The 57671-nt window shown below is 62.7% G+C and carries 46 protein-coding genes (1 of these 46 running past the window's edge); 17 read left to right on the forward strand and 29 right to left on the reverse strand.

Annotation, left to right across the window (positions count from 1 at the left end):
• Nucleotides 1-181: 181 nt before the first annotated feature.
• On the reverse strand, nucleotides 182-772 hold the full coding sequence (locus SM764_RS20425; protein WP_369002618.1) for a TetR/AcrR family transcriptional regulator: 591 nt from the start codon (nucleotides 770-772) through the stop codon (nucleotides 182-184).
• Nucleotides 773-869: 97 nt separating this feature from the next.
• Here SM764_RS20425 and SM764_RS20430 point away from each other — a divergent pair, with 97 nt between their 5' ends.
• Together SM764_RS20430 and SM764_RS20435 are read left to right on the forward strand one after the other, a co-directional pair.
• Entirely contained in the window at nucleotides 870-1334 is a 465-nt protein-coding gene (locus tag SM764_RS20430; RefSeq protein ID WP_369002619.1) for a (2Fe-2S)-binding protein, read from the forward strand.
• Between the two features lie 3 nt (nucleotides 1335-1337).
• A complete protein-coding gene (locus SM764_RS20435; protein WP_369002620.1) occupies nucleotides 1338-3578 on the forward strand; it encodes a xanthine dehydrogenase family protein molybdopterin-binding subunit in 2241 nt (746 codons plus the stop codon).
• Nucleotides 3579-4147: 569 nt separating this feature from the next.
• Here the strand turns inward: SM764_RS20435 and SM764_RS20440 are convergent.
• The 5 genes from SM764_RS20440 to SM764_RS20460 all read right to left on the reverse strand — a co-directional run bounded on the left by SM764_RS20440 (nucleotide 4148) and on the right by SM764_RS20460 (nucleotide 9561).
• Nucleotides 4148-4927 carry a gamma-glutamyl-gamma-aminobutyrate hydrolase family protein gene (locus tag SM764_RS20440; protein ID WP_274836713.1) on the reverse strand — a complete coding sequence of 260 codons (780 nt, stop codon included), beginning with the start codon at nucleotides 4925-4927 and terminating at the stop codon, nucleotides 4148-4150.
• Between the two features lie 218 nt (nucleotides 4928-5145).
• Complete coding sequence (locus tag SM764_RS20445; protein ID WP_368947514.1) at nucleotides 5146-5571, reverse strand: GlcG/HbpS family heme-binding protein; 426 nt, start codon at nucleotides 5569-5571, stop codon at nucleotides 5146-5148.
• Nucleotides 5572-5647: 76 nt separating this feature from the next.
• On the reverse strand, nucleotides 5648-7771 hold the full coding sequence (locus tag SM764_RS20450) for a malate synthase G (protein WP_490363090.1): 2124 nt from the start codon (nucleotides 7769-7771) through the stop codon (nucleotides 5648-5650).
• A 117-nt stretch (nucleotides 7772-7888) separates the two neighbouring features.
• On the reverse strand, nucleotides 7889-8053 hold the full coding sequence (locus SM764_RS20455) for a DUF2256 domain-containing protein (RefSeq protein ID WP_369002622.1): 165 nt from the start codon (nucleotides 8051-8053) through the stop codon (nucleotides 7889-7891).
• The gene (locus tag SM764_RS20460; RefSeq protein WP_369002623.1) at nucleotides 8053-9561 is read right to left on the reverse strand and encodes an FAD-binding domain-containing protein; all 1509 of its coding nucleotides are present in this window, start codon (nucleotides 9559-9561) and stop codon (nucleotides 8053-8055) included. Before SM764_RS20460 ends, SM764_RS20455 begins: the two co-directional genes overlap by 1 nt.
• 184 nt (nucleotides 9562-9745) lie before the next feature.
• Here SM764_RS20460 and pepN point away from each other — a divergent pair, with 184 nt between their 5' ends.
• The 3 genes from pepN (at nucleotide 9746) to SM764_RS20475 (ending at nucleotide 14232) form a co-directional block, all read left to right on the forward strand.
• Nucleotides 9746-12310 carry an aminopeptidase N gene (gene pepN, locus SM764_RS20465; RefSeq protein ID WP_369002624.1) on the forward strand — a complete coding sequence of 855 codons (2565 nt, stop codon included), beginning with the start codon at nucleotides 9746-9748 and terminating at the stop codon, nucleotides 12308-12310.
• On the forward strand, nucleotides 12303-12773 hold the full coding sequence (locus tag SM764_RS20470) for a hypothetical protein (RefSeq protein ID WP_369002625.1): 471 nt from the start codon (nucleotides 12303-12305) through the stop codon (nucleotides 12771-12773). The genes pepN and SM764_RS20470 overlap by 8 nt, the downstream gene beginning before the upstream one ends.
• 160 nt (nucleotides 12774-12933) lie before the next feature.
• Nucleotides 12934-14232: a hypothetical protein gene (locus SM764_RS20475; protein WP_369002626.1), complete on the forward strand. Its 1299-nt coding sequence runs from the start codon at nucleotides 12934-12936 to the stop codon at nucleotides 14230-14232.
• 90 nt (nucleotides 14233-14322) lie between these two features.
• Here the strand turns inward: SM764_RS20475 and SM764_RS20480 are convergent, their stop codons facing one another.
• Together SM764_RS20480 and SM764_RS20485 are read right to left on the reverse strand one after the other, a co-directional pair.
• Nucleotides 14323-16689: a Tex family protein gene (locus tag SM764_RS20480; RefSeq protein WP_369002627.1), complete on the reverse strand. Its 2367-nt coding sequence runs from the start codon at nucleotides 16687-16689 to the stop codon at nucleotides 14323-14325.
• A gap of 127 nt (nucleotides 16690-16816) precedes the next feature.
• Nucleotides 16817-18571 carry a calcium-binding protein gene (locus SM764_RS20485; protein WP_369002628.1) on the reverse strand — a complete coding sequence of 585 codons (1755 nt, stop codon included), beginning with the start codon at nucleotides 18569-18571 and terminating at the stop codon, nucleotides 16817-16819.
• Between the two features lie 365 nt (nucleotides 18572-18936).
• Here SM764_RS20485 and gatB point away from each other — a divergent pair, with 365 nt between their 5' ends.
• The 3 genes from gatB (at nucleotide 18937) to SM764_RS20500 (ending at nucleotide 22787) form a co-directional block, all read left to right on the forward strand.
• Complete coding sequence (gene gatB, locus SM764_RS20490) at nucleotides 18937-20445, forward strand: Asp-tRNA(Asn)/Glu-tRNA(Gln) amidotransferase subunit GatB (RefSeq protein WP_369002629.1); 1509 nt, start codon at nucleotides 18937-18939, stop codon at nucleotides 20443-20445.
• A gap of 454 nt (nucleotides 20446-20899) precedes the next feature.
• Complete coding sequence (pepT, locus tag SM764_RS20495; protein WP_369002630.1) at nucleotides 20900-22138, forward strand: peptidase T; 1239 nt, start codon at nucleotides 20900-20902, stop codon at nucleotides 22136-22138.
• A gap of 136 nt (nucleotides 22139-22274) precedes the next feature.
• Nucleotides 22275-22787 (forward strand): DUF4177 domain-containing protein, encoded by a 513-nt coding sequence (locus tag SM764_RS20500; RefSeq protein ID WP_369002631.1) that lies wholly within the window; start codon nucleotides 22275-22277, stop codon nucleotides 22785-22787.
• A 36-nt stretch (nucleotides 22788-22823) separates the two neighbouring features.
• Here the strand turns inward: SM764_RS20500 and SM764_RS20505 are convergent, their stop codons facing one another.
• On the reverse strand, nucleotides 22824-23078 hold the full coding sequence (locus tag SM764_RS20505) for a BolA family protein (RefSeq protein ID WP_369002632.1): 255 nt from the start codon (nucleotides 23076-23078) through the stop codon (nucleotides 22824-22826).
• Nucleotides 23079-23184: 106 nt separating this feature from the next.
• Between SM764_RS20505 and SM764_RS20510 the strand changes: the two genes are divergently transcribed.
• The 7 genes from SM764_RS20510 (at nucleotide 23185) to SM764_RS20540 (ending at nucleotide 30591) form a co-directional block, all read left to right on the forward strand.
• A complete protein-coding gene (locus SM764_RS20510; protein ID WP_065273068.1) occupies nucleotides 23185-23808 on the forward strand; it encodes a J domain-containing protein in 624 nt (207 codons plus the stop codon).
• A gap of 274 nt (nucleotides 23809-24082) precedes the next feature.
• The gene (cobS, locus tag SM764_RS20515; protein ID WP_065273067.1) at nucleotides 24083-25063 is read left to right on the forward strand and encodes a cobaltochelatase subunit CobS; all 981 of its coding nucleotides are present in this window, start codon (nucleotides 24083-24085) and stop codon (nucleotides 25061-25063) included.
• Nucleotides 25064-25082: 19 nt separating this feature from the next.
• Entirely contained in the window at nucleotides 25083-25784 is a 702-nt protein-coding gene (locus SM764_RS20520) for an aspartate/glutamate racemase family protein (protein ID WP_369002633.1), read from the forward strand.
• Nucleotides 25781-27658 carry a cobaltochelatase subunit CobT gene (gene cobT / locus SM764_RS20525; protein ID WP_065273065.1) on the forward strand — a complete coding sequence of 626 codons (1878 nt, stop codon included), beginning with the start codon at nucleotides 25781-25783 and terminating at the stop codon, nucleotides 27656-27658. Before SM764_RS20520 ends, cobT begins: the two co-directional genes overlap by 4 nt.
• Before the next feature lie 12 nt (nucleotides 27659-27670).
• Nucleotides 27671-28321 (forward strand): 2-hydroxychromene-2-carboxylate isomerase, encoded by a 651-nt coding sequence (locus SM764_RS20530; RefSeq protein WP_369002634.1) that lies wholly within the window; start codon nucleotides 27671-27673, stop codon nucleotides 28319-28321.
• Between the two features lie 75 nt (nucleotides 28322-28396).
• Complete coding sequence (locus SM764_RS20535; protein WP_369002635.1) at nucleotides 28397-30187, forward strand: aminopeptidase P family protein; 1791 nt, start codon at nucleotides 28397-28399, stop codon at nucleotides 30185-30187.
• Between the two features lie 62 nt (nucleotides 30188-30249).
• On the forward strand, nucleotides 30250-30591 hold the full coding sequence (locus SM764_RS20540) for a DUF427 domain-containing protein (RefSeq protein WP_274828896.1): 342 nt from the start codon (nucleotides 30250-30252) through the stop codon (nucleotides 30589-30591).
• A 332-nt stretch (nucleotides 30592-30923) separates the two neighbouring features.
• Here the strand turns inward: SM764_RS20540 and SM764_RS20545 are convergent, their stop codons facing one another.
• Nucleotides 30924-31115 (reverse strand): hypothetical protein, encoded by a 192-nt coding sequence (locus SM764_RS20545; protein ID WP_065273789.1) that lies wholly within the window; start codon nucleotides 31113-31115, stop codon nucleotides 30924-30926.
• Between the two features lie 91 nt (nucleotides 31116-31206).
• Between SM764_RS20545 and SM764_RS20550 the strand changes: the two genes are divergently transcribed.
• Nucleotides 31207-32118 carry a LysR family transcriptional regulator gene (locus SM764_RS20550; RefSeq protein ID WP_274828898.1) on the forward strand — a complete coding sequence of 304 codons (912 nt, stop codon included), beginning with the start codon at nucleotides 31207-31209 and terminating at the stop codon, nucleotides 32116-32118.
• Between the two features lie 24 nt (nucleotides 32119-32142).
• On the opposite strand, the gene SM764_RS20555 is transcribed toward SM764_RS20550, so the two are convergent.
• The 14 genes from SM764_RS20555 to ftsW form a co-directional block, all read right to left on the reverse strand.
• A complete protein-coding gene (locus tag SM764_RS20555) occupies nucleotides 32143-33849 on the reverse strand; it encodes a chloride channel protein (RefSeq protein ID WP_368999145.1) in 1707 nt (568 codons plus the stop codon).
• Nucleotides 33850-33936: 87 nt separating this feature from the next.
• Nucleotides 33937-35583 carry a DNA repair protein RecN gene (gene recN / locus SM764_RS20560; protein ID WP_369002636.1) on the reverse strand — a complete coding sequence of 549 codons (1647 nt, stop codon included), beginning with the start codon at nucleotides 35581-35583 and terminating at the stop codon, nucleotides 33937-33939.
• Between the two features lie 24 nt (nucleotides 35584-35607).
• Nucleotides 35608-36456 (reverse strand): outer membrane protein assembly factor BamD, encoded by an 849-nt coding sequence (locus SM764_RS20565; protein WP_369002637.1) that lies wholly within the window; start codon nucleotides 36454-36456, stop codon nucleotides 35608-35610.
• Between the two features lie 250 nt (nucleotides 36457-36706).
• Nucleotides 36707-37672, reverse strand: coding sequence for a UDP-3-O-acyl-N-acetylglucosamine deacetylase (gene lpxC, locus SM764_RS20570; protein WP_274831779.1), 966 nt, complete (start codon nucleotides 37670-37672; stop codon nucleotides 36707-36709).
• A 183-nt stretch (nucleotides 37673-37855) separates the two neighbouring features.
• The gene (gene ftsZ, locus SM764_RS20575; RefSeq protein ID WP_369002638.1) at nucleotides 37856-39526 is read right to left on the reverse strand and encodes a cell division protein FtsZ; all 1671 of its coding nucleotides are present in this window, start codon (nucleotides 39524-39526) and stop codon (nucleotides 37856-37858) included.
• Nucleotides 39527-39954: 428 nt separating this feature from the next.
• Nucleotides 39955-41289 carry a cell division protein FtsA gene (gene ftsA, locus SM764_RS20580; RefSeq protein WP_065273055.1) on the reverse strand — a complete coding sequence of 445 codons (1335 nt, stop codon included), beginning with the start codon at nucleotides 41287-41289 and terminating at the stop codon, nucleotides 39955-39957.
• Nucleotide 41290: 1 nt separating this feature from the next.
• A complete protein-coding gene (locus SM764_RS20585; protein ID WP_369002639.1) occupies nucleotides 41291-42184 on the reverse strand; it encodes a cell division protein FtsQ/DivIB in 894 nt (297 codons plus the stop codon).
• The gene (locus SM764_RS20590; protein ID WP_368947536.1) at nucleotides 42172-43092 is read right to left on the reverse strand and encodes a D-alanine--D-alanine ligase; all 921 of its coding nucleotides are present in this window, start codon (nucleotides 43090-43092) and stop codon (nucleotides 42172-42174) included. Before SM764_RS20590 ends, SM764_RS20585 begins: the two co-directional genes overlap by 13 nt.
• Before the next feature lie 354 nt (nucleotides 43093-43446).
• Nucleotides 43447-44385, reverse strand: coding sequence for a UDP-N-acetylmuramate dehydrogenase (gene murB / locus SM764_RS20595; protein ID WP_368947537.1), 939 nt, complete (start codon nucleotides 44383-44385; stop codon nucleotides 43447-43449).
• 97 nt (nucleotides 44386-44482) lie between these two features.
• Entirely contained in the window at nucleotides 44483-44734 is a 252-nt protein-coding gene (locus SM764_RS20600; RefSeq protein WP_368947538.1) for a DUF2484 family protein, read from the reverse strand.
• Nucleotides 44731-45930: an APC family permease gene (locus tag SM764_RS20605; protein ID WP_368947539.1), complete on the reverse strand. Its 1200-nt coding sequence runs from the start codon at nucleotides 45928-45930 to the stop codon at nucleotides 44731-44733. Before SM764_RS20605 ends, SM764_RS20600 begins: the two co-directional genes overlap by 4 nt.
• Nucleotides 45931-45951: 21 nt before the next feature.
• A complete protein-coding gene (murC, locus tag SM764_RS20610) occupies nucleotides 45952-47367 on the reverse strand; it encodes a UDP-N-acetylmuramate--L-alanine ligase (protein WP_369002640.1) in 1416 nt (471 codons plus the stop codon).
• 3 nt (nucleotides 47368-47370) lie between these two features.
• Nucleotides 47371-48462: a UDP-N-acetylglucosamine--N-acetylmuramyl-(pentapeptide) pyrophosphoryl-undecaprenol N-acetylglucosamine transferase gene (locus SM764_RS20615; RefSeq protein ID WP_274831773.1), complete on the reverse strand. Its 1092-nt coding sequence runs from the start codon at nucleotides 48460-48462 to the stop codon at nucleotides 47371-47373.
• Between the two features lie 28 nt (nucleotides 48463-48490).
• Complete coding sequence (gene ftsW, locus SM764_RS20620; RefSeq protein ID WP_274831772.1) at nucleotides 48491-49660, reverse strand: putative lipid II flippase FtsW; 1170 nt, start codon at nucleotides 49658-49660, stop codon at nucleotides 48491-48493.
• A gap of 168 nt (nucleotides 49661-49828) precedes the next feature.
• Here ftsW and SM764_RS20625 point away from each other — a divergent pair, with 168 nt between their 5' ends.
• A complete protein-coding gene (locus SM764_RS20625) occupies nucleotides 49829-51022 on the forward strand; it encodes a BaiN/RdsA family NAD(P)/FAD-dependent oxidoreductase (RefSeq protein WP_369002646.1) in 1194 nt (397 codons plus the stop codon).
• 222 nt (nucleotides 51023-51244) lie between these two features.
• On the opposite strand, the gene murD is transcribed toward SM764_RS20625, so the two are convergent.
• The 5 genes from murD to SM764_RS20650 all read right to left on the reverse strand — a co-directional run.
• Nucleotides 51245-52648 (reverse strand): UDP-N-acetylmuramoyl-L-alanine--D-glutamate ligase, encoded by a 1404-nt coding sequence (gene murD, locus SM764_RS20630; protein WP_369002641.1) that lies wholly within the window; start codon nucleotides 52646-52648, stop codon nucleotides 51245-51247.
• A 230-nt stretch (nucleotides 52649-52878) separates the two neighbouring features.
• The gene (gene mraY / locus SM764_RS20635) at nucleotides 52879-53961 is read right to left on the reverse strand and encodes a phospho-N-acetylmuramoyl-pentapeptide-transferase (RefSeq protein WP_065273045.1); all 1083 of its coding nucleotides are present in this window, start codon (nucleotides 53959-53961) and stop codon (nucleotides 52879-52881) included.
• Between the two features lie 12 nt (nucleotides 53962-53973).
• Nucleotides 53974-55395 (reverse strand): UDP-N-acetylmuramoyl-tripeptide--D-alanyl-D-alanine ligase, encoded by a 1422-nt coding sequence (locus SM764_RS20640; protein ID WP_369002642.1) that lies wholly within the window; start codon nucleotides 55393-55395, stop codon nucleotides 53974-53976.
• Nucleotides 55392-56894, reverse strand: a complete 1503-nt coding sequence (locus SM764_RS20645) for a UDP-N-acetylmuramoyl-L-alanyl-D-glutamate--2,6-diaminopimelate ligase (protein ID WP_368947543.1) — start codon at nucleotides 56892-56894, stop codon at nucleotides 55392-55394. The genes SM764_RS20640 and SM764_RS20645 overlap by 4 nt, the downstream gene beginning before the upstream one ends.
• Nucleotides 56895-56912: 18 nt before the next feature.
• Nucleotides 56913-57671, reverse strand: the end of a protein-coding gene (locus SM764_RS20650) for a peptidoglycan D,D-transpeptidase FtsI family protein (RefSeq protein ID WP_368947544.1). Its footprint extends 1026 nt past the window's final position; the window shows 759 of its 1785 coding nt (coding positions 1027-1785); its start codon lies beyond the right edge, outside the window; the stop codon is at nucleotides 56913-56915.

Below are 57671 nucleotides of genomic sequence, written 5' to 3' on the forward strand. Positions count from 1 at the left end.
GGCCCCCCCCCCCCGCGGCCGGGGCCGCCCCCCCCCCCCCCCCCCCGGGGGGCGCGGCGCCCCCGCCCGGGGGGCGCCCCCGGGCCCCAAGACTGTAAGCGGGCTCTGCCAGAGGCAGGGTCTGCGTCAGCCGCGGGATCTTCCTGCTCCTTCTGCAGCACACCCTGCGATCGCTCATCTGTTATTTGGGGCCTTCGAGCGCCCGTGCCATCAGCGCGGCAAGCTGCGAAACACGCATACGATAAGTTGGGTAATCGGGCGCCGTATGCTTGATCCCTTTGAGCGCGGCGCAGAACACCTGCGCCACCTCTGCGGCCGTCCCGACGGCTTCGGGCAGATCTCTTTTCTGCAGCCATTCGGCATAGGCCCCAGCCAGCGCCGCCTCGCCCGCCTCGATGGCCTCTGGCGCGACGCTCACACCTGCCTCGAACAGTTCCAGCCCATGCGCCGAAGACATCATCGCCTCCATCGTCGCGCCGCCATGGGCCGCAAAAGCACGCGCCACGCGGTCGGCCAGGCTGCCCTCACCCTCCAGCGCCGCGCGGATGTCTTCGCGCGCCTGCCGGTAATAGGCTTCGACCAGAGCGGTGAAGATCGCTTCCTTGTTGCGGAAATGCAGATAGACCGCCGGACGGGACATCCCTGCCCCGCGCGCTATGTCATCCATTGACGTTTTGCGGAACCCATAGGCCGAAAAAGCCTGCCAGGCAGACTCGAGTATGGTCTGGGCCTTTGGGTCGGACAACATGGGATCAGCGGTAAGACGGTTCATACCCAAGGCTACTGACACTATTGCCTGATTTTGTCAATTGACACACTGACACAATTGACGCATTTTGTCACAACATCCACAAACAGAGGTCAGCCCAATGCCAACCACGCTCAGGATCAACGGAAGCGACCACGAGGTGGACCTGCCGCAGGATGTACCCCTGCTCTGGGTCCTGCGTGATGAAATCGGCCTTACGGGCACCAAGTTCGGCTGCGGCATTGCGGCCTGCGGTGCCTGCACCGTGCATATCGACGGGGTGGCGACGCGCTCCTGCCAGGTGGCGCTTGGCGATGTCTGGGGTGAGGTCACCACCATCGAAGGCGTCGGCACACCCGAAGCCATGGCTGCAATCCAGCAAGCCTGGGTCGATCATCAGGTGGCACAATGTGGCTATTGCCAGTCCGGGCAGATCATGCAGGCCGCAAGCCTGCTGGCCGAGAACCCAGCGCCTAGCGACAGCGATATTGACGGCGCCATGCAGGGGAACCTGTGCCGCTGCGGCACCTACCCCCGCATCCGCGCTGCCATCCATACCGCGGCCAAAATGATGCAGGAGGCGTGATCCATGGCCAGCTTCAAGAAAATCGCCCGCCGCAGTTTCCTGATCGGCTCTGCCGCCATCCTTGGTGGTGTGGCCTTTGGCACCTACAAGTATCATCAGCCCGCGCCCAATCCCCTGTCGCCGAAAGAAGGTCAGGCCGCCCTCAACCCGTTTGTGATGGTGGATCAGTCCGGCGTGACCCTGATCGCCCCCCGCGCCGAAATGGGCCAGGGGGTGCGCACCTCATGGGTAGCGCTGATCGCCGAGGAACTGGATGTGCGCCCCGAAGCGGTGCAGGTCATCCACGGCCCCGCCGCCAAGGCTTATTACAACAGCGCCATGATGGCCGAGGCCCTGCCCGGGCGCGGCTATGACGCCAGCAACTTCCAGCACTCGCTGGGGCAGGTCGTCGGCCATATGTCGAAATTCCTCGACCTGCAGGTCACCGGCGGCTCCTCATCCATGAAAGACGGGTTCGATCGCATGCGGATGGCCGGGGCCACCGCGCGTGAAACCCTGAAAGAGGCCGCGGCCCAGCGCCTTGGAACCTCGCGCGCGCTTTTGGATACCGAAGACGGCCATGTGATCGCCCCGGACGGCAGCCGAATCCCCTATACCGATCTGGCGGTGGAAGCCGCCGGGATCGACCCGCAAGAGGCCGCGCTGCGCCCGGCGGCGCAGTGGAAGTACGTCGGCAAGGACGTGCCGCGCCTTGATATGGTTCCCAAGGTGACCGGCACCGCGGGCTTTGGCGTCGACGTGCGCCTTGAAGGCATGAAGTTCGCCGCCATCCGGCAGAGCCCGCATTTTGGGGTGGGCAAGACCGCCTTTGATGCCAGCGCCGCAGAAACCATGCCCGGCGTGGAAAAGGTTCTGGATCTGGGCGATGCAGTTGCCGTGGTGGCAACCAACACCTGGCTGGCGCAACAGGCGGTGAATGCGATCGACGTGACATGGGAGCCCGCCCCCTACCCTGAAACCACCGATGCGATCTTTGCCGAAATCGACCGCGCATTCGAGGACAGCTCAAACTCCGTCCTGCGCGACGATGGCGATGTCGACAGCCTCCCCGAGGGGGCGCAGATCATCGAGACCGAATACCGCCTGCCCTATCTGGCCCATGCGACCATGGAGCCGATGAATGCCACCGCGCTTTATACCGGTGACGCCTTGCAAATCTGGGCTCCCAATCAGGGTCCGACAGTGGTGCAGAAATCCGCAGCCGACCTTGCTGGCCTCCCGAAGGAAGCCGTGCAGGTCCACACCACCTATCTGGGTGGTGGCTTCGGACGTCGAATCGAGGTGGATTACACCAACCGCGTGGTCCAGGTTGCGATGCAGATGCGCGGCACCCCGGTGCAACTGACCTGGAGCCGCGAAGAAGACATGACCCACGACTTCTACCGCCCCGGCGCCGTGGCGCGCTATCGCGCGGCGGTGAAGGATGGCAAGGCGGTGATGGTGCACGGCAAGATCGCCGCCCAGTCCACCACGGTGGAGGGCGCAGGCCGCATGCTTGGTCTGCCGATGGGTGGACCGGACAAGGGCCACGTCGATGCCGCCTTCAACCAACCGCTGGCGATCCCGAATTTCCGCGTCGAAGGCTATCTGGTGAAGCCGATGATCCCGGTCGGGTTCTGGCGCTCTGTCGCAGCGTCCTTCAACGGCTTCTTCTCGGACACCATTCTGGATGAGATGGCCCATGCCGCAGGCCGCGATCCGCTGGAGTTCCGTCTGGAGTTGGCCCGCGCAGAATGGGAACCAGCGGCCAAAGTCCTGGAAAAGGTGGGCGAGATGTCCGGCTGGACAGGAGAGACGCCGGAAGGCATCGGACGCGGTGTGGCGCTGGCCTATAGTTTCGGCACCCCCGTGGCAGAGGTGATCGAGGTGATCGATGAAGACGGCCAGATCCGTATCAACAAGGCCTGGATCGCCGCTGACATCGGCCGCGCCATCGACCCGCGCAACGTAGAGGCGCAGCTGTTCAGCGGCCTCGCCTACGGTCTGTCAGCCGCCTGTTTTGGCGAGATCACCTTTGCGGATGGCGCGGTGGAGCAGCAGAACTTCCCCGATTTCGACGCCGTGCGCATGCACACCATGCCAGCGGTCGAGGTCTCCGTGCTGCAAAACCAGACCCACATGGGCGGCGCAGGCGAGCCGGGCACGCCCCCGGCAGCCCCGGCACTGGCCAATGCGCTGTTCGACCTCACCGGCAAACGCGCCCGCAGCCTGCCGCTGATGCATGAGTTCGATCTGTTGGTTTGATCCGGCGTGGCAAGAATATGAATAAGAAGAGCCCTCCGCTGACCCGGCGGGCTTTTTCGCGTGCTAGCCTTGATGGTCGACAATCTGCACCTAACCGACCAGCATGGTTGCACTGACTACGTGATCTCCGTACGTTTTGCGCAAATTTTCACCAACAGGATCTGAGCGGCTTGGACCAGTTCTTCACATTAGCTTTTGGATCCATTTTGTTTTTCGTGGGGTCAATATTATGCTTGACGTCAATAAAGACTGCTTGGATTCAATGTGATAAAAAGTCTTTGAAAATCAACCCTATATATAGGTATCTGTCGAACAAATCGCCAAGGTTTCACTTTGTGTCGATGGTCGCTTATCGTGTGTTGGCAATGGTATTCGGGACAGTAGCATTGATTTGGGGCGCCGCCGTTCTCATTGCGTCATTATCTACCATGAGTTGACAAGTTCAATCGATGGCGGAGTCGAGATACCCCGGAAAGCAATTCTTCTTTGGGCTCAAAGCGGACCAACGCGATTGGGAGGGGATATTTCGTTCACCCTCTCCCCCACGTTCGACTGAGACGAGCTCCCGATCAGGCCGACTTCTGCAACGGTTTAGGACGCGCGCCATCCGCCCAGTCGCTTGCCGCTTCGCCAAAGGCCTGGAACAGAGGGCGCGACACGGGGTCGTTCGCCGCGTCCCATTCCGGGTGCCATTGCACCGCGAGGGTAAATCCGGGCGCATCCTCGACATAGATCGCCTCGGGCGTGCCATCGGGGGCGTAGCCGTCGATCACGATGCGGGTGCCCGGCTGTTTGATGCCTTGCCCGTGCAGCGTGTTGGTCATTACCTCTTCAGCGCCGAACAGGCGGTGGAACACGCCGCCGCTGGTCAGCTTTACCGAATGGCGCAGGGCGAATTTCTCTTCCAGGGTGCCATCGGGGGGCATGCGGTGGTTCATCCGGCCCGGCAGATCGCGGATCTCGGGGTATAGCGTACCACCCATGGCGACGTTCACCTCCTGAAAGCCGCGGCAGATGCCAAGGAAGGGTTGGCCCCGCTCGACGCAGGCGCGCACCAGCGGTAGGACGATGGCATCGCGGGCGCGGTCAAAGGCGCCGTGGGCTTCGGTCTCTTCCTCGCCGTATTCGTTGGGATGCACGTTCGGACGTCCACCCGTCAGCAGGAAACCGTCAAAGGTCTCAAGCAGTTCTTCCACCGACAGGAAACGCGGATCCGAGGGGATCAGCAGCGGCATGCAGCCGGACACGTCGGCCACCGCTTCGGAGTTCATAGTACCACCGGCGTGGGTGGGGTACTGATCGTTCATCAGATAGGAATTGCCGATAATGCCAACTTTGGGCCGCGCCATGATCCACTCGCGAGTTGTTGCCTTTGTGTGACCCTAGCGGCGCAGCGCCGGGCATTCAACTCGACAGGGTGGCGCAGGCGCTTGTTCAGGTGCGCACAGGGGACAAAGCGGTGATTTTTAACGCAATCCTGCGGTAACGCCGCGTCAAAACGAAACGGCCCGCACCCCGGAACGGGTACAGGCCGGTTCATTGTTCGCCATTGCACAAAGGCGGCAGATCAGGCCTCGCCGACCAGCCCCACGGCCTCGATCCCGGCCAGCGCCGCTGCAGCATCGTTGTCCGAGGTATCGCCGGTGACGCCCACGGCGCCCAGCACGGTGCCTTTCTTGTCGCGCAACAGAACCCCGCCGGGAACGGGCACGACCTGACCGCCGTAAACACCGTTCACAGCCGCCATGAAATAGGCCTGCTGTTCAGCCCGGGCCATCTGCGCCGAACCGGACATGCCCAGCATGACGGCGCCATAGGCCTTGCCGTGAGCGATTGCAAAACGGCCCGGTGCGGCACCGTCTTCGCGTTCAAAGGCTTGGACGTGCCCGCCCGCATCCAGCACCACCACCGACAGCGGTTTGAGGTTCAGCTCGCGGCCCTTTTCCAGCGCCTTGCGGATGATGGTACGTGCGCGTCTGAGTGAAATCGTCATCTGCGGTTTCCTTCTGATGAGTGAGTTTCAAAGAAAAGGACCGGGGACAGGCCCCGGTCCGATCAATCCGTGTGGGTCAGCCAGCCGCCTTCAGCTCAAGCCGACGGGCGTGCAGCACCGGCTCGGTATAGCCAGAGGGCTGGATGCGGCCCTTGAAGACCAGATCGCAGGCCGCCTGGAAGGCGATGCCGTCAAATCCAGGCGCCATCGGACGATAAGCCGGATCACCGGCGTTCTGCCCATCGACCACGGCAGCCATCTTCTGCATCGCCGCCATCACCTGCGCCTCGTCCACGATGCCGTGGTGCAGCCAGTTGGCCAGCGCCTGCGAGGAAATCCGGCAGGTCGCGCGGTCTTCCATCAGGCCAACGTTGTTGATGTCCGGCACCTTGGAGCAGCCGACGCCCTGATCGACCCAGCGCACCACATAGCCAAGGATGCCCTGAGCGTTGTTCTCGATTTCCTTGGCGATCTCATTATCCGACAGGTTCTGCCCTTCCATCACCGGGATGGTCAGCAGGTCCGCGAGGCTGCCACGGGCACCGCCCGCTTTCAGTTCGTCCTGACGCGCCAGTACATCAACCTTGTGATAATGCGTGGCGTGCAGGGTCGCTGCAGTGGGAGACGGGACCCAGGCGCAGGTGGCGCCTGATTGCGGATGGCCAATCTTGGCCTCCAGCATTTCACCCATGCGGTCGGGCATAGCCCACATGCCTTTGCCGATCTGCGCGCGGCCCTTCAGACCGCAGGCCAGACCGATATCGACGTTGCGATCCTCATAGGACGCGATCCAAGGGGTCGATTTCATCTCACCCTTGCGCAGCATGGCGCCTGCTTCCATCGAGGTGTGGATCTCGTCACCGGTCCGGTCAAGGAAGCCTGTATTGATAAAGGCGACGCGGGATTTGGCGGCGCGGATGCATTCCTTGAGGTTCACAGAGGTACGGCGTTCCTCGTCCATGATGCCGATCTTGACGGTGTTGCGCGGCAGGCCCAGCGCGTCCTCGACATGGTCGAAGATCTTCACCGCAAAGGCGACCTCTTCGGGGCCGTGCATCTTCGGCTTGACCACGTAGACCGAGCCGTGCAGCGAGTTGCCGCCTTCGGACTTCAGGTCATGCATGGCGATCAGCACGGTGATCATGGCGTCCAGGAAGCCCTCGCCCGCTTCGCGGCCTGCGCTGTCCAGAACCGCCGGGTTGGTCATCAGGTGGCCCACGTTGCGGATCAGCAGCAGCGAACGGCCTTTCAGCACAGCCGCCTCGCCCGCGGGCGTGGTGTAGGAGATGTCATCGTTGAGTACGCGGGTGAAGGATTTACCTCCCTTGCTGACCTCTTCGGCCAGATCGCGCTTCATCAGGCCCAGCCAGTTGGAATAGGCCTGAACCTTGTCCGCTGCATCGACGCAGGCGACGGAATCTTCACAGTCCATAATGGTGGAAAGCGCCGATTCCAGGGTGATGTCGTTGATACCTGCGCTGTCGCCCTTGCCGATATTGCCGGTGGCGTCGATCTCGATAATCGCGTGCAACCCGTTGTTTTTCAGGAAAATCCGCGATGGGGCCGAAGCCTCGCCGACGTGGCCCGCGAATTGCGCCGCATCCTTCAGCGCCGGAACCAGCGCACCATCCGCGACCGACAGGGCGTCGATATCGGACCAGGAGCCAGCGGCCAGCGGGAAGGTTTCATCCAGGAACGCCCTTCCCCAGGCAATCACCCGGTCGCCGCGCGCCGCGTCATAGCCGCCACCTGCGGGCAGATCGCCCATGGCATCGGTGCCGTAAAGCGCATCATAAAGCGACCCCCAGCGGGCGTTCGCCGCATTGAGCGCAAAGCGCGCATTGGTGATCGGCACCACCAACTGCGGCCCCGGGGTATGGGCGATCTCGGGGTCGACGTTCTCGGTTTCGATCTCGAAATCGTCGCCTTCGGGCACAAGATAGCCCAGCTCGCGCAGGAAGGCGGTATAGGCCGCAGCGTCATGCGGTTGGCCCCGGCGTTCAACGTGCCAGGCATCGATGCGGCCCTGGATGTCTTCGCGTTTGGCCAGCAGGGCGCGGTTTTCATCGCCCATGCCATTCACAAGGCCGGACAGCCCCGCCCAGAAAGCATCGGCGCTGACACCGGTGCCCGGCAAAGCCTTGGCTTCGATAAAGTCAGCCAGCTCGGATGCGACCTGCATCCCGTGAATGTCTTTCATGTCTGCCATCGGCTCTCTCCTCGCAGGTAAACGTTGGTCAGTTTCCCCGATACAGGAAAAGTTTCCTATCGGCAACAAGGGTGGTAAACCTTTTTTACCAATTTAGGCGCAGCTGTTTCAAATCTTCTTTGCAGATGCGCCCTTTGCCATGCCGCGACAACGGGCCGAGCAATAGATGACCTGATCCCAGTCCCGCGCCCATTTGCGCCGCCAGGCAAAGGGGCCCGCGCAAACCGGGCAGGTCTTCGTCGGCAGCTCTGTTTTCTTCCTCATACGTGCCATTAAAAATCAAAACTCAGCTGGTCAGCGCCCTTCGCAGGCTTTTTGACCTGCCTGCCCCGGGTCGGCGGGGATTTGCGACTGGCGTGTTTCTTCACGATACGGCGGGCGACGGGGCGAAATCCGTCCTGCTGCCGCACAGCCCAGACCGCATCGCGCGCCGCCCGCGCCGCCGTCTGCACATCGACGATAGGGGCCGGATATGCCTGCCCCAGCAGCCGCCCAGCACCCTGCCACTTCCACGGCTCCTGCAGGAACCGGTCCGGCACCTCGGCCAGTTCCGGCAACCATGTCCGGGTAAAGGCGCCTGTGGGGTCCTGATCCAGCCCCTGTTTCACCGGGTTGTAGATCCGCAGGGTGTTCATACCCGTAGTGCCTGACTGCATTTGCACCTGGCTCCAGTGGATGCCCGGCTCGTAATCGGTGAACATGCGCGCCAGATGTCGGCCGGTTGCCCGCCAATCGAGCCACAGATGATACGAGGCTACCGACATCACCATCGCCCGCATACGGAAATTGAGCCATCCGGTGGCGGTCAGGCTGCGCATGCAGGCATCAAAAAAGGGCAGCCCCGTTTCGCCCCTCTGCCAGGCCGCCAGTCGAGCAGCATCCGGCTCCATGGGCCTGAGCCCTTCAAACGCCGGATGCAGGCAGCGGTGTTCGATATCAGGCTGGTCCTCCAGCTTCTGCATGAAGTGATCGCGCCAGGCCAGACGCGCCTGAAAGGATTTCAACGACCCGGACCAACCGGCCTTGCGCCCCACCTCTTGCCGGGCTTTCGTGGCCTGCACCACCTCTCGCACGGAGAGCGTGCCAAAGGCGAAATGCGGCGACAGGCGGGAACAGGCCGTCGCCCCCTCCAGAGGCGATGACATGGCGCGGCGATAGTGCTGGCCGCGATGGTCCAAAAAACTGTCAAGGCAGCGCAACCCCGCCCGGCGTCCGCCCGGCTGCGCATCGACAATCCCGTCAGGCATCAGACCAAGGTCTGCGGCCGCAGGCATCGGATCGCTGTCGCAGCGTATCCCGTCGACGTGATCGGGCGCACTGACCGGCGCCTGCCCCATGAAACCGTTCCGCGCCCGCTGCCAGCCGTCCCGCGCCGTCAGACCGCGCACCACTCCGCATTGCGGCAACTCGATCCAGCGGATGCCACGCGCCCGCGCCCACCCCGCGACACACTTATCACGCGAATAGGTCCAACCGTTTCCGGTTTCCTCATGGCTGACAAGATGGTCGACAGCGTATTGCCGCGCCAGCCCTTCCAGCACCTCGACCGCATCTCCAAAACGAAGAACCAGATCCGCGCCCCGGCGGCGCAGCGCCTCACGCAGGTCGGGCAGGCTTTGCCGCAGGAAATCATACTGTCGGGCAGAAGCATCCGGCAGCCGCCACAATTCCGGTTCGACAACATATAGGCACAGGACCGGCCCGCCCAAGGCGACCGCATGTGCCAGCGCCGGATGATCCTCGATGCGCAGGTCGCGCTTGAACCACAGGATTGTCGTCATTGCCGGGCGGCGCCTCCTTGTCTGTTGCCCCGCGCCAAGGGCCGGGCGCGATTTGCGCGCTCTGCGCTTGCTGCTCCGGGCTGCATTGCATACCACTATGCTCAAGATACGCGCGCCCCTGCCTGCCGGTTCAAAACAATCCAAGCAGGAAACGCGCCGCGCCACAGATCCACAGGAGCCCGCCATGAAAGATGCCGCACCCGAAACCGCGCCCGAGACATTCTATCTGAAGGACTACACGCCCTTCGGGTTCGAGGTGCAGAGCGTCGAGCTGACCTTCCGGCTGGCGCCCGGGGCGACACGGGTTCTGAGCCGGATCCACTTTGCCCCAAAGCCCGGCGCGGCAAACCCCGAATTCTTCCTGCACGGCGAACAGCTGAGCCTGATCAGCGCAGCGGTGGATGGCGCCCCCGTGACCCCCACACTTACCGAGGGCGGTCTGACCTGCGATGTGCCAGACCAGCCCTTTGTCTGGGAGGCCGAGGTCGAGATCGACCCACAGGGGAACACCGCGCTCGAAGGGCTTTATATGTCGAACGGCATGTATTGCACCCAGTGCGAGGCAGAGGGATTTCGCAAGATCACCTATTACCCCGACCGCCCGGATGTGATGTCCACCTTCAGGGTCCGCATTGAAGGGGATGAGCCGGTAAAACTTTCCAACGGCAACCCGACCGCCAGCGGTGCGGGCTGGGCCGAATGGCACGACCCCTGGCCCAAACCTGCCTATCTCTTTGCTCTGGTGGCGGGCGATCTGGTCAACCATCCCGACAGTTTCACCACCATGTCCGGCAAGGAGGTCGAACTCAACATCTGGGTACGCCCGGGGGATGAGGGCAAATGCGCCTTTGGCATGGAGGCGCTGAAGAAGTCCATGAAATGGGACGAGGATGTCTATGGCCGCGAATATGACCTAGATATCTTCAACATCGTGGCCGTGGATGACTTCAACATGGGCGCGATGGAGAACAAGGGCCTCAATATCTTCAACTCCTCCTGCGTTCTGGCCTCGCCCGAGACCTCGACCGATGCCAATTTCGAGCGCATCGAGGCGATCATCGCGCATGAGTATTTCCACAACTGGACCGGCAACCGCATCACCTGCCGCGACTGGTTCCAGCTCTGCCTGAAAGAAGGTCTGACCGTCTTCCGCGACGCCCAGTTCACCGCCGATATGCGCTCCGCTCCGGTCAAGCGGATTTCGGACGTGATCGACCTGCGCGCCCGCCAGTTCCCCGAGGACGGCGGTCCGCTCGCCCACCCGGTGCGCCCCGAACAGTTCCAGGAAATCAACAACTTCTACACCGCCACCATCTATGAAAAAGGCGCCGAGGTGATCGGCATGCTGAAACGTCTGGTCGGCGATGAAGATTACGCCAAGGCGGTAACACTGTATTTTGACCGCCACGACGGGCAGGCCTGCACCATCGAAGACTGGCTGAAAGTTTTTGAGGACGCCACCGGACGCGATCTGTCGCAATTCAAACGCTGGTACAGCCAGGCAGGCACGCCGCATCTGAAAGTGTCGGAAGACTATGCCGATGGCACCTACACGCTGACCTTTGAGCAAAGCACGCCGCCCACCCCCGGCCAGCCGGACAAGGATCCCCGCGTGATCCCCATCGCGGTCGGCCTGCTCGGTCCGAACGGCGATGAGGTCTGCCCCACACGGGTGTTGGAAATGACCGAAGCAAAGCAAAGCTTTACCTTCGATGGGCTGGCCGCAAAGCCGGTTCCTTCGATCCTGCGCGAATTCTCGGCGCCGGTGATCCTGGAACGTGACACATCCAACGCCGAGCGCGCCTTTTTGCTGGCCCATGACACCGATCCCTTCAACCGCTGGGAGGCCGGCAATGCGCTTGCCCGCGAAGCGCGGGTTTCCATGGTGCTCGAAGGCGCCGCGCCGGATGCCGATTACCTGGATGCGCTACAAAAACTGCTGCGCGACGACAGCCAGGATCCGGCATTTCGCGCGCTGGTACTGTCGCCGCCCAGCCAGTCCGACATCGCCCAGACCCTGTTTGAGCGCGGCCATGTGCCGGATCCGCAAAAGATCTTTGATGCGGCGGAAACCTTTGCACAGACCCTGGCACAGCAGCTCGCCGACAGCCTGCCCAGGCTTTATGCGGATACCACCGTTTCGGGCGCCTATTCCCCGGATGCGATAAGCAGCGGCAAGCGTGATCTCAACGGGCGCATCCTGTCGCTTCTGACCCGGCTTGACGGCGGTCAGCAAGCGGCGCGCCAGTATGAAGACGCCGACAACATGACCCAGCAATACGCAGCCCTCGCCTGCCTGCTGAAGGCTGAAAAAGGTGATGCGCAATCGCAGGCCTTCTTTGACCAATGGAAAGGCGACCGGCTGGTGATGGACAAATGGTTTGCCCTGCAGATCGCCTCTGCCACGCCGGAAACCGCTGCGTCCGTTGCGCGCGATCTCACCCAGCATGAATTGTTCACCCTGAAGAACCCCAACCGGTTCCGCGCGGTGATGGGCGCACTGGCAGGCCATCACGCCGGGTTCCACCATGCCTCGGGCGCGGGCTATCGGTTGCTGGCCGAGAACCTGATCGCCCTTGATAAGCTGAACCCGCAGACCACCGCCCGCATGTGCGCCGTCTTCCAGACCTGGAAACGCTACGACGCAGACCGTCAGGCGCTGATCCGGACGGAGCTGGAGCGGCTCGCGGGCACCGAGGGGCTGAGCCGTGACACCACCGAAATGGTGACCCGGATCCTGGATGCCTAAGGGGAACACTCCTCCCACGCCAGAAACCGCCCCTGTGGAAGACTATCACTTCCGTCGGCAGGGGCGGTCTCCCGCACTGGTTCTGGCGCTCGCGGCCTGGCTTGCGGCGCTGGCCGGGCTGTATTTCTATGCGCAGGCATCGCCATGGCTGATTGCCCTGTTGTTCCTGCCGGTCATTCCCGGCCTGTTCGATCTGGTAAAGAACCCGGGCTCCGGCCTTGATGTGACGGCGGAGCAGATCGTCTGGTTCACCGGCGGCGAGCGGACGGACCTGCCGCTGTCACGCATCGCGCGCCTGCGGCTTGATACCCGGCTGGATCTTTCGATCCGCGCAACTCTGATCCTGACAACGGGCAACAAGCTGCGACTGCCGCAGCCCGTCGTGCCGCCTGTGGCCGAGCTGACCCACGCGCTGGATCAGCGCGGCATCGCCCATGAGCGGCATCATTTCTCACTTTTTTAGTATTATTTTACAGGTTTACCCTGTTCATTATACCTTTTCGAAAGGACCTCTCCCGTTTTTCCGGATCGGCTCCTTCAGTTCCCCAGAGCTGCCATTTTTGCGCCGCAATGCGCCATCAGTTTGCGAGGGACGAAGCAGTACCAATTCGCCGGAAACGAGAATGCCAAGATCCCTCTTTCAACTTTCGGATATCCTGTCCCGCCTCCCCGTTTCCCTGCCTGACCGGCTGAAACGACGCGACGCCACGACCGCCGTTGCGGCACCGGCCTCAGTGCGCGCTGAGCCAGCGGCCCACTATGCGCGTCCGGAGGATAGCCTGTCGATCTCGATCTGTACCGAGAGCGACGAGGATACCGCCTGCTGTGCCTTGCAGAAGGAGGGGCAGTTCCTTGCCCGGCAAGAGCGCTGGCAGGAGCTCTCGGACCGGATCGCAGAGGCCGATCAGGCACGATTCACCACTCCCGGCGGCATGCCCGAGGCCGAGCTTCTGGCCTATGGCGCACGCGCCGATGTGGTCAACGCGGTGGAGCATGCCCTGAACGATGGGCAGCCCCGCGATCAACGGCAGCTTATCGACGGGGTGATGGCACTAGAGGCCATCCGCAAGGATCACCGCAAAGACCCCTATCTGACCGCGCTGATCGCGCTGGCCCATATCGATATCGGCTGGGTTTGGCGAGGTCCGGGGCTTGAGGAAACCGTCTCCAAGGTACACCTGCGGCGCTGCGCCGCCCATTTTGAACGCGCTGCCACGCTGCTATCGGGCATCGCGCCCGGTCTGCCCGGCAGCGCCTTCCTTGCAGCGGCGGACTGCGCGCTCTTTGCCGCCCGCCGCGCCGAAACGCTGCATGTGGCCGATGCCTATGCCCGGCTGATCGATCTGGCACCGCAGAACCACCGCCCCATGCGCGCCCTTGGGCTTCAGATGCTGCCACGCTGCTCCGGTTCCTATCCGGCGCTGGAGCTGGAGGCCCGCCGCACCGCTTCGCGCACGCAGGATATCTGGGGCTCCGGTGGCTACACTTGGGTCTATTTCGACGCCCTTGCTACCGACTCGGCAGCCGGGGCCCTGGTCGATCCGCAGTTTTTCATCGACGGGCTGAAGGACATCCTGGCCGCCCATCCCTCGCAGGATATGGCGAACCTTCTCAGCGCCTATTGCGCGGTGGCACTGGGCGGCGCGCAGATGGATGGCACGACGCCGCAGACGCCCCGGCAGGAAATCGCAAGCGCCGCCAGCTGGCTGATCCGCGACCACCTGCGCGAAGTGCATCCGCTGATCTGGGCCCATGCGGCGAACGGGTTTGACAACAGCGCCCGAGTTACCTCGCTGCGCCGCTTCTCGGCCCGCGGGCAGGCACAGGCCATGAGCTTTATCGCGCAGATTTTCCGGGATGAGATCGCCCATGGCCAGAAGATCGCCATCACACCGGACGGGCTGCATGTGACCACCGGCTAGGCGTGCGCCCTCGGGCAACGCAGCACGGTCAACAGACACAGAAAAGGCCGGGACATGCCCGGCCTTTTGCGTTGCGGCTTCATCCGGCGTTCAGGTTTTCTTGAAGGCATCCATCAGTGCTGCGCCCAGCGCGCCGGTAGCGCCACCTTTATCCTGCGCCGGTTTCCCCTTGGGGCCAGCCGTCATCTTCCCCCGCGCAGGCGGTTTGCCACCGCGACGGTTGCCCGACCCCGGCCCCGGACCGGCGCCGCGTTCCTTGCGGTTTTCCCGGGCCGACGCGCCGCCGTCCTTTTTCATCGTCAGGGCGATGCGTTTACGCGGCACGTCCACCTCGGTCACCGTGACCTTCACCACCTGCCCGGCTTTCACCACCTCGTGCGGGTCCTTCACGAACCGGTCGGCCAGCTGGCTGACATGCACCAGGCCGTCCTGATGCACGCCAATGTCCACGAAGGCGCCAAAGGCCGCGACATTGGTCACCGTACCTTCCAGCACCATGCCGGGTTTCAGATCGGTGATCTCCTCAACCCCGTCGGTAAAGGACGCGGTGACAAAACTGGGGCGCGGATCGCGGCCGGGTTTTTCCAACTCGCTCAGGATGTCGCGCACCGTAGGCAGGCCAAAGCTCTCATCGACGAAGTCTTCGGCGCGGATGCCGCGCAGGGCGGTATTGTCCCCCATGATCTGACGGATATCCCGCCCGCAGGCCGTCACAATCTTGCGCGCAACGCCGTAAGCCTCGGGGTGCACAGAGGATGCATCCAGCGGCTCCTTGCCGTCCCGGATACGCAGGAAGCCCGCGCATTGTTCAAAAGCCTTGGGGCCAAGCCGCGCAACCTTCAGCAGCTCCTTTCGGGACTGGAACGCCCCGGCGGCATCCCGATGCGCCACGATCGCCTCGGCCAGCCCGGGGCCAAGCCCCGAGACATGCGCCAGAAGCGGCGCCGAAGCCATGTTGAGGTCAACGCCGACGGCGTTCACCACATCCTCGATCACCGCCTCCAGAGATTTCGACAGTTTGTGCTGATCGACATCGTGCTGGTACTGGCCAACGCCGATGCTCTTGGGCTCGATCTTCACCAATTCGGCCAACGGGTCCTGCAGACGGCGGGCAATGGAAACCGCGCCGCGCAAGGAAACATCGAGATCGGGAAATTCCCGCGCCGCCAGTTCGGAGGCGGAATAGACCGAGGCGCCCGCCTCGGAAACCACCACCTTGGTCGGCGCCTTGATCTTGGCAGGCAGGTTCTTCAGCACCTCGGCCACCATCCGCTCGGTCTCGCGAGAGGCGGTACCATTGCCGATGGCGATCAGCTCGACGCCGTGCTCCGCGATCAGCTTCAGGATCGATACCTGCGCCCCGCGCAAATCGTTCTTGGGCTGAAACGGATACAGCGTTTCTGTGGCCACCAATTTCCCGGTCGCATCAACCACTGCCGCCTTGACGCCGGTGCGAATGCCCGGGTCCAGCCCGAGGGTCGGCCGCGCACCGGCTGGCGCTGCGAAGAGGAGATCCTTGAGGTTGCGGGCAAAGACCTGGATCGCATCCTCCTGCGCCCTGGCGCGCAGATCGCCCATCAGTTCCAGCATCATCGACAGCGACAGTTTCACCCTCCAGGTCCAGCCTGCGACCTTGCGCAGCCATTTGTCGCCGGGCCCATCGCCGCCAGCCCCCAGAACTGCGGCCACCATGGCCTCGGCCTTTGCCACGCCCTCTTCCGGGTCGGGGCCGATATCCAGCGTCAGAACCCCTTCGTTCGAGCCGCGCAGCATCGCCAGCGCCCGGTGCGAGGGTACATCGGCCCAGCGTTCGCGATGATCGAAGTAATCAGAGAATTTGGCGCCTTCCTGCTCCTTGCCTTCGACCACCCGTGCGGTCAGCAGGGCGTCGCGCTGCAGGAACTCCCGCAGACGCCCCAGAAGGTCGGCGTTTTCCGTCAAGCGCTCGGTCAGGATATCGCGCGCACCGTTCAGGGCATCCTTCACCGTCGCCACCGCCTCGGTGATATAGCCTTCGGCCAACGCCTCGGGCTCAAGGTTGCGGTCGGCAAGGATCGCCTCGGCCAATGGTTCCAGCCCGTTTTCCCGCGCGATCATCGCCTTGGTACGACGCTTGGGCTTGTAGGGCAGATAGATATCTTCAAGCTGCGCCTTGGTCTCGGCCTTGGCAATCTTGGCAGCCAGATCGTCGGTCAGCTTGTCCTGACTGCGGATCGATTCGAGGATGGTTCCCCGGCGCGCTTCGAGTTCGCGCAGGTAGCACAGGCGCTCGTCCAGGGTCCGCAGCTGGGTATCGTCCAGCCCACCAGTCACCTCTTTGCGGTAGCGGGCGACAAACGGCACCGTCGCACCCTCATCCAACAACTGCACGGCGGCGCTGACCTGTTTGGCGGCAGCGCCGATTTCGGTTGCGATGGTCTGGGCGATGCGGGCGCTGATCTCGGGCGATGTATCCACGGGCGGGGTCCTCTTCCTTGGCGCGGTGATGGCGCGTGGAGACCCTTCTTAGCCTTGGCGACAGGAGCCGCCAAGGGGGTGACGAATGCACCTGCGCGCATCCGCCATTTTTCAGCCGTCAGGGCGCTCAGAAGTAGATGAAGTCATCCCAGCTGAGCTCAGAGGCACTGACATTTTCAAGCAGCACCGTATCGCCCGCGCCATAGCCAACCAGCGTGCCATCGACCACCGAGGTGATGGTGATGTCCCCCTGGGTCACAACCTGCATTTCCAGCAAGTCGACACCCACTTCGAAATCGGTGATGACGTCAGCGTTGCCGCCTTGCTCAAAGGCGAAGACATCGAACCCGACGCCGCCGCTCAGGATGTCATTTCCGGTACCGCCAGCCAAATAGTCAAAGTCGGCACCGCCGCTGATCACATCGTCGCCATCACCGCCAATCAGGTAGTCAAAACCATCGCCACCGGTGAGAACGTCATTGCCATCTTCGCCGAACAGGTTGTCGTCTCCTGCCCCGCCATCCAGTGTGTCGTGCCCGACCCCGCCATCCAGGCTGTCATGGCCCGCGCCACCAAATAGCGCATCCTCGCCTTCATTGCCCAGCAGGTCGTCATTCCCCGACTGGCCATAGACAACATCGTTGCCGCCATCGGCCCAGATGTAGTCATTGCCAAGACCGCCATCCAGCGTGTCAGCACCATAGTTGCTGGAGATGATATCGTCCTGGGCACTGCCGATGAGGCTGCTCGCCTCGATCCCTTCGATGGTGATGAAGCGGTTGCTGTAGAGGAAGGTCATCCCGCTGAAATCATAGTTTCCGCCGGCCTCCAGGCGCAGGCCTTCGTCTTGCCCGGCAACCCCCAGCTGGACCTGCTCGATACCACGAATCTCCGCTTCCGCGCCGATGCGGTTGTTGTCCCTGCCGGTGAATTTCAGCGTGTCGATCCCGGAGCCACCACTCACGACGCCATCCAGGCGCCCGTCCGCCGTCTCGTGCAGGATGAGATCATCGCCGCTGCCCCCGTGCAGGGAATCGCGGCCCTCGCCACCATCCAGAGTGTCACTGCCATTGCTGCCGGAGAGAAGGTCGTCGCCAGAGCTGCCAACCAGGTGATCATCGCCATCGCGTCCAAAGATGCGATCATCCCCAGCATCACCCCAGATGTAGTCATCGCCAAGGCCGCCATCCAACGTGTCGTCACCGTAGCTGCTGATGATACTGTCGTTCTGGGCACTGCCGGTGACCTTGGTCGCCAACGTGCCATCGACAAAGATATCGCCGGTGCTGTCGAGGAAAGTAATCGCGCTGAAATTGTAGGAGCCGCCAGCCTCAACCCGCAAATGGCCCGGTGTCTCCGCATCGCCCAGCTGGATCTGCTCGATGTCGATCAGCTTCGCATCCGCACCGATGGAGGCATTGTAGGGGCCGGTAAACCTCAGTGTGTCGATCCCGGTACCGCCGATCACGACGCTGTTCAGAGGTCCGTAAAGCGTGTTGTATTCGATCACGTCAGCGCTATCGGGATCCACCAGTGTAAAGTCCGACTGGTCGATATTGGCGGCATCGACGTTTTGCAGGAAGAAACTGTCACCTTCGCCATAGGTCACAAGGGTACCGCCCTCGACCGAGGAAATCGTGACATCGGACCAGGCCGCGCCCCGAATTTCCAGCGTATCCTGTCCATCGACAAAATCGGTGATGGTGTCCATCCCATCCCCGGAGCGGAAGGCAAAATGGTTAGCACCAGCACCGCCAGTCAGCCTGTCAGAGCCACTTCCCGCGTAGAGGGTGTCGTTGCCAAGACCGCCATCGATCACATCATCGTAAGCGGTTCCGAAAAGGATATCGTCTGCGTCTGTTCCAGTTTTAATATTCGCCATATCGCCGGTGTCCTCTGTTGAATATGGTATTTGCCATGCGTCAGCAAAAACCCGCACAGGGTGCATTTTCACCCATCAACACAACCCTATCGAGTCTTTGATGTTTCCAATTTTTCGCTTAGGGCGAGGTGGTCATCTGGGCAGAGGCTCCTTCTCGGCGTCGAATGGCCCTGATTTTGTTATCCCGGCGGGAAAGCCACGGCCCGAAGCGATGGGCACGATCCGCGTCCATCCGGGCCGGACATTTAAAAGAGACACTTTGAACTAAACTGCAGGCCACAGGGGCGCTGCCGCCATTGCCTCTTGCTCCTCGCGCCCGGCAGCCCTAGAACGCTGGGCAAACCAGATATTAGGAGCCGGCACCCATGCTCGACCTGACATATGAACTCCCCAAGCCCAAGGTGATCTCGGGCGCCAAGCATGACTGGGAACTGGTCATCGGCATGGAGGTGCATGCCCAGGTCAGCTCCAATGCGAAACTCTTCTCTGGCGCCTCGACCCAATTCGGCGCCGAGCCGAACTCCAACGTCTCCTTCGTGGATGCGGCGATGCCCGGCATGCTGCCAGTGATCAACGAATATTGCGTCGAACAGGCGGTGCGCACCGGGCTGGGCCTCAAGGCGGATATCAACCTCTGGTCAGCCTTTGACCGCAAGAACTACTTCTACCCCGACCTGCCACAGGGCTATCAGATCTCGCAGCTGTACCACCCCATCGTCGGCGAAGGCGAAGTACTGGTGGAACTGGGCGATGGCACCGCGCGCATGGTGCGCATCGAGCGTATCCACATGGAGCAGGACGCGGGCAAATCGATCCACGACATGGACCCCAACATGTCCTTTGTCGACCTCAACCGCACCGGCGTTTGCCTGATGGAGATCGTCTCCCGCCCCGACATCCGTGGCCCCGAGGAAGCCGCGGCCTATATCGCCAAGCTGCGCCAGATCATGCGTTACCTGGGCACCTGTGACGGCAACATGCAGAACGGCAACCTGCGCGCCGACGTCAACGTGTCGATCTGCCTGCCGGGCGCCTATGAGAAATACCAGGAAACCCAGGATTTCTCGCATCTCGGCACCCGCTGCGAGATCAAGAACATGAACTCCATGCGCTTCATCCAGCAAGCAATCGAGGTGGAAGCCCGCCGCCAGATCGCCATCGTCGAAGCTGGCGGAGAGGTCGAGCAAGAAACCCGTCTTTACGATCCGGACAAGGGTGAGACCCGCTCGATGCGCTCCAAGGAAGAAGCGCACGATTATCGCTATTTCCCCGATCCCGACCTGCTGCCGCTGGAGATCGAACAGGACTGGGTGGATGACATTGCCGCCAACCTGCCCGAGCTGCCGGATGAGAAAAAGGCCCGCTTCATCGCGGACTTCGGCCTCACCGATTATGACGCCTCGGTTCTGACCGCAGACGTGGAATCGGCCGCCTATTTCGACGAGGTCGCCAAGGGCCGTAACGGCAAGCTGGCCGCCAACTGGGTGATCAACGAGCTGTTCGGCCGCCTGAAGAAAGAAGACCACGACATCACCGACAGCCCGGTCTCCCCGGCGCAGCTGGGCGGGATCATCGATCTGATTTCCTCGGACGCCATCTCGGGTAAGATCGCCAAGGACCTGTTCGAGATCGTCTACACCGAAGGTGGCGACCCCGCGAAGATCGTCGAAGAGCGCGGCATGAAGCAGGTGACCGACACCGGTGCGATTGAGACCGCACTGGACGAGATCATCGCCGCCAACCCCGCGCAGGTGGAAAAGGCCAAAGTGAACCCGAAACTGGCGGGCTGGTTCGTTGGTCAGGTGATGAAGGCCACCGGCGGCAAGGCCAACCCCAAGGCGGTGAACGAGCTGGTCGCCAAGAAACTGGGCTAAGCCAAACACACCGATTACGAAAGGCGCTCCACCCGGGGCGCCTTTTTTGTTGCAGCCAACAAACCGCGCCAAACGCCCGGACGACAGGCCGGGCAGCCCCCGCCCGCCCCCGTCAAACCAAAGGTTTGCCTCCGGCAAAACGAGGGGGCTTTGCCCCCACCCCGGTTGGGCGCTGCCCTTCTTGTTTGATATCCGGACATCAACAGGCCTTTTTTCCAACGGCTTCCCCTTTGGCCAAGCAAGTGGCTTAGCTTCGCTGTTCTTCAGGTCTCGGATGCGGTCCTGCAATTTCCCTGCAATGGCAGACTGCAGGCTTTCATATTGGCGCGCCCCAGATCTCCCGCTGCTCCCAACTCGCCGCCCGCACTCCCTTTAGGTTGCAAGCCTGCCCTTGACCCTTGCTGCGCTCTGGCCCAGCCTGCCGCCCAACGAACACCTCTCTACGGAGCACCCCATGAAAACCCAATTCGATCAGGCCCTTCAGGAGCGCTTGGTGCGCTATGCCGCCATCGACAGTCAAAGCGATGAGACCTCGCCCTCCTCCCCCAGCACCGCGATCCAATTCGATATGCTGAACCTGATGGTCGAGGAGTTGAAAGAGATCGGCGCGCAGGATGTGGAGCTGACCGAATACGGCACGGTACTCGCCACCGTGCCCGGCACGGCAGAGGGGCCGACAGTGGGGTTCCTCGCCCATGTGGACACCGCGCCGCAGTTCAACGCCACAGGGGTCAAGCCACGCGTGATCAAGGGCTATAATGGCGGCGACATCACATATCCCGACAATCCCGATCTGGTGCTCTCGCCCAGGGACCACCCCTATCTGGCGGGCAAGGAAGGGCATGACCTGATCACCGCCTCGGGCACCACCCTGCTCGGCGCCGATGACAAGGCAGGCGTTGCCGTGGTAATGACGCTGGCGCAGCACCTGATCGACAATCCAGACATCCCCCATGGCCCCATCCGCATTGCCTTTACCCCGGACGAAGAGATCGGCCGCGGCGTCGATCCGCAACTGCCCAAGGATCTTGGCGTCGATTTCGCCTATACGCTGGATGGCAGCGATGTGGGTGAGATCATCTATGAAAGCTTCTCGGCCGACCGCGCCGTGGTAACGATCAAGGGAGTGTCGATCCACCCCGGCTGGGCCAAGGAGAAGATGGTCAACGCAGCGCATCTGGCGTCCAAGATCATCCAGACCCTGCCACAGGCCACGATGACGCCGGAAACGACCGATGAGCGCGAGGGTTTCCTGCATGTGACCGACATGAACGGTGGTTCCTCCGAGATGGAGATCAAGCTGATCCTGCGCGATTTCGAGCGGGACGGGCTGGCCGCCAAGGGGGAACTCTTGCGCAAGGTCTGCGACGCCGTGCAGGCAAGCGAACCGCGGGCGGAGATCACCTGCGAGATCTACCCGCAGTATCGCAACATGCGTTACTGGCTGGAGGATGACAAGACCCCGGTGGATCTGGCGCTGGAGGCCTGCAAGGCCAATGGGATCGAGCCGATCTCGATCCCGATCCGCGGCGGCACCGATGGATCGCGCCTGACCGAGCTTGGCGTGCCGACGCCGAATATCTTCTGCGGCATGCAATGCGTGCACGGACCGCTGGAATGGGTTTCGGTGCAGGACATGGCCGCGGCGACGAACGTCTGCCTGACTCTGTCGCAGCTGGCTGCGAAGAAGTAACCGGCCCCACCGCGCGGCGCCCTGTCGCCGCCACAGATGTAGAGAGAATGTCACGGCCTGCGCCGCGTTCCGGCGGCGCAGCTTGACCCCTCGCCTGCATCCGCTAAACCTTCGGGCTAGTCGTCAGGAGTCCGGCATGCAGCCTTATGAATACAAAGTGGTTCCCGCCCCGCATAAGGGCACCAAGGCCAAGGGCGTGAAAACCCCCGAGGATCGCTTTGCCAACTCGGTCGAGATCACGCTCAACCAGATGGCCGCCGAGGGCTGGGAGTACCAGCGCGCAGAATTGCTGCCCTCGGACGAACGTTCCGGGCTGACCGGATCGACAACCAACTGGCGCAACGTGCTGATTTTCCGCCGCGCACTGGCTGCCGCCCCCGCGCAGCAGCCCTCCGAAGCAGACCCGGCCGAGCCAGCCCCTGCCGCCTCGCCGCTGACGGCTACCGCTGGCGATCCCGAAGCCCCAGCGGGCGCAACGCCTGTTCCCGGTCCCGGCGCGGCGCAGATGCAGGGCGACGATGGCGTCGAAGAACTCAGCCCGGTTTCGGGCGTGACGACCGCGCTCAAAACCCGGGCCAGCCTGTCAGCGACGCGCGATCTGCCTGAAAAACCGACAGGCGATCCCGAAGACGACTCCGGAACCCGCTGAGGATACCGCGCCCGCCTGGGGCGCAATAAGCCGTGCTTAACTGCCGATATCCAGCGCCAGCGCGTGAATACGCGGCACGATATCGCCCAATGCCTTGTGGACCGCGCGGTGCTGCTGAACCCGGTTCATCCCGGCGAAGGCCGCAGCGCGGATTTTCACATTAAAGTGACTCTCACCCGCACCGTCATGACCGGCATGTCCGATATGGCTGTCGCTGTCGTCGACGACCTCCAGATGGCTGGGGTGGAACGCCTCTTGCAGGCGCATTTCCATTTCGCTCTTCACGCTCATTTTCCGCTCACTCTCATAAAAATTTCCCCTCCCCCCTTCTATCTTCTGCCCCTTAGACTAAACTGCTTGCTCCGAGTCGAGCAGATCCGTCTAGAAGGTGCGCCCCATGAGCAAATCAGATCCCTTTGGTTTCGATATGTCCGTCCGCTCCGCGAAAAAGAAAAACCCACGCGGGCGACGTGCCGTATCCGGAGCCTCAGAAACATCGGTGCGAACCTGCGCCAAGGACGGCTGCGAGGAAGCCGGTAAGTTCCGCGCCCCCAAAGCCCCCGATGTGCTGGATGAATACGTCTGGTTCTGTCAGGAACATATCCGGGAATACAATCAGAAATGGAACTTCTTCCAGGGCACGACCGAGGCTGAATTGAACGCACAGGCCTCCAAAGACAAGGTCTGGGAACGTCAGACCCGCCCGATGGGCGACCCCGAGGCCCGCGCCTGGGCGCGCCTGGGCATCGAGGACCCGCATCAGGTGCTGGGGGCCAATGCCACCCGCAACCCCGGCAAGAACGCGAAATCCGGCCGCCGCCTGCCCGCCACCGAGCGCCGCGCACTGGAAATCCTGGAAGCCCGTGACGACTGGTCCAAGGCCGAGATCCGCAAGGCCTACAAGAAACTGATCAAGGTTCTGCACCCGGATATGAACGGCGGCGACCGCAGTCAGGAAGAACAGCTGCAAGAGGTTGTCTGGGCCTGGGACCAGCTGAAAGAGAGCCGCAGTTTCAAATAACCGATCTGCGCATTTTGTGATCAGGGCCCCACCGGGGCCCTTTTTCGTTCAGGATCTGGCCGTCGTATATTCTTCGCTCTAAGCCCGTTTCAGCGCTCCCCGTATACGCTCATAGCCTCTGCCACAGCCCGCCAAACACGCATCCACCGCGGTGAGACGTCGCGCAATTGTACCGCTCACATACCTTTCGCTTGCCCTTCTCCGTCAGATCGGGCACCAATCCCCCGAATTACGCCCCCAGACCGCCGGGGCACAGAGATAAGGATCGACTGCTATGAGCGACGGCATGCTGGATATGAATGCGAAACCGACCGAGACCATTTCGGTCCGTGATGTGTTCGGGATTGACACCGACATGACCGTTAAGGGCTTTGCCGAAGGCTCTGACCGGGTGCCGGCGCTGGATCCGACCTACAAGTTCGACCCCGACACCACGCTGGCCATCCTTGCCGGCTTTAGCCACAACCGCCGCGTGATGATCCAGGGCTATCACGGCACGGGTAAATCGACCCACATCGAACAGGTCGCTTCCCGCCTCAACTGGCCCTCGGTGCGCGTCAACCTCGACAGCCACATCTCCCGGATCGACCTGATCGGTAAGGATGCGATCAAACTGCGTGACGGCAAGCAGGTCACCGAATTCCACGAAGGCATCTTGCCCTGGGCGCTGCGCAATCCGGTTGCCATCGTATTCGACGAATACGATGCGGGCCGTGCCGACGTGATGTTCGTGATCCAGCGGGTTCTGGAGCATGACGGCAAGCTGACCCTGCTCGACCAGAACGAGATCATCACCCCGAACCCCTTCTTCCGCCTGTTTGCCACCGCGAACACCGTCGGTCTGGGCGATACCACGGGCCTTTACCACGGTACCCAGCAGATCAACCAGGCCCAGATGGACCGCTGGTCGCTGGTCTCCACGCTGAACTACCTCAGCCACGATGCCGAAACCGCCATCGTCCTGTCCAAGGCACCGCATTACAACACCGAGAAGGGCCGCAAGATCGTCAGCCAGATGGTCACCGTTGCGGATCTGACCCGGACCGCCTTCATGAACGGCGACCTGTCCACCGTGATGTCGCCGCGGACCGTGATCAACTGGTCGCAGAACGCCGAGATCTTCCGTGATGTGGGCTATGCCTTCCGCCTGTCGTTCCTGAACAAATGCGACGAGCTGGAACGTCAGACCGTGGCCGAGTTCTATCAGCGTTGCTTTGACGAGGAACTGCCCGAAAGCGCGGCCAACGTCGCCTGAACCCGGTAAGGACACTCCCATGCATATCGGCCTGATCGGTGGAATCGGCGTTGCAGCCACGGTGGTCTATTACCAGCGGCTGACGGCGGCGATGACCGCACGGGGCCTGCCGCTGGAGCTGACCATCGTCCATGCCGATGTGCAGGAGCTGATCCGCAACAATCTGTCGGACAACCGCGCGGCGCAGGCCGAAATCTATGCCGGGCTGATCGACCGTCTGCGCGGCGCCGGGGCCGATTGCGTTGCCATCACCTCTTTGGGTGGGCATTTCTGTTTCGACGAAACGGTGGCGCTATCTTCCCTGCCGCTGGTCTCGGCCGTCACGCCGCTGGACGATTATTTTGCGGCACAGGGGCTGAACACCGTTGGCCTGCTGGGCACCCGCGTGGTGATGAAGACGGGCCTTTATGGGCAATTGAAGAAAACCCGCGCCATGGCGCTGGAGGATGAGATCGAGGACCTGGGCCAAAGCTATCAGGACATGGCCGTCGCCGGGGTCTGCACCCCGCAAAATCGGGCGCTGTTCCTAGATGCAGGACAGCGGATGGTCGATGGTCTGGGCGCCGATGCCATCGTGCTGGCGGGCACCGATCTCAACCTGGCGTTTGACGGGCAGGATCCGGGCTATAGGGTGGTAGATGCGCTGGATGTGCATGTGGACCTGCTGGCGCGGCTGGCGGCCGATGAAGCCGACCTCGATGAAGTGAGAGCGAAAATATGAGCAAACCGACCGACAACCCGGCAGATCCGTTCAAAAAGGCGCTGGCCGAAGCGACCAAGGTGATGGCCGACGATTCCGAACTGTCGGTCAGCTACACGGTCGACCCGGCCGGGCTTTCGGGCGATTCCATGCGCCTGCCGCAAGTCTCCCGCCGGATGACGCGCGAGGAAGTGCTGTTGGCCCGCGGCACTGCGGATGCGCTCGCTTTGCGCCACAAGTTCCACGACGATGCCGTCCACGCGAAATACGCACCGCAAGGCGAGATGGCCCGTGATCTTTACGAGGCGATGGAAACCGCCCGCTGCGAGGCGATGGGCGCGCGCCACATGCCGGGCACCGCCTCCAACATCGACGTCAAGATCCGCAACGAGGCGATCCGGCGCGGCTATGATCAGATGAAATCCTCGACCGAGGCGCCGCTGGCTGCTGCTGCGGGCTATCTGGTCCGGCAGATGGCCACGGGCCGCCCGCTGCCCGAAGGTGCCGCCAACGTGGCCGAGCTGTGGCGCGGTTATATCGAGGCCGAAGCCGGTGAAACGCTCGGCGACCTCGAAGAGAAGATTGCCGATCAGGCGGAATTCGCCCGCTTTGCCCGCCAGATTATCACCGATCTCGGCTATGGCGACCAGCTGGGCGATGACCCCGATCAGCCGGATGAGGATCAGGAAGACCAGGCCGAAGAGGACGCCGAAGAGCAGCAGGATCCCGACAGCTCCGGCGAAGATGATTCCGACGACGAACAGGCCGATGCGGATGCCGAACAGGCGCAGGAACAGCAGCAGGACGAAAGCCAGGCCCAGGTCTCGATGGACGAGATGGCTGAGGACGAGCTGTCGGAAGAAACCGAAATGCCCGATGGCGAGGCGCCGCTGGACCCGCCCCCGCCGCCGCCTGCCTCAGAAGCGGATCCCGACTACAAGGTGTTCCTGGACACCCACGACGAGGAAATCGCCGCAGAAGATCTGGCCGAACCAGCCGAGCTGGAGCGCCTGCGCGCCTATCTCGATCAGCAGCTGGAACCGCTGAAGGGCGCCGTTTCCCGCCTTGCCAACAAGCTTCAGCGCCGTCTTCAGGCGCAGCAGAACCGCTCCTGGGAGTTCGACCTGGAGGAAGGCATTCTGGACGCAGGACGTCTCGCGCGCGTTGTCGCCAACCCGACCACCCCGCTGTCGTTCAAACGCGAAAAGGATACCGAGTTCCGCGACACCGTGGTGACGCTGCTTCTCGACAACTCCGGCTCGATGCGGGGGCGTCCGATCTCGATCGCGGCGATTTGCGCCGACGTTCTCGCCCGCACCCTTGAACGCTGCAACGTGAAGGTCGAGATCCTCGGCTTTACCACCCGCGCCTGGAAGGGCGGCATGGCGCGCGAGGCCTGGCTGAACGAAGGCCGCCCGCAACAGCCTGGTCGTCTGAACGATCTGCGCCACATCATCTACAAGGGCGCCGATGTACCATGGCGCCGCGCGCACCCGAACCTTGGCCTGATGATGAAAGAGGGCCTGTTGAAAGAGAACATCGACGGTGAGGCGCTGGAATGGGCGCACCGCCGGATGGTCGGCCGTCCCGAGGCGCGCAAGATCCTGATGGTCATCTCGGATGGTGCCCCGGTGGATGACTCCACCCTGTCGGTGAACCCGGCGAACTTCCTGGAAAAACACCTGCGCGATGTGATCGCCATGGTGGAGAAGAAGAAACAGGTGGAGCTGCTGGCCATCGGCATCGGCCATGACGTCACGCGCTACTATGACCGCGCGGTGACCATCACCGATGTCGAACAACTTGCCGGTGCCATGACAGAACAGCTGGCGGCGCTGTTTGACAGCGACCCACGCGCCCGCGCCCGTGTCATGGGCATCAAGAAGGCCAGTTAAGAAAGCCCCGGCATGGCGCAGCGCAAGATCGAATATTTCTACTCCACCCATTCCGCCTATGCCTATCTCGGCTCCCGGCGGCTGGCAGAGATCTGCGCGGCCCATGACTGTACGCTGATCCACCGTCCCTTCCTATTGTCGCCGGTGGTGGAACAGGCAGGTGGGCGTCCCTTTGCCGGGCGCAGCCAGGCGCATGTCGATTACTTCTTCGGACGCGAGATCGAACGCTGGGCCGCCTATCGCGGTGTTCCGATCATTACCTACCGTCCGACCTACCATGACAACTCCCTGACCCTTTCCAGCGGCATGGTGATCATGGCCGAACGTCTGGGGCAGGACGTTGATGCCCTTACCCATGCGTTGCTTGAGGCGCATTGGCGCGATGACATCGACCTGATGAACCCCGAGCAGCTGTCACAGGCTGCACGAAACGCCGGGCTTGCCCCCGAACCGTTGCTTGAAGGTGCGATGGCGCCCGATGTGCAGGCGGTTCTACAGGCCAATACCGATGCGGCCCTGCGGATGCATCTGTTCGGATCACCGACCTATGTGCTGGATGGGGATCCCTATTACGGACAGGACCATCTGGAACTGCTGGAATTCGGCCTGCGCCAGCCCTTCCCCAACACGACCTTTCAGAACCCATCAGTCGACACGGTCTGAATTTCCCGGGTTGCACCCGGCCCCGCTTCGCTGTTCTCTGGCGCGGTTGACACCCGCCAACGCAGGAGGCTCCCCATGTTTCAGTCATTCGACGTCACCGCCCGCCCGGATCAGGGGCCGCCCCGGCTGCAGGCACTGCGCGCAGAGCTGGATCGGGAGGCGCTGGATGGATTCCTCGTGCCCCGCGCCGATGCGCATCAGGGCGAATACGTCGCCCCGCGGGACGACCGGCTTGCCTGGCTGACCGGCTTTACAGGCTCCGCAGGGTTTTGCGCGGCCATGGCCCATGTCGCGGGTGTCTTCATCGACGGACGCTACCGCACGCAGGTGAAACAGCAGGTCGCTGATGTCTATACCCCGGTGCCCTGGCCCGAGGTCCAGCTGCACGATTGGCTGAAGGAACAGCTGCCGGATGGCGGTCGCGTCGGGTTTGATCCATGGCTGCACGCCACCGGCCAGATCGCCGACCTGCGCAGACAGCTGGACGGCAGCGGCATCATGCTTGTGGATTGCGAAAACCTGGTGGACCGCATCTGGGAGGACCAGCCTGCACCGCCCGCAGAGCCCGTCATCGCCCACCCCGAGGCCTACGCCGGAGAGAGCGCCGCCGACAAATGCGGACGGCTGGCCAAGGGCCTGCGCGAGGCCGGACAAGAGGCCGCTCTGATCACCCTACCCGACAGCATCATGTGGCTGCTGAACATCCGCGGATCGGACATTCCACGCAATCCGGTCGCCCATGGCTTTGCCATCCTGCACAGTGATGCGCGTGTGGACCTGTTCATGGACCTGTCGAAACTGGAGGGGCTGGCGGATCATCTGGGCGCAGGCTTAACCGTACATCCACCTGCCGGTTTCCTGAATGCGGTGGGCGCGCTCAATGGCGCCGTGGCGGTGGACCGGGACAGCCTGCCGCAGATCGTTGCCGAGACTCTAGGCGACCGTCTTCGGCCGACAGGCGACCCCTGCGCCCTGCCCAAGGCCTGCAAGAACGCGGCAGAGATCGAAGGTAGCGCCGCCGCCCACCTGCGCGATGGCGCCGCTGTGGTGGAGCTGTTGGCTTGGCTCGACGACCAGGCCCCTGGCAGCATCACCGAAATCGACGTGGTCAAACAGCTGGAAACGCTGCGCCGCCGGGACGACAGGCTGCGCGATATCAGTTTTGACACCATTTCGGGCACCGGAGCCAATGGCGCCGTGATCCACTACCGCGTCACGGTCGAGACCGACACGGTACTGCAGGACGGCGATCTGCTGGTTCTGGACAGCGGCGGGCAGTATCTGGATGGCACCACCGACATCACACGCACCATTGCTATTGGCGCCCCGGGAGCCGAGGAACGCGCCGCCTTTACCCGCGTGCTGCAGGGCATGATCGCAATCTCGCGCCTGCGCTGGCCACAGGGACTGGCCGGGCGCGACATCGAGGCCATCGGGCGGATGCCGCTGTGGCTGGCCGGGCAGGATTTCAATCATGGTCTGGGCCATGGCGTCGGCGCCTACCTCAGCGTACACGAAGGCCCGCAGCGCCTCAGCCGTGCCTCTGCGGTACCGCTGCAGCCCGGCATGATATTGTCCAATGAACCGGGATATTACCGCGAGGGCGCCTTTGGCATCCGGATCGAGAACCTGATTGTCGCACAAAAGGCCCCTGCCCTGCCCGGCGGAGACGCAGAGCGGGACATGCTGGACTGGCGTACCTTGACCTTTGTCCCGATCGACCGGCGGCTGATTGACGCAGATATGCTATCAAGGGAAGAACGCGACTGGCTGAATGCTTATCATGCGCAGGTCGCCCAGAAAATCCGCCCGCAGATCAGCCCCGCCGCACAGGCCTGGCTGGATCAGGCGACTGCGGCGATCTGATACCCGGCTGATACATTGCCGGGGCAAGACATGCATACCAATGACGAGATGGGGAAAATCACATGAGCAAGATCCGAATTCGCAAGGCAGATGGCACCTGGGTGGTGCGCTCGGGCGGGGCCGTTCTGGGCGAAACCAACCGCGCATTGGAGCTGAGCGAAGAGGGTCATGCGCCGGTCATTTATTTTCCGCGCGAAGACATCGCCATGGCCTTTCTCGATCCCAGCAGCAAGACGACGCATTGCCCGCACAAGGGCGATGCCTCCTATTTTTCCATCGTGAACAAATCCTCGGTGACCGAGGACGCTGTCTGGAGCTATGAGGACCCAATCAGTGACGTGGGCGAAATAAAAGGCTATTTGGCGTTTTATCCCAGTGACTCGGTGAAGATCGAACAGATTTGAATCTGCCGGGTCAGCAGGGCCGCCTTTTACGGCACAGCTTCCAGGCGGCACAGCGTTTTACCGGCGCTGTGCCGTTTTCAAAGCCACTAAGAACCGATTGCAATCATTAAATTTTAACTGACCGACAGCGGTACCGCGCGACCTGCGCGTATTATTAACAATTATACAAAATTTTGGACCGCCTATACTTCCGTGCCCTTGCCAATGAGGGGTTCGAAGCTAGATCTCGGTCGGCACCTATTCCGGCGCCCACGGCCGGTCAAAGCGGCCCATCAGGACCGCCCCGATATCAGGATTTCAAAGTGGCCCAACAGCCTGAAAGCAGATCAGCCCTACAACAGTACAGAACGGACCAAATGCCGTTTTGCCTGTTCCAGAGCTTCCCCCGACCCAAAGACATTTGCGTCTCTGGCGCATTCGATTGCGTAGTTGACCAACGCTTCGAGGGCCGCCTGTTCTTTGTCCTGCTCGCTCGTTTTGTTTTGTACTTCGACCTCTTTCGGGTCGAATTTATAAGTACGCATATTTTCCCTTCCGCACCCCATTTACGCCCGTTGCCGTTAACTTTACTTAAAAAAGCGGTTCATCCAATCCAGCGAAAGAAAAAATTAATAAATGCGTGACGTAGATACATCTCAGTTGAGTGGTCGCCTGCTTCGGGTCTTTTTAACAGTTTACGATGAAATGTCTGTCAGCAAGGCGGCTGAGCAGCTGAACATCAGCCAATCCACCGTCAGTCACAACCTGGAAAAACTGCGCTGCATCATAGGCGACAAGTTGTTCGTGCAGGCCGGGCGCGGCATCGTGCCCAGCCCACGCGCGGAACGCCTGGTGCCCAAGGTCCGACGCCTGTTGGCCCAGATGGATGCGCTGGTGGACCATGGGGAATACGTCCCCGCCAATGACCCCGATCCGTTTGTGATCGCCACCAACGGCGGCGTTCTTGTCCCCGAGGTCAACCGAACCTGCACGCGCATCTGGCAGGAAGTTCCGAGAAAACGCATGGTGTTCCGCGAACTAGGCCCCAGCGCGAATGCCGAAAACCTGCTGGAGCGTGGGATTGCCGATTTTGCCATTGCCCCCCGCCCCGAAGTCTATCCCGCGACCCTGTGCCATGCGCATCTTTTCTCCGAGGGCTTCCGGGTCTTTTACGATCCTGAGGTGCGCGGACCGGTAAAGGACGTCTACGACTACTCTGGCGCCAGCCATGCCACGCTGGATTTCGGCGGCCCCTACAAAAGCACCGTGCAGAGCGCGCTGGAGGCCCTCAACCTGTCACGCGACATTGCCGTCAGCGTGCCGAATGTCTGGCTGCTGGCCGAAGTGATCCGTGGCACCGACACGGTTGCCACCCTGCCGGCCATGCTAATAAATTCTGCGTTCCGGGGGTTCAGCAGTTCACCGCTACCGCTGAGCGTTCCGGATGCAGAATTTGATCTGGTCTGGCATCGCCGGTTCGATGGATCATCCCGATTGGCATGGCTACGTGAGATTCTCACCGAAACCCTGAAACAGCCCGCCAGCTGAGGCACATCAGAACCGCCCCGGGTCTTAGCTGTGTTCCTCTGCAGCCGTTGCCACTAGGGCGCGGTTATAGGCCTTCAGCGCATCCACGTGGTAGAGCACCCCAAGAAGGCGGCCCTGCTGCTCAGCATCGCTCGGCGCGGGCACGTCATCCGGAGCAACCACCGGCAAGAACGGCACATCCGCCCGGTCGAACACCGGCAGCACCGCCTCCAGCGACTGATCGGGGCGCAGCATCAGTCCTTGATCAATCAGCGGAGCGCAGTCCTCTGGCGTGGCGCAGCGCGGATCCCCCAGCGGCCGCATCAACCCACCCACCTGCAACAGCGCCAGCAGATAGGCCTGCGGCCCGGCCGCGCAATGCAGATTGCGCCGCTCCAGCTGTGTCAGGAAGAACGACCGGTCCACCAGCCGCGAGGCCAGCGCCGTCGACAGGGAGACCGACACCATGACCGCAAGGCCGATCTGCCAGTCTCCGGTCAGCTCGAACACGATCAGCGTAGTCGAGATCGGCGCCCCTAGAACGGCTGCCGCGACCGCCCCCATGCCCGCAAAGGCGTAAAGCGTATGCGTCCCTGACACTTCCGGCAGGACCGAGGTCGCGATCAGCCCAAAGGACAGGCCGGTCATCGCCCCGATCATCAGCGACGGTGAAAACACCCCGCCCCCCATGCGTCCACCCATGGTGATGGCCACGGCAGCGGTTTTCACCACGGTGAACAGGATGGCCTGCGACAACACCAACCCACCGGTAAGCGCCAGCACCGTCGTCTCATAGCCAACCCCGATGATATGCGGAAACCAGATCGCAATCGCCCCCAGAAGAAATCCAGAGACCGCCGGGCGCAGCCAGCGCGGGATCGATAGAGCTGTCTGGATATCGGTTCCCACTCGATCTGCCCAAAAAATCGAGCGCATGAGCACCACGGCCACCAGTCCACAAATCAGCCCGAGCATCAAAAAGGCAGGTAGCTCCACATAGAACTGCAAGGCGCCCGGCGTGGTCAGCGTGAATTCCGTGACATCGCCATATTCCAACCGGTTGATCACCGTGCCCGCGACCGAGGCGATGGCGATGGGCGCAAAGGCATGCACAGCAAAATGCCGCAACACCACCTCAAGCGCGAACAGCGCACCGGCGATAGGCGCGTTGAAGCTGGCAGAAACTGCCGCTGCCACCGCACAGCCCAAAAGATCGCGCCCGGTGATGCCATCGGCCTTGATCCGGTCGCTGACCCAGCTGGAAATGACGCCTGCTAGGTGCACCACAGGTCCTTCACGGCCCGCCGATCCGCCGGTCGACAGCGTCAGGAAGGACGCCATGGCCGACCCAAGCCCGGCGCGAATTTCGACGCGGCCATTGCGCATTGCCGCCCCTTCGATCACATCGGCAACCGAACGCACCCGCCCATCGGGGGTGAAATTGTGCAGGATGATTCCGACGACCAGCCCACCCACGGTGGGGATCACCAGCAGCATGTACCACGGCAGATCCTGCGCGAAACTGTGCAGGAAATGAATATCCTCGGCGCCATAGATCCAAGCCTGAAAGGCGGTAATCCCCTTTCGGAACAGCAAGGCCGCAAAACCGGCAGAGATACCGATCAGCAAGGCGATCATCCAGAATTGAAACTGGCTTGGCCCGCGATGCAAAAGAATACGCCAGACATCGCGCAGCCATGCAAGACCCTGCATCGCCAGCACCTTTGCCCCGGTCCGGGAATTATGCTTCATTGTTCGCCTTCAGTTTCCTGCCCCCCTCAAAGCAGAGAAAAATTGCCAAACCACCAACACTGATCACACAGGACCGTGACCCGTGCGTCAGCCGGTCAGCAAGGCTCCGGCGGCGGCGCGCGCTTCTTTGGTGATGGTATCGCCAGACACCATCCGGGCGATTTCATCCACCCGTTCCGCATCATTCAGCGGCACCACCTCGGACAGGGTCATGCCATCGGTGACGCGTTTCTGCACCCGCCAGTGATGCGCGCCCTGGGCAGCGACCTGCGGCGAATGGGTGACGACCAGCACCTGCCCGCCCGAGGCAAGGGATTTCAGGCGCCGCCCCACCGCATCAGCAGTGGCACCACCGACCCCGCGGTCGATTTCGTCAAAGATCAGCGTCTTGTCGCGATCCTCGCCGCGCAAGCAGACCTTCAGGGCCAGCAGGAAGCGGCTCAGTTCCCCGCCCGAGGCGATCTTATTGAGCGGACCCGCCGGGGCACCGGGATTGGTCGCCACGGTAAAGGCAACATCGTCGTGGCCCTCCGGGCCCGGGGCGCCTGCGGTGATCCGGGTTTCAAAAACCGCGCGCTCCATCTTGAGGGGCGCCAGTTCAGCCATCACCGCTGTGTCCAGCGCCAGCGCGCTGTCGCGGCGCGCGGCACTCAGCGTCTCCGCAGCCGCTGCATAAGCCGCCTCGGCGTCGCGCAGTGCGGCCTCCTGATCGGCCAGATCCTTATCGCCTGCATCCAGTGCCGCCAGTTTTTCGCGCAGGGTATCGGCATAGGCGGCCAGATCATCAGGCAGAACGTCATGCTTGCGCGCCAAGGCACGGATCGCAAACAGTCGCTCTTCGCAATCTTCCAGATCGCCTGGATTGAAATCGAGCGCAGAAAGAACCCGTTCGACGCCATCCTGCGCATCGCCCAGTTCAATCATCGCCCGGCTGAGCGCCGCCAGCGGCTCTGTCAGCCCGATCTCCTCGGCGCCCTCAACACCTTCCAGCCAGCGCTGCGCCTCGCCCAGCGACGGATCGGCCCCCTCGCTCAGCAGCGCGTGAGCACGGGCGATATCGCCGCGGACCCGCTCTGCCCCCTGCATCTGGCGGCGGCGCGCATCCAGCGTCTCGTCCTCGCCTGGCTCCGGGTTCAGCTTGTCCAGTTCCTCAACGGCGTGACGCAGGAATTCCTCTTCGGCGCGCACCGCATCCAGTGCGGCGCGGGTGGCCTCCACCGTCTTGCGGGCCTTGGCGGCCGTCGCCCAGGCCGCACGGGTCTGCAACAGCAGGTCCGGCACCGCGGCAAAGGCATCCAGCAGGCTACGGTGGCCCTTGGGGTTCAGAAGGCCTCGATCATCGTGCTGGCCATGCAGTTCCACCAGAGTTTCCGACAGGGCGCGCAGCACCTCACCCGAGCAGCGCCGATCGTTCACCCAGGCGGTCTTGCGGCCCTCGGCAGTATTGACGCGGCGCAGGATCAGTTCGCGCCCGGCAGGCAGGCCTGCCTCTTCCAGAACCGCGTGGGCCGGATGGCCCTCGGACAGTTCGAATTCCGCCACCACCTCGCCCTGCGAGGCGCCCTGACGCACCAGTTCGGCGCGACCGCGCCAGCCCAGTACAAAGCCAAGGGAGTCGAGAAGGATCGATTTACCGGCGCCGGTTTCGCCGGTCAGCACGTTGAGACCGGCCTGAAAGTTCAGCTCCAGATGGTCGATGATCAGAATATCGCGGATATCAAGCGCGCGCAGCATTACTTTGCTCCGTTGCAAACGCTGTTACAGCCACTCGCCCTTGATCGACTGGCGATAGATCTGGCTCAGCCAGTTGTTCCCCCGGTCACGCATCTTCAGACCCTGCGACGTCAGCAGTTTATAGCTGTCCTCGTACCACTCTGTCGATTGATAGTTGTGCCCCAGGATCGCGCCGGCGGTCTGCGCCTCATCCACCAGACCCAGCGACAGATAGGCCTCGACCAGTCGGTGCAGCGCCTCTGGAGTGTGGCTGGTGGTCTGGAAATCCTCCACCACCACACGGAAGCGGTTGATCGCCGACGTGTAGTGTTTGTGGCGCAGGTAGTAGCGCCCGATTTCCATTTCCTTCCCCGCCAGATGGTCGAAAGCAAGATCGAACTTCAGGATTGCCGAGTTGGCATATTCGCTGTCGGGGTAAACCTCGATCACGGTGCGCAGAGCCTGCAGCGCCTGGAAGGTCAGCCCCTGATCGCGGCCGACTTCGTCGATCTGGTCATAAAAGCTCAGCGCCAGAAGGTATTGCGCATAGGCGGCGTCTTCGTCGGTCGGATAGAAATCGATGAACCGCTGCGCGGCGGCGCGGCTGTTTTCGTAATCCTTGGCACGGTGATAGGAAAAGGCCTGCATGATCAGCGCTTGTTTCGCCCATTCAGAATAGGGATAGAGGCGCTCGATCTCGGAGAAGTAAAAGGCCGCGTCCTTGGAACGACGGCGTTCCAGTTCGAACTCGCCGCGTTCAAAGATCTGTTTGGGGGTATAGCCGTCCAGCGCGCCTGCCTTTTCGGCCGCGCCACCGTCGCCGCCGCAGCCCGACAATGCAGCCATCAGAACAACCGCACCGATCCATTTGGCTCCTGCCCTGATGCCGATCATCTTTGCCTTACCTCACCGCATTTGACTCGCGGGTGTCCACCCCGGTTATGCCCGGTCTAGCACATTCAATTGGCGTGCAAAACGCCTTTAACCCACTTCGCCCTCACTTGGCAGAGATTGTCGGCCCGGGTCAAGCCTGCGGCGCCCCAGCGGTCGGTGCCGGACCACAGGGACAAATGAAAAAGGGCACCTAAGTGCCCCTGTCCGTCTTCCATCGGTGTCCTGATGATTGCGCTGATCCCTGCAGGGATCAGGCGACCTTGCGGATGGCTGCGGGAATTTCCCCCCAAACCAGCCCCTGCCCCGGCAGGCGGGCCACCATAGCCGCATCACACTCTACCAGACGCACCGCGCCGGGGGTTGCGAACAGCGCCCGCAGCAGGGTGTTGGTCAGGGCATGACCAGCACGCTCACCGATATAGCGCCCCATCAGCGGCGCACCGGCCAGCGCCAGGTCACCCAGCGCGTCCAGCATCTTGTGACGGACCGGCTCATCCGAATGGCGCAGACCTTCGCCGCTTTCGACCTCTTCACCATCGAAAACAACAGCGTTCTCGCCCGGCACACCGCCAAGAGCCAGGCCATTGGCCTGCATCGCCTCGACATCAGCGCGGCGGCAGAATGTACGGCTGTCGCACAGCTCGCGGGCGAAGGCTCCATTGCGCAGGTCCAGCGTCTTGCTCTGGCGTCCAATCGCCTGCTCAGCGAAATCAATGTGGAATTCGATCATCAGTCGGTCGCAGGGCAGAATGGTCGCCTTTGCGCCATCTTTTTCGACGCTGACCTCTTTCAGAACCTGCAGAACCTGCACCGGAGCAGACAGGCGACGCACGCCTTTCTGCATGATCCCGCGCACAAACAGCGCCGAGGAGCCATCAAGGATCGGCACTTCGGGTCCATCGATTTCAATCAGGGCGTTGTGCACACCACAACCAGCCAGTGCGGCCATCACGTGCTCAACGGTAGATACCGACACACCGGCGGCGTTGACCAGACGGGTGCACAGGGCAGTGCGCTCCACATAGTCCCAGCGGGCCGGGATGACAGAATTGCCCAAAGCGATATCGGTCCGTTTGAAACGGATGCCATGATCCGCCGCAGCCGGTTTCAGAACCATCCGCGCAGGCTGGCCGGAATGCAGGCCAGCGCCTTCAAATGTCACCGATGCTTTCAGGGTATTCTGCACCTTGTGCCTCTTTCTTCTGGGTCCGGCCATCTGGGGCCGTGTTGCCGATGATAGGTAAGGAAACGGGCACGCGGGCTCAACTCAATCTTTGTAACGGATTGAAACATCCCTGTAACGAATAGGCAAAACACTGCCTAGATGCGCGCAACCTTCTGTAACAAAAGGAAAAAGGGCCGCCAGATGGCGACCCTCTTCACGAGATATTCTGAAAAATCAGTTGGCCTGACGGCGCAGGAAGGCCGGAATTTCGATCCGTTCCTGATCCGGATCGGCCTGCTGTTGCGGTTGCGGCGCGGCGGATTGCTGCGGCGCGTGCTGCGGGGCCTGCGGCTGCTGACGCACCGGCTGAGGCTTCGCCTCACCGCCTTCGGCAGCGCTGCCGGTCATCCGGTGGATAAGCGAATTCAGGCCAAAGCGACGCTGTTCCTGCTGCGGTGCGGGCGCCTGCTGCTGTTGCGGAGCTGCGGCGGCCGGGCGCTGTTGCGGTTGCGGCGCGGGCTGTGGTGCCGCTTGCTGCGGCTGAGCCCGTTGCGCGGCGGCCTGCAGACGCACGATGGCCTCGGGCGACGGCGTGCCCGGCGCCGGAGCTTTAGGCGCGACAAAACTGTCGGCCCCACCTTCGGCGGCATCGGCCTGCGGCTGGAACTCCGGAACCTGCGGCTGATAGGCAGGCGGCGGCAGGCCGTCGTCATCATAGGCTTCGGTCTCAGCCGGAGCTGCTTCGGCCTGCGATGCGGTGGCGTCCAGACCTTCGAACAGGGTCGGCTCCTCGTGCGAGGCTTCCGTGGCTGCGACGACGGGCTGTTCAACCGGCTCGTCCAGCTCCAGCGGCGCGGCACGGGTCTCTTCAACGCTGACGGTTTTCTTCAACGGCGCCGACATCGGACGGCGTGCAACCGGCATGTCGGTGTTCACGTCGGAAGCATCGATACCGGTGGCCACGACGGACACGCGCATCTTGCCTTCCATTTCGGTGTCCAGGGTCGAACCGACGATGATATTCGCATCCGGGTCCACCTCTTCGCGGATCCGATTGGCAGCCTCGTCCAGTTCGAACAGGGTCAGGTCGTGAGCGCCGGTGATGTTGATCAGAACGCCGCGCGCACCGCGCAGGCTGATTTCGTCCAGCAGCGGGTTGGCGATGGCCTTTTCTGCGGCCTGAATGGCGCGATCTTCGCCTTCGCCCTCGCCTGTGCCCATCATCGCCTTGCCCATTTCGTCCATCACGGCACGAACATCAGCAAAGTCGAGGTTGATAAGGCCCGGACGGACCATCAGGTCGGTCACGCCTTTGACGCCCTGGTACAGGACATCGTCCGCCATCGAGAAAGCCTCGGTGAAGGTGGTTTTCTCATTGGCCAGGCGGAACAGGTTCTGGTTCGGGATGATGATAAGCGTGTCGACGACCTTCTGCAGCGCCTCAACGCCGTCCTCGGCCTGGCGCATACGCTTGGCGCCTTCGAACTGGAACGGTTTGGTCACGACACCCACGGTCAGAACACCCAGCTCACGGGCGGCCTGCGCAATGATCGGCGCGGCGCCGGTACCGGTGCCACCACCCATCCCGGCAGTGATGAAGCACATATGCGCCCCGGCCAGATGATCGACGATCTGTTCGATGCTTTCTTCAGCGGCGGCCGAGCCGACCTGCGGACGGGCACCTGCGCCCAGACCTTCGGTGACTTTGATGCCCAGCTGGATCCGGCTTTTCGAGGCGCTTTGCTGCAAGGCCTGCGCATCCGTATTGGCGACGACGAAATCGACCCCTTCCAGCGCCTTCTCGATCATATTGTTGACCGCGTTTCCACCCGCGCCACCGACACCGAATACGGTGATCTTTGGCTTCAGCTCTTCCTGTCCGGGCAACGAAAGGTTCAATGTCATGCTCTTTCCGCCTGTGTTGATAGCCCTCCCGCAAGGGCCTTTTCCTGACTTTTCTGCGGAAATTGTACCGCAGCCTCGGAGTCGCGTCATCCCAAAAAGCGTCGGCGGCTACAAAATATGGCCCCTGATCCATGGAAATCTGCGGTATTTCGCCTAAGACGACAGATCTAGCGGTTAATTAGCAGCTCCCCCACAAACACCAGAAAACCCCGACGCCCATAGGCACCGAATTCCTATTCTGAGTTATCGCGGTCTGGCCACTGCCCGGCCTTCAGACTCGTCGCTTAATGCGTCCGTTAACCCGAAACTAACGGTTTCGGGCGGCGCTGTCACGGGGGGCAAGGCCCACAAAGGCGACTTTTTTCAGGCTCAATATCGCCTCGCGTGCGGTGCAGGTCGCCAAAATTCAACCGGTGTGGGCGCAGGCCCTACCAATTGTCTTTGAACCACTTCACCGCGCGGCGCAGAGAGCGGGCCGGATAGCGGTCGACCGGCATTTCGAAATCCCACCATTCGTCCTGCGGATGCGCCGCAAAGAGACTGAGCCCCACGGCCGAGGCAAAACCCGGCCCGGTCGCCGATTGCGGTAGGCCGTGGACGCGAAGTGGACGTCCGAGGCGCACCTGCTGACCAAGGATACGACTGGCTAGGGCATCAAGCCCCATGATCTGGCTGGAGCCACCGGTCAGCACGATCTGCTGGCTGGGCAAATATTCAAACCCCGCCGCGTCCAGACGGACCCGCACCTCTTCCAGAATTTCCTCGACCCGCGGGCGCATGATGCCGATCAGCTCGGCCCGGCTAACGGTGCGCCGGTCGTGCTCCCAGTCGCCGGTATCCCCGCCAATATCGATCATATCGCGGTCGTCGGCGCCGGTAGCATGAACGCCGCCGCAAAAGGTCTTGATCCGCTCGGCATTGGCCATCGGAACACCCAGCCCCATAGAAATGTCGCTGGTGATATGATCGCCGCCCATGCGCACAGCATCGGCATAGATCATATGTTTCTTCATGAAGACCGAGATCGAGGTCGACCCGCCGCCCATGTCGATACAGGCCGCGCCGAGTTCCTGCTCATCCTCGACCAGCGCCGCATAGCCCGAGGCATAGGCCGACGAGGCAATACCCGCCAGTTCAAGGTCGCAGCGCTGAATGCAGCGCATCAGGTTCTGCACGGTGGCAGAATCCACCGTCAGCATATGCATGTCCACCGACAGGGTCTGCCCCATCTGACCGCGCGGATCTGACAGGCCCGAGCGGTTATCCAGCGCGAAATTCACCGGCTGAGCATGGACCACTTCACGCCCGGCGCCGTAATCCGGCACCTCGCAGGCAGCCAGGACGCGGGCGATCTCGTTCTCCGACACTTCCTGCGCCTGAAGTTCTACCTTTGCATCCAGCCCGTAAGATCGCGGGTTGGCCCCGGCGAAGCAGGCGATCACGTGGTCGACACGCACACCTGCCATCTTCTGCGCGGCCTGAACGGCGGTGCGGATGGCTCGCTCAGTTTCCTGCATGGCGGAGATTTCGCCGAACTGCACCCCGCGCGAGCGGGTGGTCGCGGCGCCGATAACCCGGAAGCCGGATTGACCGGCAAGCGACCCGATGGCGCTGTCCTCATTGGGCTGAGCGGAACCGTCAAAGCGCAGCACCAGACAGGCAATCTTGGAGCTGCCCACATCCAGAATGGCCACGACACCGCGCTGCAATGCCTGCCGCCGCATCTGCCGCATGGCACGCTGCGATTGATAAAGATCCGTCATCTTACAGCCCACCCCCGTTCATTTCCCTGATCCGCCACCAGTTTTCCACTGCATTTTCTGTCATCCGGACCGTCGGCCGCTCCGCGATCCGCATATCCACGGCGGCGACATCACGTTCCAGCAGATCCTTGACCTCGCTGACGACGATCACCCGCTCCAGCGCCTGCACCGGGTTGTCCTCGGGCAGCAGGATCCGCTGACCGCGATCCAGAACCACGTCCCAACGCCGTTCGCCAACCCGTACCAACCCCCGTAACCGGTCGCCAAGCGGGCTGGCTGCCGCCAGAAGTCGCATCGCCTCCTCGGCCTCGCGATTGGCCCCACGCCCGGCAATGAGCGGCAGATCCGGGTGCAGCTTGCGCTGGCCCAGCTCGGCGACATGGGCGCCGGTTTCATCCAGCAGCGCCAGCCCGTCGCGGCTGCGCCAGATCAGCGCCGGTTTGCGCTCTTCCACATTGACTTGAAGAATACCGCCCGGACGGATCCGCACGCTGGCGGTACGCACCGGGTCAAGCCCTTCGATCACGTCGCGGATCTGCCCCAGATCCAGATCAAAAGAGCTGATCGGGAAATCGAGCGGCACCACCTCGCGGATATCTTCGGAGACGCTGGTCCCTGCCCCGTCGATGGCCATGACGTTGACCATGAATTCAGGACGCTCCTCGATCGAGGCGCGGATCGAATTGATCGTGCCCTGCAAGGCGTCGCGCCGCCCTTCATCCGCCAGAAACGCGGTTCCCGCCGCAGCCAGCAGGCAGATCGGCACCCCGACACGCAGACCGAACCGGATCCCTGGCGTCAGCATCCAGCGCTGCAATCGGTACTTCAGACGGGAAGGCGCCGGATCGGACGCTCCGCTGTGTTCCTTGCTCTTGCGCCGGATCAGCGACCGCATGAGGCGTCCTCCACCATCCATGCGCAAAGCTGGCCAAAGGTGATGCCGAAATGTTCGGCTTGCTCGGGCGCCAGCGAAGTCGGCGTCATGCCGGGCTGAGTGTTGGTTTCCAGGATGATCAGCCCCGCAGCGCCGCGGCTTTCGTCCCAGCGGAAATCGGTGCGGCTCACGCCCCGGCAGCCCAGTGCATCATGGGCGCGTTTGGCGTATTCTAGGCACAGATCGAAAATCTCCTGCGGCAGATCCGCAGGCAGCACATGGCGTGATCCGCCCGGCTGATATTTCGCATCATAATCGTACCAGCCATCGGTCAGAATGTCAGTCACGGTCAGTGCCTTGTCGCCCATCACGGTCGCGGTCAGCTCGCGCCCCGGGGCATAGGTTTCAACCATCACCTGATCGGGCATGTCGTCCGAGAGTTTCGGCGGCGCATTGGCGGCCTCATGCACCAGGTAGATTCCAACGCTGGAGCCTTCATTATTGGGTTTGACCACATAGGGAGGCGCCATCACATGGGACGCCTCGACCTCAGAGCGGGCGCAGATTTCGCTGGCCACCACCGGCAGGCCAACGCTGCGGAACAGGGATTTGCTGCGCTGTTTGTCCATCGCTAGCGCCGAGGCCAGCACACCAGAGTGGGTATAGGGAATACGCATCCATTCCAGAAGGCCCTGCACGCAGCCGTCTTCGCCCCAGCGACCGTGCAGCGCATTGAACACGACGTCAGGTGCCGCAGCTTCAAGCTGCGCACACAGATCCGGACCCGCGTCCAGTTCGATCACCTGATAGCCTTCGCCCCTTAGCGCGGCGGCGCATTCACGCCCGGAGGACAGGGACACCTCACGCTCAGCCGAGGGGCCGCCCATCAATACCGCCACTGTCGGGAGTGTCCTGCTCGACTCACTCACCACAAGTGCCTCAATTCATCGGGCTTAACGCCCCTGTTTCTCGCGTCCGTTATTCGGCCGCGTTCATTATTCTGGGATCACCACCGCATCGGCGACAGAGATCCTTTTGCTTGCATCAGAAGGCAATCATGCCGTGGGGCGCGGCAAATCACGTCCCATAGGTCATCATACTGCCCAAAGAGTTACCGGGACCTTAACGTCCTCTTTACCAACCTTAATGGATGTCTCTTTCTTGCCCGAATTTCACACGCCGTTCCAGCCAAAACAATCATGCCGGAGCGAATGATTGCGAATTCCCCACACTCGCCCAGCGCGGCGTGGATTACGGGTGACACTGACAGGGCTCGCGCCACTTTAGTCCGGCAGGTTTTCGCCGATCCGCATGATTTCCCACTGCAGGGTAATGCCGGAATTCTCCAGCACCTTGCCACGCACCTCTTCTCCCAACGCCTCCAGATCGGCGGCGGTGGCATCGCCGGTATTGATCAGGAAATTCGGGTGTTTCTCGCTCATCTGCGCACCGCCAAGGCGGGCACCGCGTAGACCGGCATCCTCGATCACTTTCCAGGCTTTTAGATCGTGCACATCGCCCGCCTTCCCGGTCGAGGAAAACCCCGCCGGATTGCGAAAGGTGGAGCCGGCCGAACGATCCTTGACAGGTTGCGTTTCATCGCGCTTCTTCAGCTGCTCTTCCATCCGGGCATGAAGTGCCTCCGCCTCACCCCGGGGCGCCTTGAAGGTCGCCGAAACCAAAACCGCGCCTTCGGGGAAAGTGGTCTGGCGATAGGCAAAATTCAGGTCTTCCGGGCCAAGTATCTGCAGCTCCCCGGCCCGCGTCACCACGGTGGCGGTGTGGAACACATCGGCGGTATAAGAGCCATAGCAGCCCGCGTTCATCCGCACCGCGCCGCCGATGGAACCGGGGATGGTGCGCAGGAAAGTCAGATCCAGCCCCGCATCAGCCGCCTTGCGCGCCACATGGGCATCCAGCGCCGCCGCGCCTGCGGTCACGGTGTCGCCGTCGATTTCAATCTGGTTGAAGCCACGCCCCAGCCGGATCACCACCGCGCGGATACCCCCATCCCGCACGATCAGGTTCGAGCCGACCCCCATGGGAAAGACCGTAACATCCCCAGGCAGGGCGCGCAGGAACTCCTGAAGATCATCACGATCAGCAGGCTGAAACAACACATCCGCAGGCCCGCCCACACGCAGCCAGGTCAGCTCCGACAGGCTGCGCCCCTCGGTCAGGCGTCCACGCACGGCAGGAAGGGATTTAGTGATTTCGGTCATGATGTGCCACTCGTTCGGTTTCCTGCAGGGTTTAAGGCAAACCCGAATGGGAAGAAAGTACTGCCAATCCCCCCGCATACCCCCTTAGAACCCGCCATCAGCCGCGCAGGACCACCCGGCGCAGCCAGCGGCCCAGATAGATCACCGGATAGCGCAACACGCTCATCCCTGCGGCCAGCACCGCCAGCCCCCACCATGGACCGTTTTCATAGGTGACATAGCCAAGGATCGGGATGCCGACGGCGATCAGTGCATAGGCGCGGCGCCAGTGATTGTCGCGGCTGGGTATCATGGCAAGGACATTGGCCGTCAGCGCCCAAAGCGCGGCAAGGATCAGGGACAGGCTCACAACATACCTCCCACGGCTGAAATCAGGGCGATGGTGGACAGAACAAGCCCCACAATCGGCACCGCCATCGGCACCTGAAAGGGCGCCCCGGGCGCGTGGCGTTTCTGCAAGATCAGCGCGAGGTTCACCAATACAAAGACCGAGAGCAACACCGAGGAAGTGACCTCGGCCAGCCGATCCACCGAGAAGAACAGGGCCGTCAGGATCACCGCCGCACCCAATACCAGCGTGGCCAGCACTGGCGTTCCGAACCGGGGGTGGGCGTGGTGGAACAGGGCCAGCGCCGGACTGCGTTTGCCCAATCCGAACAGCACCCGCGAGGCCATGACGATCTGCGCCAGGATCCCATTGAGCGCAGCAAAGACCGCGATATAGGACAGGAAATCGGGGTTCGATCCGCGCGCTGTCTGCCAGACCAGTGCCAGCGGGCTGCTGGATTGCGACAGGTCGGCCACCGGGACAGTACGAACCGCAGCCCAGCAGACCAGCGCATAGATGATCGATGTGATGGTCAGCGACAAAAGGATCGCCTTCGGCATGGTGCGGGTCGGCTCCGAGACCTCCTCGGCCATGTTGACGATGTCTTCAAACCCGATGAAGGCAAAGAAGGCCAGAACCGCACCAAGGCCAAGGCCCGCCCAGACGGTAAGGCCCGGCAGGTCCTGCGGCAGGGCCCAATCCGGCGACACATCGCCGGTGCCACCGGCCCAGATCACCAGCGCAAGCCCGGTCAGCTCAATCGCGGTAAAAACCGCCGCCAGCGAAAGGCTTTCCAGAACGCCAATCACGGCCACCGCCACCAGCGCCAACCCCATGGCGATGATCGCAAGGGTTCCATCCACGCCGGTTGCCGCCGTCAGATACCCAGCCCCGCCGCGTAGCACCGCGCCGGCAGAGACGGTTCCGGCCACAACCACGGCCAGCCCCACCAGCAAGGCAAGGGACTGCGAGCCAAACCCCTGCCCGACAAAGGCTGCCTCTCCGGCAGCTTCGGGCACGCGTGAGGAAAACTCCGCATAGCTGAGCGCAGTGGGCGCGGCGATCAGCCCTGCCAAAACAAAGGATAGCGGCGCCCAGATCCCGGCGTCGGCGACAACCGCTCCGACCAGAACGTAGATCCCGGCCCCGACCATGACGCCGACGCCGTAGGCGGTCAGAAGACCAAGGCCAATACGGCGTTTCAGCGGCTCAGCCATGGCAATGTCCTTTCGCGGGGGCTATTGGCTTTTGCTTAGCCGCTCGGGCAGCCCGTTGGCCCAGGCGCTGATGGTACCTGCGCCGAGGCAGACGACCATGTCACCGGGGCGCGCCTGTTCACGCACCAAACGCTCCAGATCGTCCTCGTTCAGCAGCGCGCGGGCGTGGCGATGGCCATGACGGATGAGCCCTGCCACTAGATCGTCGCGGCTGGCGCCCTCAATCGGATCCTCACCGGCGGCAAAGACCTCGGCGATGGCGACCACATCGGCATCGTTGAAGCAGGCGCAGAAATCATCAAACAGGGAAGACAGGCGTGAATAGCGGTGCGGCTGGTGCACGGCGATGACACGAGCATTGCTATCAGCGCCAACCGCCTGACGCGCGGCCTTCAGCACGGCGGCGATTTCCACCGGGTGGTGGCCATAATCGTCGATCACGGTGACACCGTTCACTTCGCCCACCTTGGTGAAACGGCGGTTGACCCCGCCGAATGCCGCCAGCGCAGCGCGGATTTCCTCGCCTTTCATGCCCAGATGGCGCGCCACGGCCACTGCCGACAGGGCGTTGGAGACGTTGTGATCCCCCGGCATCGGCAGCGTGCAGCCTTCGATCTTCTGACCTTCGGCCTGCAATAGGATGTCGAAATGGGCAACGCCTGCCTTGTAGATCAGGTTCACGGCACGAACATCCGCCTGTGCATTGAAACCATAGGTGACGACGCGGCGGTCGGTGATGCGCCCCACCAGCGCCTGCACCTCGGGGTGGTCGGTACAGCAGACCGCGACACCATAAAAAGGAATGTTCGAGACGAAGTTGTAAAACCCGTCGCGCAAAGTATCAAAGTCGCCCCAATGCTCCATATGCTCGGGGTCGATATTGGTGACGACGGCAATGGTCGCAGGCAAACGGTTGAAGGTGCCGTCGCTTTCGTCCGCCTCGACCACCATCCATTCGCCCTGCCCCATGCGGGCGTTCGATCCATAGGCGTGAATGATGCCGCCGTTGACCACGGTGGGGTCGAAATTCCCGGCCACCATCAGCTCGGCCATCATCGTGGTCGTGGTGGTTTTGCCATGGGTGCCGGCAATGGCGATGTTGGATTTCAACCGCATCAGCTCGGCCAGCATTTCGGCCCGGCGCACAATGGGCAGCCCCCGGCGGCGTGCCTCGTCCAGTTCCGGGTTGCCCGGTTTGATCGCTGAGGAAATCACGACGACTTCAGCGTCTTCCAGGTTCTCAGCCCGCTGACCTTCAAAAACCAGCGCACCGAGGCTCTCGAGCCGCTGGGTGATCTTTGACGACTTGAGGTCAGACCCCTGCACCACATAGCCAAGGTTGAGCAGCACCTCGGCGATGCCGGACATGCCGATACCGCCGATGCCGACAAAATGGATCGGGCCAACATCTCCGGGCAATTTGGTTGCGGGCGTCATGGTCTATCCTTCCTCCGCCAGCTGTTCGACCAGAGCCACCAGACGATTGGTGGCATCGGGAACGCCGACACTTAATGCTGCTTGGGCCATCTGGGCGGCCGCGTCGGGGGCGCTCAGAACGGCAGAGATCTGCTCTGACAGCGCCTGAACGTCAAGGGCGCTTTCGGGGATCAGCACCGCCCCGCCCGCATCAACCAGCCCACGCGCATTAGCGCTCTGGTGGTCTCCCGCCGCGGCGGCGAATGGGATCAGGATCGACGGGCGGCCGATGACCGAGATATCGGCAACCGACGAGGCCCCGGAGCGCGAGATCACCAGCTGCGCCTCGCTCATCCGTGCGGGCACATCGTGAAAGAAAGGCTGAACATCGGCAGCAATGCCATGTTCGGCGTAAAAGGCGCTGACGCGTTCGCCATCCTCATCGCGCGCCTGATGGGCCACGCGCAGATGGCGACGGATCCCTTCGGGCAGGGCTGCAATCGCGCCGGGCACCACATCGGACAGGATGCGCGCGCCTTGGCTGCCGCCCATCACCAGCACCGACATCGGATAATCGCCCGGTGGGATATAGGCCGCGCCCGCGCGCTCCAGCACGGCGCGGCGCACCGGGTTCCCAACATGCACGCCTTTGGCACCCTCAGGCAATTCGGTCGGCCATACGCCGCAGGCCACCTGCGCTACGCGTTTGGCAAACAACTGGTTCACCCGGCCCAGAATACCGTTCTGTTCATGGATCATCCGGGGCAGCCCCAGCAGCGTCGCCGCGCCCAGCGCCGGGATCGACGGATAGCCGCCAAAGCCCACCACCGCGTCGGGGCGGTCACGCCGCATCTGCAGGGCCATGCTGGCAATGCCCCCGGCGATCTTCGGTCCTACCAGCGCCTTGGCCAATAGTCCGCCGCGGGCAAAGGTGGCCGAGGACACCTCGGTGATTTCCACCGTATGAGGAAAGCCGCCGGTATAGCGGGCGCCGCGCGCATCGGTCGACAGTTTCACCCGCCAGCCCTTGCGTAGCATCTCTTCGGCCAGGGCCTGCGCCGGGAACATGTGCCCCCCGGTGCCGCCTGCCGCCATCAATAGCAGTTTCTGTGTCATAAACCCGCGTCGTTTCGTACCTAATGCGTCAGCCGCGACCGCGACCACGCAGATAATCTGCAATCTCACCCTGTGGGCGCGAACGGGTAAAGGCCAGCAGCATTCCCATGGCAATGCCCGTCGCGATCAGCGAAGAGCCACCATAGCTGACGAATGGCAGGGTCATGCCCTTGGCCGGCAAGAGCCGCACCGCAACCCCCATGTTGATCATGGCCTGCACCCCGAACATGCAGACCAAGCCTGTCCCCGCGAGCCGCACGAATGTATCGCGCTCGCGCATCAGACGGAATAGCGAGCGCACAACCACAGTGGCGTAAAGCCCGATCAGCACCGTAACCAAAACCAGCCCGTATTCCTCGGCAGCAACCGCGACGATGAAATCGGTATGGGCATCAGGCAGCGACCATTTCACCTGCCCCTCCCCGACTCCAACGCCGAACAGCCCGCCTTCGCGGATAGCATTGGTGGCATAGCCAAGCTGGGTAGTGGGATCGATATCCGGGTTCAGAAAGCCGTCGATGCGGCGGGCAAAGTGTTCGGAACTGGAATAGGCCATCACACCGCCCATGACCACAACCGCCGCCATGCCAACCAAAAGCAGCATCGGCGCCCCGGCCACAAAATACATCACGCCCCAGCCGAACAACGTCAGCGAGGCCTGACCAAAATCGGGCTGCATCACCAGCATCAGCACCACGCTCATGCACAGGCCAAAGGAAATCAGCGTGCCCGGCGGGCCGTTGATCTGCTGGCTCGAGGCAATCATCCAGGCCGCAACCACGACAAAACCGGGCTTCAGGAACTCGGACGGCTGCAGCGATGCAAAACCCAGCGAATACCAGCGTACCGCGCCTTTGCCGAAATCGGTCCCGAAAATAGGCAGCAGCGCCAGCGCCACAAAGGCGAGAGCAAAGCCGATGATCGCAAGCCGCCGCACCAGCGTCGGCGACATCATCGAGGTCAGCACCATGGCGACCAGAGCCGCCCCGCCGAACACCGCTTGTCGCTGCACATAGTGGAAATTGCCGAACCCGTTGCGCTCGGCCAGCGGCACTGAGGCTGCAAGCCCCAGAAGCAGCCCCAGCACGAACAACATCAGGACGCAAGACATCGTCCATTTGTCCAAGGTCCGCCACCATTTGGGAAGAATAGGTTCACCTGATTGTACAGGAACCGCACCATAGACCATCTCAGTCATGGAAACACCGCCGCTCTTTGCCTCGTGATACGCCCCGTTTTTCGGGGTCTGTATTGGAACAGTAACGCGAAACCCGTGATCAGACCAGAGTCTTGATCCCGGCGCGGCAGGATTTTGCGCCCGGGACAGTTCCCTTGCGCGAGAGGTCATTCCATGGTCGATGCCCTTATGCAGGTAAACACCGTGATTCTTGGCGCTGGCGCAGCCGGCATGATGTGCGCAGCCCATACCGGCGGCAGCACGCTGGTGGTCGACCACGCCAAGGCGCCGGGCGAAAAGATCCGCATTTCCGGTGGCGGGCGCTGCAACTTCACCAACCTTTACGCCGATCCGAGCAACTACCTCTCTGGCAACCCTCATTTCTGCAAATCCGCGATGGCGCGCTATACGCAATGGGATTTCATCTCACTCGTGGACCGCCATGGTATCGCCTGGCACGAGAAAACCCTCGGGCAGCTTTTTTGCGACGGCTCAGCGAAACAGATCGTCTCGATGCTGACATCAGAGATGGCAAAGGCCGGGGCCGAATTGTGGCTGCAGACCTCCGTGGGCCCCGTTGAACAGCGCGATGATGGCTTTGCCCTGACACTGACCAAAGACGGCAAGGATCACCACGTCACCTGCCGCAATCTGGTGCTGGCGACAGGCGGCAAATCCATCCCCAAGATGGGCGCGACCGGTCTCGCCTATGACATCGCCCACCAGTTCGCCCTGCCGGTGACCGACACCCGCCCCGGCCTTGTCCCCTTCACCTTCCCCGAGGGACGCTTTTCCGCCCTGGCCGGTGTCTCCCTGCCCGTGCGCCTTTCCAACGCGCGCGCCAGTTTCGACGAGGCGCTGCTCTTCACGCACCGCGGCCTCTCTGGTCCTGCGGTGCTGCAGCTTTCCTCCTACTGGCAGGTGGGAGAGGAAATCACAGTGAACCTCGCCCCCGAAAGCGATATCTTCGCGGCGCTACGCAGCCAGCGGCAGATCGCGGGCAAGCGCGCGATTGCCACCGAACTGGCGCGCCACCTGCCTGCCCGTTTGGTGGATTATCTGAAAGAGGCGCTCACCCCGGCCTACGACCTGACGGCCCGCCTCGCCGATCAATCCGACGCCGCCTTGCAAGCCCTCTGCGATCAACTCAACCAATGGCAGCTGACACCCGGTGGCACCGAAGGCTACCGCACCGCCGAAGTCACCCTGGGCGGCATCGACACCGATGCGCTCTCCTCAAAAACCATGCAGGCCCAATCCCGCCCCGGTCTCTACGCGATTGGCGAAGCGGTGGATGTGACCGGCTGGCTTGGCGGCTACAACTTCCAGTGGGCCTGGGCCTCGGGCCATGCCGCAGGCACGGCCATCGCCGCCACCCGCTGATCGCCACCATTGATCGCGCGCCCGGATTTCCGCTTCGGAGCCACCCTCGCCTGTGACCCGGCAGTCAAATCCGTCGCAGGGGCGCCAGTCAAATTGCCGAGGGGCCCCGCCAGCGGCGGGGAGACGGCCATTTTGCTTGCGCCGCAAAGGCGGGTTTGGCAGGGCAGAAGCAGGACGAGGGTGGAACCGAAACGGATTTCCGCTTGGGTGAGCCCGAAGCCCTTAACCGTTTTCCAATCTGCGCGTGACCTCGGCGATGAAATCCTCACCGCGCTGCTCGAAGTTGTCATATTGATCGAAACTGGCCGCTGACGGCGCGAGCAAAACCGTGTCGCCCGGCTCAGCCTCTGCCATCGCCTGCGCCACTGCCTCACCCATGGTGGTGCAGACCACAGCGTCCACATCCAACTGCATGGCAAAGGTCGCCGCCTCGCGGCCGATCACATAGGCCCGACGCACCGAACCTGTGTGACCTTTCAGGGCCTCCAGCCCGCCATCCTTTTCCAGTCCGCCGCAGATCCAGCGGATATTGCCAAAGGCGCTCAGCGCCTTCACTGCGCTGTCCACATTGGTGGCCTTGCTGTCGTTGACGTAGCGCACCCCGCCCGCCTCAGCGATGGTCTGGCTGCGGTGCGGCAATCCGGGATAACTCTCCAGCCCGCCTTCGATCATCCGCGGCGCCAGCCCTAGCGCCCGCGCGGCGGCATAGGCGGCGCAGGCGTTCTGATGGTTATGCGCCCCCGGCAAGCCCTGCATCGCACGCAGATCGATCGAGGCCACCTGCCGCCCCTTGCGGTATTCGCTCAAAAACCCTTTGCGGGCAAAGACCTGCCAACCCGGCCCTGTCAGTTTCTGCGCTGCCGAGATGCGGATCACACGGTCATCACTGGCGGCCTCGGACAGTTGTCCGGCCAGAAACAGCCCTTCATCCTCATCGATACCGACAATGGCGCGATCCGGGCCGCCTTCTGCGAACAGGCGCCGCTTGGCCGCGAAATAGCCGCCCATGCCGCCATGCCGGTCCAGATGATCCGGGCTGAGGTTGGTGAAGACCGCCACATCCGGGGTCAGCGCCCGCGCCAGTTCGGTCTGATAGCTGGACAGCTCCAGCACGATCACGCCGCCATTGCCCGGCGGGTCGATATCCAGAACCCCGCGGCCGATATTGCCCGCCATCTGGCTGTCGCGCCCCGCCTGCTCAAGAATATGCTGCAGCAGCGCCACGGTGGTGGATTTGCCGTTCGATCCGGTGATGGCCACCACCTTGGGCGGCTGATCGAACTTGTCCCATTCTCCCGTCGCGACCGAGCGGAAGAACAGCCCGATATCATTGTCCACTGGCACCCCGGCCATCAGGGCCGCGCGCACAACCGGGTTGGGCTTTGGGTAGAGATGAGGAATACCCGGGGACACGATCAGGCTGGCGATCCCGTCAAAGGCACCAGCCCGGCTCAGATCGGCGCAGGAGACCCCCTCCGCCTCGGCCCGCTCCCGCGCCTCCGGGTTGTCATCCCAGCAGATCGCCTCGGCGCCGCCAGCCCTGAGGGCCCGCGCCGTAGCAAGGCCGGAGCGCCCCAATCCAAGAACGGCGACCCGCGCCCCTTCAAACCCTCTGACCGGGATCATGCCCACCCTCATCCTTTGATCAAATTTCGGCGCAGAGTGCACCGCCATCACGGCCTTTGCAAGCCGCCGCAAACCACCCCCGTGCGCGCATTTTGCGCGCGCCACTCCCCCCCGTGACAGGCGGGCCTACCCGTCGAAGGGGGCGGGCGTTTTCCGCATGCCAAGCGTAAGACCGCCGCACAAAAAAGGAGGCCGCAGCCTCCTTTTTCGACCTTATGACGTGCAAGTGCTCAGCGCACTTTCAGCGTTGCCAGACCAATCATCGCCAGGATCAGCGAGATAATCCAGAATCGGATCACGATGGTCGGCTCCGCCCAGCCCTTTTTCTCATAGTGATGGTGAATCGGCGCCATCAGGAACACCCGGCGGCCGGTGCGTTTGAAATAGAGCACCTGAATGATCACACTCAGCGCCTCGACCACAAAAAGCCCGCCAACAATGGCCAGCACCAGCTCGTGCTTGGTGGCCACCGCGATAGCGCCCAGCGCACCGCCCAAGGCCAACGAGCCGGTATCCCCCATGAACACCGCTGCGGGCGGCGCATTGTACCACAGGAACCCCAGTCCGGCGCCGAACAGTGCCATGGTGAAGATAAAGATCTCGCCGGTGTCCTTGACGTAGTGAACGTCCAGATACTGGGAGAAGTCGGCCCTCCCCACGACATAGGCGATCACCCCCAGCGTCAGACCGGCGATCATCGCCGGCACAATCGCCAGACCATCCAGACCATCGGTCAGGTTCACCGCATTGGCCGAGCCGACGATAACGCAGACGGTAAAGGGAATGTAGAACAGGCCCAGATTGATCAGCGTATCCTTGAACACTGGCATCGCCAGCTGGTTCTGCAGCTCTGCCCCGTGATAGGCCGAGGCCCAGACCGCCGCGACCACTGCGATCAGAATGCCAAGCCCCAGCCGCAGCTTGCCCGGCACCCCGGCAGTGTTCTGCTTGGACACCTTGGCGTAGTCATCGGCAAAGCCAATCAACGCAAAGGCCAGCGTCACAAAAAGCACCAGCCAGACAAAGGGATTGTCCCACCGCGCCCAGAGCAGCGTCGAGGTCAACAAGGCGCCGACGATCAGCAAACCTCCCATGGTCGGGGTCCCGGCCTTGGAGAAATGCCCTTCGGGTCCGTCGTCGCGGATCGGCTGCCCCTTGCCCTGCCGCTTGCGCAGCACATCGATCAGCGGCCTGCCGAACAGGAAGCCAAAGACCAGCGCCGTCATGAAGGCCCCTCCGGCCCGGAAGGTGATGTAGCGGAAGAGGTTGAAAAAATCACCGCCATCCGACAGCGCCGTCAGCCAATAAAGCATATCAGCCAGTCCTCACTTGGTAGAATTTGCATCAGAGTTCCGGCTGCCATGACCCAAATCGCGGATGCCGTCAACGATGGAGGCGAGCTTCATGCTGAGCGAGCCTTTGACCAGAACCACGTCGCCAGCCCCAATCTGCCCCGGAAGATCAGCCTTTGCTGCCGCGCTGTCTGCGTGCCAGCCGCCACGTTTTTCATCCGGCAAGGCCTCTGCCAGATGCTGCATCAGCGGCCCGACGCAATGGATCTGATCGATTTGTGCGATGGCAGGATGGCGGGCAAGATCCGCATGCAGTGCGACCTCCTCCGGTCCCAGCTCTTTCATATCGCCAAGATAGGCAATCCTACGTCCGCCCTCTGCCACCGGGGTGGCCGCCAGCACGTCCAGCGCCGCCTTCACCGAGGTTGGATTGGCATTGTAACTGTCATCCAGCAGCAGGACCTGCCCCTGTGACAGCTCCACCATTTCGCGCGCGCCGCGCCCGGTCACCGGCGACCACAGTGCCAGACTGCGAATGGCCTCTGCCAGATCAACGCCCAGCGCATTGACGCAAAGCAGCGCCCCTAGCGCATTCATTGCAAAATGCGCGCCCAGCGACTGGATATGCAACTCGGCCGGGGTACCTAGGATCTTGACCCTGGCCACGGTTTCCTCGCCTGTGACCTGCGTTGCGATCAGCCGCGCATCGGGTGCGCTTGCACCAAACCATTGCGCCGAAACGTCCAGCTGTTCCGCCCGTTGCCGCAGGACCGGGGCCTCGTCGATATCAGCGTTGAGCACGGCGATACCGCCCGGCTCCAGCCCATCCAAAATGGCTGCCTTTTCACGAGCGATTCCGGCGACATTATCAAAGGCCTCCAGATGCACGGCGGCCACCGTGGTGATCATCGCCACATGCGGGCGGGCCTGCCGGGCCAGGGGCTCGATTTCACCCGGGTGGTTCATGCCGATCTCGATGACGGCGAATTCCGTATCCCGTGGCATCCGCGCCAGCGTCAGCGGCACGCCCCAATGGTTGTTATAGCTGGCGACGGCGGCATGGGTGCGGCCCTGATCCGACAGGATCCGCGCCAGCATTTCCTTGGTCGAGGTTTTACCGACCGAGCCGGTCACTGCCACCACGCGCGCATTGGTGCGCGCACGTCCGGCACGGCCCAGCGCCTCCAGCCCCTTTTGCACATCCTCGACCAGCAGCAGCGACGCGTCCTCGGGCAGGCCTTCGGGAATGCGCGAGACCAGCGCCGCGCCTGCGCCTGCCTTCAAGGCCTGCGCAACAAAATCATGGCCATCCCGCGCGGCCTTCAGCGCCACGAAGAGATCACCCGGCTGCAGGGTGCGGGTATCGATTGAGACGCCATTGATCTGCCAATCGCCGCGCGCCTCACCGCCGGTTGCAGCGGCGGCCTCGGCTGCGGTCCACAGCGGCGCGCTCATACGGTTTTCCCATCGAGCACGGCCACTGCCATGCTCGCCTGTTCCACATCATCAAAGGGCAGCACATCACTGCCGACGACCTGTCCGGTTTCGTGTCCCTTGCCGCAGATGAGCAGCGCATCGCCCGGCTCGAGCATTGCAACACCGCGCAGGATCGCCTCGGCGCGGTCGCCGACTTCTATCGCCTCTGGTGCGCCGCCTTTGACAGCGGCCCGGATCACGGCGGGATCTTCGCTGCGCGGGTTGTCATCTGTGACGATCACCACATCAGCATTGTCATGCGCTGCCTGCCCCATCAGAGGGCGCTTACCCGCGTCCCGGTCACCGCCGGCGCCGACGATGGCAACGAGACGGCCCAAAACATGCGGGCGCAGCGCCTTGATCGCAGTGGCCACAGCATCCGGCGTATGGGCAAAATCCACAAAAACAGAGGCGCCGTTTTCCCGGGTCGCCGCCAACTGCATCCGCCCACGCACCGTCGTCAGCTCGTGCAGCGTTTCAAAAACGCGTTCGGGCTCTTCGCCGCTGGCGATCACCAGCCCACAGGCCATCAGCACGTTTTCCGCCTGAAAGCCGCCAATGAGGTTCAACCGGGCCATGAAAGGTCTGTCGTGCCACGAGAACCTTATGTCCTGCCCGGTGCCGTCATAGCGCTGCCCCACCAGCGAAAGATCGCCAAGGCCGCGCCCCACGGTAATCACCTCTTGTCCGCGTCCCGCCGCGATGGCGCGCATTTCGGCGCCCCGGGCATCGTCCATATTGATCACCGCGACGCCCTCGTCCGGCAGCACCCGGCGAAAGAGACCCGCTTTGGCTGCGAAATACTCTTCGAAGGTGTGGTGATAATCCAGATGATCCTGGGTGAAATTGGTAAAACCCGCTGCCGCCAGCTGCACCCCGTCAAGGCGCCGCTGATCCAGCCCGTGCGAAGACGCCTCCATCGCGGCATGTGTGACACCCGCCTTTGCCGCTGCCGCAAGGGCGCGGTGCAGAGTGATAGGCTCGGGCGTGGTGTGGGCCAGAGGGTAGCTCCAGGCGCCTTCGACGCCGGTGGTGCCAAGATTCACGGCCTCATGGCCCAGCGCCATCCAGATCTGCCGCACAAAGGTCGCAACCGACGTTTTACCATTGGTGCCAGTCACCGCAACCATGGTCTGTGGCTGGGCGCCGAACCACAGGGCGGCGGTATAGGCCAGCACCTGCCGCGGATCCTCGACAACGATCAGCGCCGCGTGGCTTTCGGACAGGGGGCGGGCTGCAATCTCGGCCCCGGCGGCATCGGTCAGGATTGCCGCTGCGCCCTGTTGCAGGGCAGCGGGAATGAAATTGGCGCCATGCACCTGACTGCCGGGCAGCGCCGCAAAAAGCGCGCCTTCGCCCACCCGGCGACTGTCGACCACCAGATCGGAAATCATCGGGTCCGCGCCGCCGCGGGCGGTCAGCCCCAGTTGGCTGAGGGGACGTGGGTCCGGTCTGTCTTGCGGGGTATTGCGGCTCATGAGGCGCCCTCACCTGAGTCAGTTAGAGGTGAGGGTTATATCAGCCACCTCGGTGGGTTCAACTTGCGGTCTCAGGCCCAGCAGAGGCGCGACCCGCTTGATCATCTCGGCGGCCACCGGCACAGCGGTCCAGCCTGCCGTGCGGCGCTCCTCGTCATAGGCGAAGACCGAGGGTTCATCCAACGTCACGACCAGCACGTATTTGGGATCCTGCGCCGGAAAGATCGAGGCGAAGGTGGCGATTACCTTGTCCTCGTAATAGCCGCCGCGCGGGCGTGGCTTGTCCGCAGTCCCGGTCTTGCCGCCCACCTGGTAGCCGGGCACCCGGGCAAAACTGGCAGTACCTTCGGTCACCACGCGGCGTAGCATGGTGCGGGCCGCCTTCGCTGCTTCTTCAGAAAGCACACGCTCACCGTGCTGAGCGCCCCGCTGTTTCAGAACCGTCGGGCTGACGTGATAGCCGCCATTGGCAATGGCGGCATAACCTGCCGCCAGATGCATCGGCGTGGTCGAAATTCCGTGACCATAGGAAATGGTCATCGCCGAAAGCTCGGACCAGTTCTTCGGGGTCAATGGCGTGCCGCCGCTGGCCTCGACAATCTCGAATGGTGTTGGCTCCAGCATGCCCAGCTCACCGAGGAAGCTTCTCTGCCGCTCGGCGCCAATCTGCTGCGCCAGCCGTGCGGTGCCGATATTCGAGGATTTCTCGATGATCTCGGTCACCGACAACTCGTTGCCGTAGTTGTGGAAATCCCGGATCGCGAATTTGCCCCAGCG

This window comes from Pseudophaeobacter sp. 1A16562 (assembly GCF_041008785.1).
In the GTDB taxonomy this organism is placed as follows: domain Bacteria; phylum Pseudomonadota; class Alphaproteobacteria; order Rhodobacterales; family Rhodobacteraceae; genus Phycobacter; species Phycobacter gallaeciensis_A.

Coding starts and splice junctions, on each gene's coding strand:
- murC (WP_369002640.1), bottom strand. CDS start 47,367: ATGACGCCCGCAACCAAATTGCCCGGAGATGTTGGCCCGATCCATTTT.
- gatB (WP_369002629.1), top strand. CDS start 18,937: ATGCTCGACCTGACATATGAACTCCCCAAGCCCAAGGTGATCTCGGGC.
- ftsA (WP_065273055.1), bottom strand. CDS start 41,289: ATGACGGATCTTTATCAATCGCAGCGTGCCATGCGGCAGATGCGGCGG.
- SM764_RS20430 (WP_369002619.1), top strand. CDS start 870: ATGCCAACCACGCTCAGGATCAACGGAAGCGACCACGAGGTGGACCTG.
- SM764_RS20435 (WP_369002620.1), top strand. CDS start 1,338: ATGGCCAGCTTCAAGAAAATCGCCCGCCGCAGTTTCCTGATCGGCTCT.
- SM764_RS20440 (WP_274836713.1), bottom strand. CDS start 4,927: ATGGCGCGGCCCAAAGTTGGCATTATCGGCAATTCCTATCTGATGAAC.
- pepN (WP_369002624.1), top strand. CDS start 9,746: ATGAAAGATGCCGCACCCGAAACCGCGCCCGAGACATTCTATCTGAAG.
- SM764_RS20640 (WP_369002642.1), bottom strand. CDS start 55,395: ATGAGCGCGCCGCTGTGGACCGCAGCCGAGGCCGCCGCTGCAACCGGC.
- SM764_RS20535 (WP_369002635.1), top strand. CDS start 28,397: ATGTTTCAGTCATTCGACGTCACCGCCCGCCCGGATCAGGGGCCGCCC.
- cobS (WP_065273067.1), top strand. CDS start 24,083: ATGAGCGACGGCATGCTGGATATGAATGCGAAACCGACCGAGACCATT.
- SM764_RS20540 (WP_274828896.1), top strand. CDS start 30,250: ATGAGCAAGATCCGAATTCGCAAGGCAGATGGCACCTGGGTGGTGCGC.
- SM764_RS20470 (WP_369002625.1), top strand. CDS start 12,303: ATGCCTAAGGGGAACACTCCTCCCACGCCAGAAACCGCCCCTGTGGAA.
- SM764_RS20520 (WP_369002633.1), top strand. CDS start 25,083: ATGCATATCGGCCTGATCGGTGGAATCGGCGTTGCAGCCACGGTGGTC.
- ftsZ (WP_369002638.1), bottom strand. CDS start 39,526: ATGACATTGAACCTTTCGTTGCCCGGACAGGAAGAGCTGAAGCCAAAG.
- SM764_RS20505 (WP_369002632.1), bottom strand. CDS start 23,078: ATGAGCGTGAAGAGCGAAATGGAAATGCGCCTGCAAGAGGCGTTCCAC.
- SM764_RS20585 (WP_369002639.1), bottom strand. CDS start 42,184: ATGCGGTCGCTGATCCGGCGCAAGAGCAAGGAACACAGCGGAGCGTCC.
- recN (WP_369002636.1), bottom strand. CDS start 35,583: ATGCTGCGCGCGCTTGATATCCGCGATATTCTGATCATCGACCATCTG.
- SM764_RS20605 (WP_368947539.1), bottom strand. CDS start 45,930: ATGGCTGAGCCGCTGAAACGCCGTATTGGCCTTGGTCTTCTGACCGCC.
- murB (WP_368947537.1), bottom strand. CDS start 44,385: ATGACCGAAATCACTAAATCCCTTCCTGCCGTGCGTGGACGCCTGACC.
- SM764_RS20500 (WP_369002631.1), top strand. CDS start 22,275: ATGCAGCCTTATGAATACAAAGTGGTTCCCGCCCCGCATAAGGGCACC.
- mraY (WP_065273045.1), bottom strand. CDS start 53,961: ATGCTTTATTGGCTGACGGCGCTGTCGGATGGCGGTGATTTTTTCAAC.
- SM764_RS20645 (WP_368947543.1), bottom strand. CDS start 56,894: ATGAGCCGCAATACCCCGCAAGACAGACCGGACCCACGTCCCCTCAGC.
- SM764_RS20545 (WP_065273789.1), bottom strand. CDS start 31,115: ATGCGTACTTATAAATTCGACCCGAAAGAGGTCGAAGTACAAAACAAA.
- SM764_RS20460 (WP_369002623.1), bottom strand. CDS start 9,561: ATGACGACAATCCTGTGGTTCAAGCGCGACCTGCGCATCGAGGATCAT.
- SM764_RS20625 (WP_369002646.1), top strand. CDS start 49,829: ATGCAGGTAAACACCGTGATTCTTGGCGCTGGCGCAGCCGGCATGATG.
- SM764_RS20565 (WP_369002637.1), bottom strand. CDS start 36,456: ATGATCGGCATCAGGGCAGGAGCCAAATGGATCGGTGCGGTTGTTCTG.
- SM764_RS20555 (WP_368999145.1), bottom strand. CDS start 33,849: ATGAAGCATAATTCCCGGACCGGGGCAAAGGTGCTGGCGATGCAGGGT.
- SM764_RS20615 (WP_274831773.1), bottom strand. CDS start 48,462: ATGACACAGAAACTGCTATTGATGGCGGCAGGCGGCACCGGGGGGCAC.
- murD (WP_369002641.1), bottom strand. CDS start 52,648: ATGATCCCGGTCAGAGGGTTTGAAGGGGCGCGGGTCGCCGTTCTTGGA.
- SM764_RS20450 (WP_490363090.1), bottom strand. CDS start 7,771: ATGAAAGACATTCACGGGATGCAGGTCGCATCCGAGCTGGCTGACTTT.
- pepT (WP_369002630.1), top strand. CDS start 20,900: ATGAAAACCCAATTCGATCAGGCCCTTCAGGAGCGCTTGGTGCGCTAT.
- lpxC (WP_274831779.1), bottom strand. CDS start 37,672: ATGGCCGGACCCAGAAGAAAGAGGCACAAGGTGCAGAATACCCTGAAA.
- SM764_RS20455 (WP_369002622.1), bottom strand. CDS start 8,053: ATGGCACGTATGAGGAAGAAAACAGAGCTGCCGACGAAGACCTGCCCG.
- ftsW (WP_274831772.1), bottom strand. CDS start 49,660: ATGACTGAGATGGTCTATGGTGCGGTTCCTGTACAATCAGGTGAACCT.
- SM764_RS20445 (WP_368947514.1), bottom strand. CDS start 5,571: ATGACGATTTCACTCAGACGCGCACGTACCATCATCCGCAAGGCGCTG.
- SM764_RS20550 (WP_274828898.1), top strand. CDS start 31,207: ATGCGTGACGTAGATACATCTCAGTTGAGTGGTCGCCTGCTTCGGGTC.
- SM764_RS20530 (WP_369002634.1), top strand. CDS start 27,671: ATGGCGCAGCGCAAGATCGAATATTTCTACTCCACCCATTCCGCCTAT.
- SM764_RS20485 (WP_369002628.1), bottom strand. CDS start 18,571: ATGGCGAATATTAAAACTGGAACAGACGCAGACGATATCCTTTTCGGA.
- cobT (WP_065273065.1), top strand. CDS start 25,781: ATGAGCAAACCGACCGACAACCCGGCAGATCCGTTCAAAAAGGCGCTG.
- SM764_RS20475 (WP_369002626.1), top strand. CDS start 12,934: ATGCCAAGATCCCTCTTTCAACTTTCGGATATCCTGTCCCGCCTCCCC.
- SM764_RS20425 (WP_369002618.1), bottom strand. CDS start 772: ATGAACCGTCTTACCGCTGATCCCATGTTGTCCGACCCAAAGGCCCAG.
- SM764_RS20510 (WP_065273068.1), top strand. CDS start 23,185: ATGAGCAAATCAGATCCCTTTGGTTTCGATATGTCCGTCCGCTCCGCG.